The organism is Bacillus sp. GW823-FHT06A11, assembly GCF_058795355.1.
The window spans coordinates 1-55,295 of sequence record NZ_JBXAHS010000013.1 but is presented as its reverse complement, the minus strand read 5'-3'; the positions used below and the strand labels follow the sequence as shown (position 1 = coordinate 55,295).

Sequence of the window (55,295 nt, the reverse complement as noted above, 5' to 3'; positions counted from 1 at the left end):
GTTGTTGCGCGTGAAAATCGCTTAGACCCTGTTATTGGACGTGGTAAAGAAATTCAACGTGTAATTGAGGTATTAAGCCGTAGAACGAAAAACAACCCAGTATTAATTGGTGAGCCTGGTGTAGGTAAAACGGCGATCGCAGAAGGATTAGCACAGCAAATTGTAAATAATGAAGTTCCTGAAACTTTAAGAGATAAGCGTGTTATGACACTAGATATGGGTACAGTGGTAGCTGGAACGAAATATCGCGGTGAATTTGAAGATCGTTTAAAGAAAGTGATGGATGAAATTCGCCAAGCAGGCAATATTATTCTATTTATTGATGAGCTTCATACATTAATTGGTGCAGGTGGAGCAGAAGGTGCAATCGATGCATCGAATATTTTAAAACCATCTTTAGCACGAGGAGAGTTACAATGTATTGGGGCAACAACCTTAGATGAGTATCGTAAATATATTGAAAAAGACGCGGCTTTAGAAAGACGTTTTCAACCAATTCATGTTGATGAGCCAAGTTTAGAAGAATCGATTCAAATCTTGAAAGGTTTACGTGATCGTTATGAGGCGCATCACCGTGTATCTATTACAGATGACGCTATTGATGCAGCTGTAAAACTTTCAGATCGTTATATTACAGATCGCTTTTTACCAGATAAAGCAATTGATTTAATTGATGAAGCTGCTTCAAAAGTTCGCTTACGTTCTTATACAACACCACCAAACTTAAAAGAGCTTGAAGTGAAGCTTGAGGAGATTCGAAAAGAAAAAGATGCAGCTGTACAAAGTCAAGAATTTGAAAAGGCTGCATCCTTACGTGATATGGAGCAACGCTTACGTGAGAAGTTAGAAGATACAAAACGTCAATGGAAAGAGCAACAAGGAAAAGAAAATTCAGAGGTTACGGTAGAAGATATTGCAAATGTCGTTTCTACATGGACGCGTATCCCAGTTTCTAAACTTGCACAAACAGAGACTGATAAATTATTAAATTTAGAATCCATTCTCCATGATCGTTTGATTGGTCAAGATGAAGCAGTAGTAGCTGTAGCAAAAGCTGTTCGTCGTGCAAGAGCAGGATTAAAAGATCCGAAGCGCCCAATTGGTTCATTTATTTTCTTAGGGCCAACAGGTGTAGGTAAAACAGAACTTGCAAGAGCACTAGCAGAATCTATGTTCGGTGATGAAGATGCAATGATTCGCATCGATATGTCAGAATACATGGAGAAGCATTCTACTTCCCGTTTAGTTGGTTCTCCTCCAGGATATGTTGGATATGAAGAAGGTGGACAATTAACAGAGAAAGTTCGTCGCAAGCCATATTCAGTTGTCTTATTAGATGAGGTAGAGAAAGCTCATCCGGATGTGTTTAATATTTTACTACAAGTATTAGAAGATGGTCGTTTAACAGATTCTAAAGGACGTACAGTTGATTTCCGTAATACGATTGTTATTATGACGTCTAACGTTGGTGCCGAGGCGTTAAAACGTAACAAACATCTTGGATTTAATGTACAAGATGAAAGCCGTGATTATTCGGATATGAAAGGTAAAGTAATGGATGAGCTGAAAAAGGCATTTCGTCCAGAATTCTTAAACCGTATTGATGAAATTATCGTATTCCATATGCTTGAGAAAAAACATATTCAAGAGATTGTAACTCTTATGGTAAATCAGTTAGTTAATCGCTTAAAAGAACAAGAAATCGAATTGCACTTAACGGAAGGGGCAATTTCAGCTATTGCAGATAAAGGATTTGATCGTGAGTATGGCGCTCGTCCACTTCGCAGAGCAATTCAGAAACATGTAGAAGATAGACTATCAGAAGAACTTTTAAAAGGTGCTATTGAGAAAGGACAAAAAGTTATCTTTGATGTAGAAGGAGAATCATTTGTCATTCATAGTGCGGAAAAGGTAAAATAAGTATAGACAAACAAAGAGGGCTACGCGATAGCCCTCTTTCTTGTACGAGAAGGATAAACGTTTATAGACGAAAGTGAAGTGAACTATAAAAAGGTATGGCTAAAAAGAAAACGAAATTTATATGTCAAGAATGTGGTTATCAGTCACCAAAATATATGGGTAAATGTCCTGGATGTGGTCAATGGAATACACTTGTTGAAGAAATGGAGCCAGTTGTATCATCTAGGCGCCTTAATTACGCGAATGCAATTCAAACGGAAGTAACAAAACCAAGACGTCTTACCGAAGTAGAAACAAAGTCTGAGGCACGTATTGAAACGGAATTTCAAGAGTTTAATCGTGTGCTTGGTGGTGGAATTGTAGATGGGTCCTTAGTGCTTATTGGTGGAGACCCTGGGATTGGAAAATCAACATTACTATTACAGATTTCATCACAATTAGCAGATTCTTCATATGATGTATTATACATATCGGGTGAGGAGTCGGCAAAGCAGATTAAACTTCGTGCAGATCGTTTGCATGTAAAGGGTAGCAATCTATTTGTTGTAGCAGAGACAGACCTGCAGCGTATTGCAGCACATATTGAAGAGATGAATCCAGCTTTTGTTGTTATTGATTCTATTCAAACGATACATTTACCTGAAGTGACGTCAGCACCAGGAAGTGTGGCACAAGTACGTGAATGTACAGCGGAATTAATGAAACTTGCAAAAACAAAAGGAATCCCTATTTTCATTGTCGGGCATGTGACAAAAGAAGGAGCAATTGCAGGACCTCGTATGTTAGAACATATGGTCGATGCAGTTCTTTACTTTGAAGGAGATCGACACCATACGTATCGTATTTTACGGGCTGTGAAGAACCGTTTTGGTTCCACGAATGAAATGGGTATCTTTGAAATGAAAGAGCTTGGTCTTGCGGAAGTTTTAAATCCTTCTGAAATCTTCCTTGAGGAAAGGCCGGTTGGTGTTGCAGGATCAACAGTAGTTGCTTCAATGGAAGGAACAAGACCGGTTTTAGTAGAAATACAAGCATTAATCTCCCCTACTAGTTTTGGAAATCCTCGAAGAATGGCGACGGGAATTGATCATAACCGTGTTTCGCTTATTATGGCAGTATTAGAAAAAAGAACAGGTTTACTATTGCAAAATCAAGATGCATATTTAAAAGTAGCTGGTGGTTTGAAATTAGACGAACCGGCAATTGATTTAGCAGTGGCTTTAAGTATAGCCTCAAGTTTTAGGGATAAATCTACGGCACCAACTGATGCAGTAATAGGAGAAGTAGGATTAACTGGAGAAATAAGAAGAGTATCAAGAATCGAACAACGTGTACAAGAAGCGGCTAAATTAGGATTTCAACGTGTTATTATTCCTAGAAAAAACTTAGGAGGATGGACAATTCCGGATGGGATTGAGGTTGTAGGTGTTTCTAATTTAGGAGAAGCGCTTCGTTTGACATTAGGAGGCTAGGCTATGGAAGAAAATAAGCAACGTGTCAAAAGTATGATTAATATTTTACAGCTCGTGGCCCCAGGAACACCACTGCGTGAAGGGATAGATAATGTACTTCGCGCACAAACAGGGGGGCTAATTGTTCTTGGATATAATGAGCAGATTAAAAGTATTGTGGATGGTGGTTTTCACATTAATTGTGCATTCTCTCCTGCTAGTTTATATGAATTAGCAAAAATGGACGGGTCACTTATTTTAAATGAAACGGGAAGTAAAATTTTAATAGCGAATGCACAGTTAGTTCCAGAGGCATCTATTGATTCTATTGAAACCGGTATGCGTCACCGAACAGCAGAACGTGTAGCGAAGCAGACGGGCAGCCTTGTTGTGGCCATTTCACAAAGACGTAACGTAATTACGCTATATCAAGGGAACTTACGTTATACACTAAAAGATATAGGGGTTATTTTAACAAAGGCAAACCAAGCTATTCAAACGTTAGAAAAATATAAGGCTGTATGGAATGATGGTATTACGAATTTGGGCATTCTAGAATTTGAAGAGGTCGTTACAATGTCTGAGGTAGTTCACGTTTTACATAGTGTTGAAATGGTACTGCGTATTAAAAATGAAATATTGAGCTATATTCATGAGCTAGGAACAGAAGGTAGGTTAATTCGTTTACAGCTTACAGAATTACTAGCTGATTTAGAAGCAGAGGCAGCATTGTTAATTAAAGATTACCATCAGGAGAAAACACAAGACCATCATCAAATTTTGAAAAAGTTACAGGACCTTGCAAATACACAACTTTTAGAGGATAGTGATTTAGTTAAATTACTTGGTTACCCAGGGCAAACCAGTTTAGAAGAAAGTGTGACGCCAAGGGGATATCGAATTACAAGCAAAATCTCTCGTGTTCCGCCACTTATCATTGAAAATTTAATTAATCGATTCAAAACGTTGCAAGGAGTTTGTCGCGCGACTATTCATGAATTGGATGATGTGGAAGGAATTGGGGAAGTAAGGGCGAAGAAAATACGAGAAGGCCTAAAAAGAATTCAAGAGCATCTATATATGAGTAGACACAATTAAGAATATTACATTGATTCCATAATATAACGACACTAGAACATTTTTGGTATATGATATGATATATTGGTAAATAAAACTATTTATAAAAAAACACGTCCGCTTTTGCATTCGGCGTTTTGATTAGCGAAACAATGGTTAATAATGAGTAGGAGGTGGTTGGATGTTAAAACGGATCGTACAGCTCTTCTTTCTAGTGATCGGGGGAGCGTTAGGGATTTACTTAATCCCAAAAGTTATTAATGTATTAGACATCGGTGCTGTTCCTTTATTGGAAGGATCGTATGTTCGTGCGATTATTGGTGCAATTATTTTATTTTTAACAACATTTTGGCTTGTAGATTATATTGTTCAACTTATTAAGCATATTGAAGAGGCTCTTGTAAAGGCGCCTGTAGCAGATGTTTTATTTGGTACATTAGGATTGATCTCTGGTCTTATTGTTGCATATTTAATTTTAATACCGATTCGTGAATTTACAATTCCGGTTATTAGTACGGTATTGCAAGTGTTCTTCACTCTTTTACTTGGATATTTAGGATTCCAAGTAGGATTTAAAAAGAGGAATGAATTGCTAGGATTATTTACATTACCCCAACGCGGAGGTAAGAAGAAAAATAATAACGAGAACGAAGAGGCAGAAGCAGAAAAATCTACGACTCATTGGAAAATTCTCGATACGAGTGTAATTATCGATGGACGTATTGCTGACATTTGCCAAACGAAGTTTTTGGAAGGAACAATTGTGATTCCACAATTCGTATTAGAAGAGCTTCAGCATATTGCCGATTCTTCCGATGCTTTAAAGCGTAATCGTGGTCGCAGAGGACTAGACATTTTAAATCGTATTCAAAAAGAGATGCCGATTCCGGTAGAAATTTATGAAGGCGATTTCGAGGATATCCAAGAGGTGGATAGCAAACTTGTAAAGTTAGCAAAAATCACCGGTGGAACTGTAGTAACGAATGATTTTAACTTAAATAAAGTTTCTGAATTACAAGGAGTAACAGTGTTAAACATTAATGATTTAGCTAATGCAATTAAACCAGTTGTACTCCCTGGCGAAGAATTAAATGTTTATGTTGTGAAAGATGGTAAAGAGCAAAACCAAGGTGTTGCGTACTTAGATGATGGTACGATGATTGTAGTAGAAGATGGTAGAGAGTATGTAGGTTCGCAACTTAATGTACTGGTTACTAGCGTATTACAAACATCAGCTGGTCGTATGATTTTCGCAAAACGTAAATTATTAGAAAAAGCATTATAGGTAGAGGATTATTAATATGTATACATTAATTATTCCGGCAGCCGGCCAAGGAAAGCGGATGGGTGCTGGCAAAAATAAGTTGTTCTTACTTATAAATGAAGTACCGATTATCGTTCATACATTACGTGCTTTTGAAAGAGATAAAGCGTGCAAAAGTATTGTTATGGCAATTAACGAAGAGGAACGCCCGTATTTTGAAGAATTAATGCAGAAGTATCCGATTGAAAAACAGGTACAATTTATTCAGGGTGGAGCCGAAAGACAAGATAGTGTATATAACGCGATTCAGCATGCGAGTGATGTTGAATACGTTCTTGTACATGACGGAGCGCGCCCATTCGTAACGAATAAAGTGATTCAAGATGTATTAACAGCAGCAGAAAAATATGGAGCTTCCATTTGTGCAGTGCCAGTAAAGGATACAGTTAAGAAGGTAGAGCAAGGTGTTGTTGTCGAAACGGTAGAACGATCTCAGCTTAAGGCTGTACAAACACCGCAAGGGTTCTCTGTTTCTCTTTTGCTAGAAGCTCATAGAAGTGCAAAACAGAGCTGTTTTCTTGGTACAGATGATGCAAGTCTCGTGGAACGTATTGGAAAGCAAGTAGGTGTAGTAGAAGGGAGTTACTATAATATTAAAGTGACGACTCCAGAGGATTTACTAATTGCTGAAAGTTTCCTTCATGTTCTGAAAAAATAGCCGTGATGGTGTATAACAAAGAAAAGCTCGGCAATGGCCGGGCTTTTCTTTGTAAGGATATCGATATAATATAGAGTCATAAAGCTCAGTGGTTTAGCTCAAGGAGGATGTAAAGAATGTTTCGAATTGGACAAGGTTTTGACGTGCATGAATTTGCAGAAGGTAGACCGTTAATTATTGGCGGAATTACAATTCCACACGAGAAAGGATTAATCGGCCATTCAGATGCAGATGTATTGTTACATACGATTGCTGATGCATGTTTAGGTGCCATTGCAGCAGGAGATATCGGAAAGCATTTTCCTGATACAGACCCAGCTTTTAAAGATGCAGATTCAGCTGTATTGTTGCAAAAAGTTTGGGAATTTGTGCGTGAACAAGGTTACGAGTTAGGGAATTTAGATTGTACAATTATTGCTCAAAAGCCAAAAATGGCACCGCATATTGAAAGTATGCGTAAACGTATTAGTGAACTGTTAGAAACGTCTATAGATAACATTAATGTAAAGGCAACTACAACAGAAAAATTAGGATTTACAGGTAGGGAAGAAGGAATTGCCTCTCAAGCAGTGGTATTATTACAGAAAAAATAATGGTTTTTAATTCGTAAGATGGATAATCACATTTTTTTGTTGTACAATTATAGAATGTGTAGACATTAAGAATGGAAGGTGTACCAATTATGGAAAAGCAAGTGAGAGTGCGCTATGCGCCAAGTCCAACAGGACACTTACATATCGGAAATGCGCGTACGGCATTATTTAATTATTTATTTGCTCGTCATTTAGATGGCAAGTTTATTATTCGTATTGAAGATACTGATGTAAAACGTAACGTGGCTGGTGGAGAAGAAAGCCAATTAAAATACTTAAAATGGCTCGGTATGGACTGGGATGAAGGTGTTGATGTTGGCGGTGAATTTGGACCATATCGTCAAACAGAGCGTTTAGATATTTATAAAAAATTATATCTAGATTTATTAGAGCGTGGTTTAGCTTACAAATGTTATATGACAGAAGAAGAGCTAGAAGCAGAGCGTGAAGGACAAATTTCTCGTGGTGAAACACCTCGTTATGCAGGTAACCACCGTGATTTAACTGAAGAACAAATGAAAGAATTTGAAGCTGAGGGACGTATTCCGAGTATTCGTTTCCGTGTACCAGCTAATCGTGATTACACATTCAAAGACATCGTAAAAGACGAAGTTGCATTCCATTCAAATGATTTTGGTGATTTTGTTATCGTGAAAAAAGATGGAATCCCAACTTATAACTTTGCGGTAGCAGTAGATGATCACTTAATGGAGATTACACATGTACTTCGTGGTGATGATCATATTTCAAACACGCCAAAACAAATGATGATTTATGAAGCTTTCGGTTGGGATATCCCACAATTCGGTCATATGACTTTAATTGTAAATGAAAGTCGTAAAAAATTAAGCAAGCGTGATGAATCTATTATTCAATTTATTGAGCAATATAAAGAGCTTGGATATCTTCCAGAAGCAATCTTTAACTTTATTGCGCTATTAGGTTGGTCACCAGTAGGTGAAGAAGAAATCTTCTCTAAAGATGAGTTTATCAAAATGTTTGATGCAGCTCGTTTATCAAAATCACCTGCATTATTTGATTCTCAAAAACTAAAATGGATGAACAACCAGTATATGAAAAAGCAAGATTTAGATACGGTTGTAGAGTTAAGTTTACCGCATTTAGTGAAAGCTGGACGTGTGGGAGAAACTTTAAGTGAACAAGATCAAGATTGGATCCGTGGTGTAATTGCTTTATACCATGAACAAATGAGTTTTGGAGCTGAAATTGTAGAGCTTTCTGAAATGTTCTTCAAAGATCATGTTGATTATGAAGAAGAAGGACAAGAAGTATTAAAAGGTGAACAAGTACCAGAAGTACTTCGTGCATTTGCTGGTCAAGTAGAAGCACTAGAAGCGATGGAACCAGCAGCAATTAAGGCGGCTATTAAAGCAGTTCAAAAGGAAACAGGTCATAAAGGTAAAAACTTATTTATGCCAATCCGTGTTGCAACTACTGGTCAAACACATGGTCCAGAGCTTCCGAATGCTATTGCACTTCTTGGAAAAGAAAAAGTTTTAAATCGTCTTCAAAAAGTAATTGGTTAACATTTTCTAGGTTTAGAAATATAATAAGTATACTTAAAACCTAATAAGGAAAAGCGACGAGAAGGAGAAGTAGAAAATCAGGCTTTTTACAGAGAGAACCACCTTTAGGCTGGAAGTGGTTTATAAGCGGATTTTTGAAATGCCCCTTCGAGTCTTCTGCTGAACAGTAAATTGTTTTGCGAAACGTCTTAGGGCGTAAAGTAAGCAGAAGCGGTGTACACCGTTATCAGAGATGAGTTTGAGGCTTTTTTAGCCTAAACAGAGTGGAACCGCGCTTATAAGGCGTCTCTGTCAATATGACAGAGGCGTCTTTTTTTATACCGTAAAACTGGGTATGAGTATAAATTTTATCTACGTGTATAAAGATTTAGGGAGATAAGTAGGGAGTTAGTTCATTCAAAAAAGCAGCCCATAAAGGGGAGGGAACGTCGATGTTTAAGAGGCTTCGGGAAGATATTGAAGTCGTTTTTGAACAGGATCCAGCGGCAAGAAGTTATTTCGAAGTCATTTTGACTTACTCTGGATTACATGCAGTTTGGGCCCATCGAATTGCACATGCTTTTTATAAAAAAAATTTCTTCTTTATTGCACGTTGGATCTCACAAGTTAGTCGTTTCTTTACTGGCATTGAGATTCATCCAGGAGCAACAATTGGTCGTCGTTTTTTCATAGACCATGGAATGGGGGTTGTAATTGGAGAAACGTGCGAAATTGGTGATAATGTAACGATCTATCAAGGGGTTACATTAGGTGGTACGGGTAAAGAAAAGGGAAAGAGGCATCCTACAATTCAGGATAATGTATTAATTGCAACAGGTGCTAAAGTACTAGGTTCTATTACAGTTGGAGAGAATTCTAAAATTGGAGCAGGTTCTGTCGTATTAAAAGAAGTCCCTGCACATTCTACAGTTGTAGGTATACCTGGCCGAGTCGTTATTCAAAATGGAGTAAAAATCGGTCAAGAATTAAATCATTCTGACCTTCCAGACCCAATTTTTGATAAGTTAAAGGTCATGGAAGTAGAACTTGATAAATTGAAAAAACAACTTGAAGTAAAGGTAGAAAGGAAGGATAAAAATGACTATTCACATTTATAATACGTTAACACGTCAAAAGGAAGAGTTTACTCCATTAGAAGAAAATAAGGTAAAGATGTATGTGTGTGGACCTACAGTTTATAACTATATTCACATTGGGAATGCAAGACCACCTATGGTATTTGATACGGTACGCCGTTATTTAGAATATAAAGGGTATGATGTGCAGTATGTGTCCAACTTTACTGACGTAGATGATAAATTAATTAAAGCAGCAAATGAATTAGGTGAAGATGTGCCGACAATTGCTGACCGTTTCGTTGAAGCGTACTTTGAGGATGTAACGGCACTAGGTTGCAAACACGCAACAGTTCATCCGCGTGTAACGGAAAATATGGATATTATTATTGAATTTATTCAAGAACTTGTGAATAAAGGATATGCATATGAATCAGAAGGTGATGTGTACTTTAGAACGAAGGAATTCGAAGGATACGGTAAATTATCGCATCAACCAATCGCAGACTTACGTCACGGTGCGCGTATTGAAGTAGGAGAAAAGAAACAAGACCCTCTTGATTTTGCTTTATGGAAAGATGCTAAAGAAGGAGAAATCTTCTGGGAAAGCCCTTGGGGGAAAGGTCGTCCAGGCTGGCATATTGAATGCTCGGCAATGGCACGTAAATACTTAGGAGATACAATCGATATTCATGCTGGTGGTCAAGACTTAGCATTTCCTCATCATGAGAATGAAATTGCGCAGTCTGAGGCGTTAACTGGAAAAACATTTGCACGTTACTGGATGCACAATGGATATATTAATATTAATAATGAGAAGATGTCTAAGTCATTGGGGAACTTTATTTTAGTTCACGATATCATTAAGCAATATAATCCGCAGTTAATTAGATTCTTTATGCTATCGGTACATTACCGTCATCCAATTAATTTCAGTGAAGAGTTATTACAAAGCACAAATAACGGACTGGAAAGAATTAAGACGGCTTACGGTAACTTAAAACACCGTATGGAAAGTAGTACTGATTTAACAGACCATAATGAGAAATGGTTAGCGGAACTGGAAAAATTCCAGACTGCATTTGAAGAAGCGATGAATGATGACTTCAACACTGCTAATGCAATCACTGAGTTATATAATGTGGCAAATCATGCGAATCAATATTTACTGGAAGAACATACGTCTACAGTGGTAATTGAAGCATACGTAAAACAACTTGAAACATTATTTGATATTTTAGGGTTAGAATTAGCGCAAGAAGAGTTGCTTGATGAAGAAATTGATGCACTTATTCAAAAACGCATTGAAGCTCGTAAAAATCGTGATTTTGCATTATCAGATCAAATTCGCGATGACTTAAAAGACCGTAATATTATTTTAGAAGATACCGCTCAAGGTACAAGATGGAAAAGAGGATAAGAATGATTGATGCAAAGCAATTAAACAGCTTAGCGTTAGCATACATGGGTGATGCGGTATATGAACAATATATCCGCTATCACCTACTTCAAAAAGGGAAAGTTCGCCCTAATCAATTACATCGATTAGGGACAAGCTTTGTTTCAGCAAAAGCACAGGCGAAAGTTGTTTATCATTTATTAGAGACGGCGTTTTTGACAGAGGAAGAAGAGGCGGTATTAAGAAGAGGACGTAATGCAAATTCAGGTACAGTTCCAAAAAATACGGATGTACAAACATATCGACATAGTACAGCCTTTGAAGCGCTAATTGGTTATCATCATTTATTAAATAACCGTGAAAGATTAGACGAAATTGTATATAAGGCTATTGCAGTTTTAGAAGAAAAGGAAGGGGGCACATCATCATGAGTAGTGAATATATTATCGGACGTAACCCTGTAATTGAGGCGTTACGATCAGGGAGAGATATAAATAAAATTTGGATCGCAGAAGGTGCTGCCAAAGGACAAGTACAGATTGTACTAGCGTTAGCGAAAGAAAATAAGGTTATTTTACAACATGCACCAAAGAAAAAGTTAGATCAATTAGTTGAGGGTAATCATCAAGGTGTAATTGCTCAAGTAGCTGCATATCAGTATGCGGAGTTAGAAGAGTTATTCAAAGTGGCAGAAAAACGTAATGAAGATCCATTCTTCTTAATTTTAGATGAGATTGAAGATCCGCATAACCTAGGTTCTATTATGCGTACTGCTGATGCGACAGGAGCTCATGGAATTATTATTCCAAAGAGAAGGGCTGTGGGGCTTACAGCGTCAGTTGCGAAAGCATCAACAGGAGCGATTGAATACATTCCTGTTGCGCGCGTAACGAACTTATCCCGTACAATTGATGAATTAAAAGAACGTGGACTTTGGATTGCTGGTACAGATGCCAAAGGGAAAACGGATTACCGTAATTTAGATGGTAAAATGCCAATTGGGTTAGTAATTGGTAGTGAAGGAAAAGGTATGAGTCGTATTATTGGTGAAAAGTGTGATTTCCTAATCACTCTACCGATGGTTGGTAAAGTTACATCCTTAAATGCTTCCGTAGCCGCAAGTTTGTTAATGTATGAGGTATATCGTAAACGTCACGAAATTGGTAAATAAAAGATGAACGATATTTTAATCGTTGACGGTTACAACATTATCGGAGCTTGGGGAGATTTGAAGAAACTGCGGGATGTAGATTTACAATCATCAAGAGATGCACTTATTGATAAGATGGCGGATTATCAAGGTTATACAGGTACAAAAGTGATGATAGTCTTTGATGCCTATACAGTACATGGTATTGAAAAAAAGATGAAACAATCTCGTGTGGAAGTAATATTCACACGAAAGAATCAAACTGCAGACGAAAAGATAGAGCAGCTTGCGATAGAGCTTAGAAATATAAATACACGAATATATGTTGCGACTTCTGATTACACGGAACAATGGGTTATATTTGCGCAAGGTGCCCTTCGGAAATCTGCGCGTGAATTAGAGTTGGAAGTACAGGCAATGGAGCAACAAGTAAGAAGGCGTACAAAAGACACGAAAGAACAGCAACCCGCCATGCGAAAGATATTTAGTAAAGATATTACAGAAAAATTAGAAAAATTAAGAAGAGGAGAGCGTTGAAGCATTGACGCTCTTTGTCTTTTTACTGTATAATATTGCTAAATAAATAGCGGTCGGAGGGATCAAGGTGGAAGCAGGCTTCGTAAGTGTAGGCGACGTTACATTTCGTGATTTAGAGGATGAGGCAATCGTTGAGTTAGTTCGAAAAGGTAATACTGACGCTCTAGAATATTTAATTCACAAATATAAGAACTTTGTTCGCGCGAAATCAAGATCTTACTTTTTAGTGGGTGCCGATCGAGAAGATATTGTTCAAGAAGGTATGATAGGATTGTTTAAAGCAATTCGTGATTATAAAGAGGACAAGCTGTCTTCATTCAAAGCATTTGCTGAACTGTGTATCACTCGACAAATTATTACCGCTATTAAAACGGCAACAAGGCAAAAACATATTCCCTTAAATTCGTATGTGTCTTTAGATAAGCCGATTTACGATGAGGAATCTGATCGAACATTATTGGATGTTATTTCTGAAGCGAAGGTAACTGATCCTGAAGAGATGATTATTAGCCAAGAAGAATATACAGACATAGAATCAAAAATATCAGAATTATTAAGCGATTTAGAAAGAAAAGTACTTTCTTTATATCTAGATGGGCGTTCTTATCAAGAGATTTCAGAACAGTTAAACAGACATGTGAAATCTATTGATAACGCTTTACAGCGGGTGAAGAGGAAATTGGAACGATATATGGAAATGCGAGAAAGTACAACTTTAAATTCATAACAAATAACAAGTGCAACAGGTGTAAAATAAATCACCTGTTTTCTTTTGTAGACAGTACAAAATGCATGTCATTGACATTGTCTTTTATTGTATGATACATTTTTAGGGACATAATGTTACAAGGTTGGTGTAACTAATGAGGAAAAAAGTTGTACTCTCATGTGAAGAGTGTAAAAATCGAAACTACTCTACTATGAAAGATACGAGCTCAATAGAGCGACTTGAAATAAAAAAGTTTTGTAAAACATGCAATCAGCATACAGTTCACAAGGAAACAAAATAAATAATTGAAATAATACACTGGAGGTCCCGCAGATGCGTTTAACGAACTTTTTCGGCGATGTAGGTCGCGAAATGAAAAAAGTAAGTTGGCCTAAAAAAGATGAATTACTCCGCTCAACAGCGACTGTTGTTGCTACAGTTGTGTTCTTTGCGATTTTCTTCGCAGTAGTTGATATGGGCATTTCTTCTTTAATTCGGTTAATTCTTGGTTAATTCTTGAATAAGAAGCACTTATCCATGATATAATGTTATTTATAAGAACTGTGTAAAAGCCCGGTGAACGGGTTTTTTCATTTGCGCAAAAAAATGTACGTCAGGGAGGGAAGGACGCTCGTCCTAAATGAATGGAAAAAAGTTGGTATGTTGTCCATACTTATTCTGGATATGAAAATAAAGTAAAAGCAAACCTAGAGAAGCGTGTAGAATCAATGGGTATGCAAGATAAAATTTTCCGTGTTGTTGTCCCGGAAGAAGTAGAAGTAGAAATGAAAAACGGAAAAGAAAAATTAATGAAAAGAAAAGTGTTCCCAGGTTATGTATTAGTAGAATTAATCATGACTGATGATTCTTGGTATGTTGTACGTAACACGCCGGGTGTAACTGGGTTCGTTGGTTCTTCTGGTTCTGGATCTAAACCATCACCTCTATTAGAAGAGGAAGTTGTTACCATTATGAAACATATGGGAATGGACAACGAAGTGGTTGATTTCGACTTTGAACTTCATGAGACAGTACGTGTAAATGAGGGGCCATTCGCAGATTATACAGGTGCTATTGAAGAAATTGATGTGGAGAAGAAAAAGGTTAGCGTACTTGTGGACATGTTTGGTCGCGAGACTCCAGTTGAACTTGACTTCCATCAAATTGAAAAATTATAAAATGAAACTTGAAATGAATTGTAAAAAGTGATAATATCTTTTAAGTCAGTACGTCTTCGTTATCGGAGACGTTTTTTGAAAGATTTTATCCTTACAGATAAAATATGACGTGGGAGGGCAAATCACTGTCCAATTGACCACATCACGGACTTAAGGAGGTGTGTCTCGTGGCTAAAAAGGTAATTAAAATGGTAAAGCTTCAAATTCCTGCAGGTAAAGCTAACCCAGCTCCACCAGTTGGTCCAGCATTAGGACAAGCAGGTGTTAACATCATGGGCTTCTGTAAAGAGTTTAACGCTCGTACAGCAGATCAAGCTGGTCTTATCATCCCTGTTGAAATTACGGTATTTGAGGACCGTTCATTCACTTTCATTACTAAAACTCCTCCTGCTGCTGTTCTTCTTAAGAAAGTAGCTGGTATTGAGTCTGGTTCTGGTGAACCAAACCGTAATAAAGTGGCAACTGTTAAGCGTGATAAAGTACGCGAAATCGCTGAAACTAAAATGCCTGACCTAAACGCTGCTAGCGTAGAAGCTGCAATGCGTATGGTTGAAGGTACTGCACGCAGTATGGGCATCGTTATCGAAGACTAATTCGATTTGTTTTTAAAAAAGGTTGCGGGTCTGGAATTCCAATTCGCAACCTTTATTATCGTAAATGATTATTGTTTTTAAATAAATGGATGGCGCTCATCCTCAGGTTATACCTGAAAACAGGCGTAAACGTGGGAGGTTATTCCGCTAAAACCACATTCGAGGAGGAAATAAAAATGGCTAAAAGAGGTAAAAAGTACGTAGAAGCTGCAAAGCTTGTTGATCGTGCATCTGCTTACTCTGCAACAGAAGCAGTAGAATTAGTAAAGAAAACAAACACAGCTAAATTTGATGCAACTGTAGAAGCTGCATTCCGTTTAGGTGTTGACCCTAAGAAAGCTGACCAACAAATCCGTGGTGCAGTTGTTCTTCCACACGGTACTGGTAAAGTACAACGTGTATTAGTGTTCGCTAAAGGTGAAAAAGCTAAAGAAGCTGAAGCTGCTGGCGCTGACTTCGTAGGCGATACTGATTACATCGGTAAAATCCAACAAGGTTGGTTCGATTTCGATGTAGTAGTAGCAACTCCTGACATGATGGGTGAAGTTGGTAAACTTGGTCGCGTATTAGGACCTAAAGGTTTAATGCCAAACCCTAAAACTGGAACAGTTACTTTCGATGTAACTAAAGCTGTTAACGAAATCAAAGCTGGTAAAGTTGAATACCGCGTTGATAAAGCTGGTAACATCCATGTTCCAATCGGTAAAGTATCTTTCGAAGATGCTAAATTAGTAGAAAACTTCAAAACAATCGCTGACACTTTATTAAAAGTTAAGCCATCTGCTGCAAAAGGTACTTACATGAAGAACGTAACAGTTGCTTCTACAATGGGACCTGGCGTACGCGTAGACGTTTCTACATTAGCGTAAAAATTGGAAGTTGACTTCATAAAGAAGATTTAATATAATCATTTATGTTGTGAATTTAAATAGTGTACCGTAGACAGTAGGTGTCAATAGACTTAATTTCCTACCTAGGTGTTAATATACGAAACGGAATTTTTTTTCTGTGACTATATGCCTCCATGTCTACAAGTTGGGCATGGAGGTTTTTAGTGCACTTTCGGTACATCTTCTATATAATCTACAGGAGGTGTAATAACATGAGCAAAGTAATCGAAACTAAACAACAAGTTGTAACTGAAATCGCGGACAAACTTCGTGCTAGTAAATCTACAATTGTTGTTGACTACCGTGGTTTAACAGTTTCTGAAGCAACAGAATTACGTAAGCAATTACGTGAAGCTGGCGTTGAGTTCAAAGTTTACAAAAACTCCCTAACTCGTCGTGCTGCAGAATCTGCTGAAATGGCTGAGTTAAACGAATTCTTAACAGGACCAAACGCAATCGCGTTCAGTAACGAGGATGTAGTTGCTCCTGCGAAAGTATTAAACGACTTCGCTACAAAACATGAAGCTTTAGAAATTAAAGCGGGCGTAATCGAAGGTAAACTTGTAACACTTGATGAGGTTAAAGCAATCGCTACTCTTCCATCACGTGAAGGCTTACTTTCTATGCTTCTTAGCGTTCTTCAAGCTCCAATCCGTAACCTTGCACTTGCTACTAAAGCAGTTGCAGAACAAAAGGAAGAGCAAGGCGCTTAATTTTTTAAAAGATAATTACTTGTTATCTATAAAACAATACAAACCTATTTAAGGGAGGATATTTACAATGACTAAAGAACAAATCATTGAAGCAGTTAAATCTATGACTGTATTAGAACTTAACGACTTAGTAAAAGCTATCGAGGAAGAATTCGGCGTAACTGCTGCTGCTCCTGTAGCTGTAGCTGGTGGCGCTGGTGAAGCTGCTGCTGAAAAAACTGAGTTTGACGTAGTACTTGCAAGTGCTGGCGCTCAAAAAATCAAAGTTATCAAAGCTGTACGTGAAATCACTGGTCTTGGCTTAAAAGAAGCTAAAGAATTAGTTGACAACACTCCAAAAGCAATCAAAGAAGGCGTTTCTAAAGAGGAAGCTGAAGAAATGAAAGCTAAACTTGAAGAAGTTGGCGCTGCTGTAGAAGTTAAGTAATTAACTTTTGATGCTTTAAAAAAAGCTCGCTCTCATGCGAGCTTTTTTTTTAACTGTAAAGAAAAGAGGTGGCCATATGGCAGACCATTATTTTTCTAACGACCCTTCTAGTAAAAGTGATCGTAAACGATGGGAATTTCCACTTCGTGGATCTCAATTTACTTTTTTATCTGACCATGGGGTGTTTTCGAAAAACGAGGTGGACTTTGGTTCTCGTCTTTTAATTGAAGCGTTTCAAATGCCGGATATTAAAGGTGATATATTAGACGTAGGTTGTGGATACGGTCCTATTGGTTTGTCGTTAGCGAAAGAGTTTCAAGGTTGTGAAGTTCACATGGTGGATGTGAATGAAAGGGCGCTTGGGCTTGCGAAAGAAAATGCCGCTAATAACAGAATCGAGAATATACGTATTTTTCAAAGTAGCGTCTATGAAAATGTAGATGGCGAGTATGCTGCTATTCTATCTAACCCTCCAATTCGTGCGGGTAAGGATATCGTACATGAGATTTTAGAAAAAGCTGTGGAGTATTTAGTTCCAGGTGGAGAACTTTGGATTGTTATTCAAAAGAAGCAAGGTGCACCATCTGCGCTGAAAAAACTAGAAGAAGTATTTTCTGAAGTTGAGATTGTAGAAAAGAAAAAAGGATATTATATCATAAAATCAAAAAAACGTTGACGGTTATTTTTGGCTATGTTAACATTATACAATGCCAATATATGATTTTCTGCGTTGAGAAAGATGTATATTTTTGTTTCTCTTGGAAAAGATAGTAAAATCAGCAGATTATGAAACAGAATGATGGTTTTCTTATAGAAGCCATTTTTCTTTTTTGAGCAGGTAGAAAGACTCAACGTATTTATCTTTAAGAGAAAAAGACTACGCTAATAGCAGTAGTTGTATTTATTTGTGATTTTGCACAAATTTTTTTGTGCATTTATAATACTCATGATTTGAGGGGTGAAGCAGTTGACAGGTCAACTAGTTCAATACGGACGCCACCGCCAACGAAGAAGTTATGCCCGTATTAGTGAAGTATTAGAGTTACCAAATCTTATCGAAATTCAAACCTCTTCTTATCAGTGGTTTCTTGATGAGGGTTTGCGAGAAATGTTCCAAGACATTTCTCCGATTGAAGACTTTACGGGAAATCTATCGCTTGAATTTATCGACTACAGCTTAGGTGAACCTAAATACTCTGTAGACGAATGCAAAGAGCGTGATGTGACGTATGCAGCACCACTTCGTGTAAAAGTGCGTCTAATCAACAAGGAAACTGGTGAAGTAAAAGAACAAGATGTGTTCATGGGAGATTTCCCACTCATGACAGAGACTGGAACATTCGTAATTAACGGTGCAGAACGTGTTATCGTTTCCCAGTTAGTTCGCTCTCCAAGCGTATACTATAGTGGCAAAGTGGATAAAAACGGAAAACGTGGTTTTACTGCTACTGTAATTCCAAACCGCGGAGCTTGGTTAGAGTATGAGACAGATGCTAAGGATGTTGTATATGTGCGTATTGACCGTACGCGTAAACTTCCTGTAACTGTTTTGTTACGCGCATTAGGGTTTGGCTCTGATCAAGAAATCACCGAGCTTTTAGGTGATAACGAATACTTAAGCAACACATTAGAAAAAGACAACACAGATAGTACAGAAAAAGCATTGCTTGAAATTTATGAGCGTCTACGTCCTGGTGAACCACCAACAGTAGAAAATGCTAAGAGCTTACTTGTGTCTCGTTTCTTCGATCCAAAGCGCTACGATTTAGCAAATGTAGGTCGCTATAAGATCAACAAGAAGTTACACATTAAAAACAGATTGTTTAATCAACGTTTAGCTGAAACATTAGTGGATCCAGAAACTGGTGAAATTTTAGCGGCAGAAGGAACAATCTTAGATCGTCGTACACTTGATCGCATTTTACCTTACTTAGAGAAAAACATTGGATTCAAAACAGCGAAACCAATGGGTGGAGTGGTAGAAGGCGATGTTGAGCTGCAATCTATTAAGATTTATGCTCCTGAGTCGGAAGGCGAACGTGTAATTAATGTAATTGGTAATGCAAATATTACTCGTGATGTGAAACACATCACACCAGGTGATATCCTTGCTTCTATCAGTTACTTCTTCAACCTACTATACAAAGTAGGGGATACAGATGATATTGACCATTTAGGAAACCGTCGTCTGCGTTCTGTTGGAGAACTATTACAAAATCAATTCCGTATCGGTCTTTCTCGTATGGAACGTGTTGTTCGTGAGAGAATGTCGATCCAAGATACAAATGCAATTACACCACAGGCGCTAATTAATATTCGTCCTGTTATTGCATCTATTAAAGAGTTCTTCGGAAGTTCTCAGTTATCTCAGTTCATGGACCAAACAAATCCATTAGCAGAGTTAACTCACAAACGAAGACTATCTGCATTAGGACCTGGTGGTTTAACGCGTGAGCGCGCAGGCTTTGAAGTACGTGACGTTCATTACTCCCACTACGGTCGTATGTGTCCGATTGAAACACCAGAGGGACCAAACATCGGTTTGATTAACTCATTATCTTCGTTCGCGAAAGTAAATGAGTTTGGTTTCATTGAAACACCATATCGTCGTGTTGACCCAGAAACTGGTCTTGTAACAGGGCATGTTGATTATTTAACAGCAGATGAAGAAGATAACTATGTTGTAGCCCAAGCGAATATGAAATTATCTGATGAAGGTGAATTCCTAAGTGAAGATATCGTAGCTCGTTTCCGTGGTGAAAACATTGTCACAAATAGAGAACGCATCGACTACATGGATGTATCTCCAAAACAAGTAGTGTCGGCAGCGACAGCTTGTATTCCGTTCTTAGAAAACGATGACTCTAACCGCGCACTTATGGGAGCGAACATGCAACGTCAGGCGGTTCCGTTAATGAATCCGGAATCTCCGATTGTAGGTACAGGTATGGAGTACGTATCAGCAAAAGACTCAGGTGCTGCAGTAATCTGTAAACATCCTGGTGTTGTTGAGCGCGTAGAAGCACGTGAAGTTTGGGTACGTCGCTATGTAGAAGTTGACGGTCAAACAGTAAAAGGCGACTTAGATCGCTACAAAATGCAAAAATTCATTCGTTCTAACCAAGGAACTTGTTACAACCAACGTCCAATCGTAAGTGTTGGAAATGAAGTTGTAAAAGGTGAAATCCTTGCGGATGGTCCTTCTATGGAATTAGGTGAACTAGCACTTGGACGTAACGTGCTTGTTGGCTTCATGACTTGGGACGGTTATAACTACGAGGATGCGATCATCATGAGTGAGCGCCTTGTAAAAGATGATGTGTACACTTCTATTCATATTGAAGAATATGAATCAGAAGCTCGTGATACGAAGCTTGGACCAGAAGAAATTACACGTGACATTCCAAATGTTGGGGAAGACGCATTACGTAACCTTGACGAGCGCGGTATCATTCGCGTTGGTGCTGAAGTAAAAGATGGAGATTTACTTGTTGGTAAAGTAACACCTAAAGGTGTAACAGAATTAACAGCTGAAGAACGTCTATTACATGCTATCTTTGGAGAAAAAGCGCGTGAAGTACGTGATACATCACTACGTGTACCACACGGTGGTGGCGGTATTATCTTAGACGTAAAAGTATTCAACCGTGAAGATGGCGATGAATTGCCACCAGGCGTGAATCAACTTGTACGTGCATATATCGTTCAAAAACGTAAAATTTCTGAAGGTGACAAGATGGCCGGACGTCACGGTAACAAAGGTGTTATTTCTCGTATTTTACCAGAAGAAGATATGCCTTACTTACCAGACGGTACGCCAATCGATATCATGTTAAACCCATTAGGGGTACCATCTCGTATGAATATCGGTCAGGTATTAGAGCTTCATCTTGGTATGGCAGCAAGATACCTGGGCATTCACATTGCAACACCAGTATTCGATGGTGCTCGTGAGGAAGATGTTTGGGGCACAATTGAAGAAGCTGGTATGGCAAATGACGCGAAAACAATCCTGTATGACGGACGTACTGGTGAACCATTCGATAACCGCGTATCTGTTGGTGTCATGTATATGATCAAACTTGCGCACATGGTTGACGATAAACTTCATGCTCGTTCTACTGGACCATACTCACTTGTAACGCAGCAACCTCTTGGAGGTAAAGCTCAGTTCGGTGGACAGCGTTTCGGTGAGATGGAGGTTTGGGCACTTGAAGCTTACGGTGCTGCTTATACTCTTCAAGAAATCTTAACAGTGAAGTCTGATGATGTTGTTGGACGTGTTAAGACTTATGAAGCAATTGTTAAAGGCGAAAATGTTCCAGAACCAGGCGTTCCTGAATCATTCAAAGTATTGATTAAAGAGCTGCAAAGTTTAGGTATGGACGTTAAAATGATGTCTAGCGACGATACAGAAATTGAAATGCGTGATACAGAAGATGACGATGATCATCAATCAGCAGATAAATTGAATGTCGAAGTTGAGACAACTAAGGAATAATTGGGATAACCTGTAGACTAAAAGGGAGGTAGGCCCCTTGATAGATGTAAATAACTTTGAATATATGAAGATTGGACTTGCTTCACCTGACAAGATTCGTTCTTGGTCATACGGTGAAGTTAAGAAACCAGAAACTATTAACTATCGTACGTTAAAGCCTGAAAAAGATGGCTTGTTCTGTGAGCGTATTTTCGGACCACAAAAGGACTGGGAATGTCATTGCGGAAAATACAAACGTGTACGTTATAAAGGTGTAGTTTGTGATCGATGTGGCGTTGAAGTAACGCGTGCAAAAGTACGTCGTGAACGTATGGGTCATATTGAATTAGCTGCTCCTGTATCTCATATTTGGTATTTCAAAGGTATCCCGAGCCGCATGGGACTTGTCTTAGACATGTCCCCTCGCGCGCTTGAAGAAGTAATTTATTTCGCTTCTTATGTTGTAACAGAAAGTGGAGATACACCACTTGATAAGAAGCAATTACTTTCTGAAAAAGAATACCGTGCATATCGTGATCGATATGGTAGCACATTCCAAGCTGCTATGGGTGCAGAAGCGATTAAAAAGCTACTACAAGACATTGATTTAGATAAAGAAGTAGACTTCTTAAAAGAAGAATTAAAAACAGCACAAGGACAACGCCGTACTCGTGCTATTAAACGTCTAGAAGTATTAGAAGCATTCCGTAACTCTGGAAATGAACCATCTTGGATGATCTTAGATGTTCTACCAGTTATCCCACCAGAACTACGCCCAATGGTACAGTTAGATGGTGGACGTTTTGCTACTTCTGACTTAAACGACTTATATCGTCGTGTAATTAACCGTAACAACCGTTTAAAACGTCTATTGGACCTAGGTGCTCCAAGCATCATCGTTCAAAACGAAAAACGTATGTTACAAGAAGCTGTAGATGCATTAATTGATAATGGTCGTCGTGGCCGTCCAGTAACTGGACCAGGTAACCGTCCATTAAAATCACTATCTCACATGCTTAAAGGTAAACAAGGACGTTTCCGTCAAAACTTATTAGGTAAACGTGTTGACTACTCTGGTCGTTCTGTAATCGTTGTAGGACCGAACTTAAAGATGTACCAATGTGGATTACCGAAAGAAATGGCGCTTGAACTGTTCAAACCTTTTGTTATGAAAGAATTAGTTGGAAAAGGGTTAGCACACAACATTAAGAGTGCGAAACGTAAAATTGAGCGTGTACACCCTGAAGTTTGGGACGTTTTAGAATCTGTGATTAAAGAACATCCAGTACTTCTAAACCGCGCACCAACACTTCACCGTCTTGGTATCCAGGCGTTTGAACCTACATTAGTAGAAGGTCGCGCAATTCGTCTTCACCCACTTGTATGTACTGCATACAACGCGGACTTTGACGGTGACCAAATGGCGGTTCACGTTCCGTTATCATCAGAGGCACAAGCAGAAGCTCGTATTCTTATGTTAGCGGCACAAAACATCTTGAATCCAAAAGACGGAAAACCAGTTGTTACTCCATCTCAGGATATGGTATTAGGTAACTACTACTTAACACTTGAGCGTGAAGGCGCAATCGGTGAAGGTATGGTCTTCAAAGATGCAAACGAAGCAATACTTGCATATCAAAATGGATATGTACATCTGCACACACGTGTTGCAGTTGCTGCAAGTTCAGTAAATAACGTAACGTTTACTGAAGAGCAAAAAGGTAAGCTTCTATTAACAACAGTTGGTAAATTAATATTTAACGAAATCTTACCAGAGTCGTTCCCTTATATTAATGAACCGACAAACTCAAACCTTGAAAAAGAAACACCAGCGGAATATTTCGTTGAAAAAGGTGCGAACATTAAAGAAATTATTGCTAGTCGCGAAGAAGTGGCGCCATTTAGCAAGAAGATCCTTGGTAACATCATTGCGGAAGTGTTCAAACGTTTCCAAATTACAGAAACGTCTCGCATGCTTGACCGTATGAAAAACTTAGGGTTCAAGTACTCTACAAAAGCTGGTATTACAGTTGGGGTATCTGACATTCTTGTATTAGGCGAAAAAGATGAAATTCTCCACGAAGCACAAGCAAAAGTAGATAATGTAATTAAACAATTCCGTCGCGGTTTAATCACGGAAGAAGAACGTTACGATCGCGTTATCTCTATTTGGAGTAATGCAAAAGATGTTATCCAAGGAAAACTGATGAAATCCTTGAATAAACGCAATCCAATCTTCATGATGAGTGACTCAGGTGCCCGTGGTAACGCATCTAACTTTACTCAGCTTGCTGGTATGCGTGGTCTGATGGCCAATCCATCTGGTCGTATCATCGAACTTCCAATCAAATCGAGTTTCCGTGAAGGTTTAACAGTACTTGAGTACTTCATCTCTACGCATGGTGCGCGTAAAGGTCTTGCCGATACAGCACTTAAAACTGCCGATTCTGGTTACTTAACACGTCGTCTTGTAGACGTTGCACAAGATGTAATTGTCCGTGAAGATGATTGTGGAACAGATCGTGGTCTATTAATTGGTGCGATTAAAGAGGGTAATGAAGTAATTGAGTCATTATATGATCGTCTTGTTGGACGTTTTGCAAGAAAAACTGTAAAACATCCTGAAACAGGTGAAGTATTAGTTAGTGAAAACCAATTAATTACTGAAGATATCGCTCATATCGTTGAAAATTCGGGTGTTGAAACTGTAAATATTCGTTCAGCGTTTACGTGTAACACTCGCCATGGTGTATGTAAGAAGTGTTACGGTCGTAACTTAGCAACTGGTACAGACGTAGAAGTAGGAGAAGCGGTAGGTATTATCGCAGCTCAATCTATCGGTGAGCCAGGTACACAGTTAACGATGCGTACATTCCATACAGGTGGGGTTGCCGGAGATGATATCACTCAAGGTTTACCTCGTATCCAAGAGATCTTCGAAGCTCGTAATCCGAAAGGTCAGGCAGTTATCAGTGAAATCGACGGTGTTATCGCAGCGATCAACGATGTTAAAGATCGCCAAGAAGTAGTTGTACAGGGTGAAGTTGAAGCTCGTACGTATGCTATTCCTTACGGTGCTCGTCTGAAAGTAACTCCAGGACAGCCAATTAGCCACGGTAAAGAGTTAACAGAAGGTTCTATTGATCCGAAAGAATTACTAAAAGTAACGGACATTACAGCAGTTCAAGAATACTTATTACGTGAAGTTCAAAAAGTATACCGTATGCAAGGGGTAGAAATTGGTGACAAACACGTAGAGGTAATGGTACGTCAAATGCTACGTAAAGTTCGTGTAAGTGATGCAGGTGAAACAGACGTATTACCAGGAACATTACTAGATATCCATCAGTTTACTGATGCGAATGCGAAGGTGTTACTGAAAGGTAAACAACCAGCGACAGCTAGACCTGTTCTACTTGGTATTACAAAAGCTTCACTTGAAACTGATTCATTCTTATCTGCAGCATCATTCCAAGAAACAACTCGTGTCTTAACTGATGCAGCAATTAAAGGTAAACGTGATGAGCTTCTAGGATTGAAAGAGAACGTTATTATCGGTAAACTTGTTCCTGCTGGAACAGGTATGAATCGTTATCGCAAAGTGGATCTTGTAAAAACAACACAAGATAACATGAATGTAGAAAACGATGAGATTTATGTGGAACAGTAAAATTTTCCGTCGTAAATTTTGTATAAAAACATCTAATCCTAGTTGACATTGTATGAGTCAAAATGTTACTATAATCAAGGTTGCTCCTGAACGATGCTTTGGAGGATATTTATATGTCTTATCAAAAAGTGTCAAATGCTGAAAATGTAGTCGTTGGTCATAAACGCACATTGGAAGCAATCAAAAATGGTATAGTTAAAGAAGTTGTTATTGCAGAAGATGCTGATGTGCGGTTAACCCATGTTATCATTCGCACTGCTTTGCAACATAACATACCCATAACAAAGGTTGAATCAGTTCGTAAGCTTGGAAAAGTTTCGGGGATTCAAGTGGGAGCTTCAGCAATAGGAATAATAAGTTAAAACTGTTTTTGTGAGGAGAGAGCATTTGCTCTTCCTTGCAAAAACTTTGTTTTCAACTAATAATGAACCACCTGGATATGTGGTCATACAAACATGCGAAGGGAGGATAATCAAATGCCTACTATTAACCAATTAGTGAGAAATGGTCGTACTGATAAAGTATGGAAATCTAAATCACCTGCGTTAAACAAAGGATTTAACTCTTTAAAGAAAAAATCAACTGATATCTCTGCACCTCAAAAACGTGGTGTATGTACTCGTGTTGGTACAATGACTCCAAAGAAACCTAACTCAGCGTTACGTAAATACGCTCGTGTACGTTTAACAAACGGTATTGAAGTTACAGCTTACATCCCAGGTATCGGTCATAACTTACAAGAGCATAGCGTAGTATTAATTCGCGGTGGTCGAGTAAAGGATTTACCAGGGGTACGTTACCACATCGTTCGTGGAGCGCTTGATACAGCTGGTGTTGACAAACGTATGCAAGGACGTTCTAAATATGGTACTAAGCGACCAAAACCTGCTAAAAAATAATAAACTTATAATGAAAGGAGGAACTCAATATGCCTCGTAAAGGACCTGTTGCGAAACGTGACGTGTTACCAGATCCAATGTACAATTCTAAGCTAGTAACACGCCTTATCAACAAAATGATGGTTGACGGTAAAAAAGGTAAATCTCAAACAATTCTTTATAACGCTTTCGATATCGTTCGTGAACGTTCAGATAAAGAACCAATGGAAGTATTCGAGCAAGCTCTTAAGAACATCATGCCTGTTCTTGAAGTACGCGCTCGTCGTGTTGGTGGTGCTAACTACCAAGTTCCAGTTGAGGTTCGTCCAGAACGCCGTACAACTTTAGGTCTTCGCTGGTTAGTAAACTATGCTCGTCTTCGTGGTGAAAAAACTATGGAAGAGCGTCTAGCTTACGAAATCTTAGATGCAGCTAACAACGCTGGTGCATCTGTTAAGAAACGTGAAGACACTCATAAAATGGCAGAAGCTAACAAAGCATTTGCTCATTACCGTTGGTAGGATTCAACGTAAAATAAATGTATGCATAAACCGCTTTATTTGTCGCTTATGGAAGTGTGGAGAGGGAGAATGCCTCTCCCTTTCGTTGGGCGCTCGTTTTACATAATGAGGGTACTGGACACTGGCATATGTAACAATATAAAGTGGCTTTTTTGCTACTTAAAATAAAAAATCCAATCCATATATGGAAGGAGCAAGACACCAAATGACAAGAGAGTTCTCTTTAGAAAACACTCGTAATATTGGTATCATGGCTCACATCGATGCTGGTAAAACAACAGCAACTGAGCGTATTCTGTATTACACAGGACGTATTCATAAAATCGGTGAAACTCATGAAGGTGCATCTCAGATGGACTGGATGGAGCAAGAGCAAGAGCGTGGTATCACAATTACTTCTGCTGCAACTACAGCTCAATGGAAAGGTCACCGTGTAAACATCATTGATACTCCAGGACACGTAGACTTCACAGTAGAAGTAGAACGTTCTTTACGCGTACTTGATGGTGCGGTAGCAGTACTTGATGCACAATCTGGTGTAGAACCACAAACAGAAACTGTTTGGCGTCAGGCTACTACTTACGGTGTACCTCGTATCGTATTCGTTAACAAAATGGATAAGATCGGTGCAGATTTCTTATACTCTGTAGGAACAATCCACGATCGTTTACAAGCAAACGCACATCCAATTCAGTTACCAATCGGTGCTGAAGATGAGTTCAATGGTATCATTGACCTTGTTGAAGAGTGTGCTTACATGTACGGTAACGATTTAGGAACAGACATCGAGCGTGTCGAAATTCCTGAAGAGCACAAAGAACTAGCTGAAGAATACCGTGGAAAGCTTATTGAAGCGGTAGCTGAGCTTGATGAAGAAATGATGATGAAGTACCTAGAAGGTGAAGAAATCACTGTAGAAGAGCTTAAAGCTGGTATCCGTAAGGCTACAACTTCTGTAGAATTCTTCCCAGTAATCTGTGGTTCTGCATTCAAAAACAAAGGTGTTCAAATTCTGTTAGACGCAGTTATCGACTACCTACCATCTCCATTAGATGTACCTGCTATTAAAGGTACTCTTCCGGATACAGATGAAGAAGTAGAACGTAAGTCTAGCGATGAAGAACCATTCGCAGCTTTAGCATTCAAAATCATGACTGACCCTTATGTTGGTAAGTTAACGTTCTTCCGTGTGTACTCTGGTGTGTTAAACTCTGGATCATACGTGAAAAACTCAACTAAAGGTAAGCGTGAGCGTGTAGGACGTATCCTACAAATGCACGCTAACAGCCGTGAAGAGATTTCAACAGTTTACGCTGGTGATATCGCTGCTGCTGTAGGTTTAAAAGATACTACTACTGGTGATACTCTTTGTGACGAGAAGAGCCTTGTTATCCTTGAGTCTATGGAATTCCCAGAGCCAGTTATCTCTGTAGCTATCGAACCAAAATCTAAAGCTGACCAAGATAAAATGGGTACAGCATTATCTAAGCTTTCTGAAGAAGATCCAACATTCCGTGCTCACACTGACCAAGAAACTGGCCAAACTATCATCGCTGGTATGGGTGAACTTCACCTTGATATCATCGTTGACCGTATGCGCCGTGAATTCAAAGTCGAAGCAAACGTTGGTGCTCCTCAGGTAGCATACCGTGAAACTTTCCGCGCTGCTGCGAAAGTTGAAGGTAAGTTTGCTCGTCAATCTGGTGGACGTGGACAATTCGGTCACGTTTGGATTGAGTTTGCACCTAACGAAGAAGGTAAAGGATTTGAATTCGAAAACAAAATCGTCGGCGGTGTAGTTCCACGTGAATACATCCCAGCTGTTGGAGCGGGTCTTGAAGACTCACTTAAAAATGGTGTACTAGCTGGTTACCCACTAGTTGACATTAAAGCAGCATTAGTTGACGGTTCTTACCATGATGTCGATTCATCTGAGATGGCGTTCAAAATCGCTGCATCTATGGCACTTAAAGCTGCGGTTTCTAAATGTAACCCAGTAATTCTTGAGCCAATGATGAAAGTTGAAGTTGTAATTCCTGAAGAGTACATGGGAGACATCATGGGTGACGTAACATCTCGTCGTGGACGTGTAGAAGGTATGGAAGCTCGCGGTAACGCACAAGTTGTTCGCGCTATGGTTCCACTTTCTGAAATGTTCGGTTATGCGACAGCATTACGTTCTAACACTCAAGGACGCGGAACATTCTCAATGACATTTGATCATTATGAAGAAGTACCGAAGTCTGTTTCAGAAGAAATTATTAAAAAAAATAAAGGCGAATAATTGATTTTTATCAATTGTTCGAGTATAACTACTTATGTAAGCTTAGAAAGTGGGACGTAAGTTTCGCTTTCTAGTCTAAATATAAAATAACCTATATAAACTAAGGAGGAATTTAGAATGGCTAAAGCTAAATTCGAACGTTCTAAACCCCATGTTAACATCGGTACAATCGGCCACGTTGACCATGGTAAAACTACATTAACTGCTGCGATCACTACAGTTCTTGCAAAAGCTGGTGGTGCTGAAGCACGCGGATACGATCAAATCGACGCTGCTCCAGAAGAAAGAGAGCGCGGAATCACAATCTCAACTGCACACGTTGAGTACGAAACTGAAACTCGTCACTATGCACACGTTGACTGCCCAGGTCACGCTGACTATGTTAAAAACATGATCACTGGTGCTGCTCAAATGGACGGCGGTATCTTAGTAGTATCTGCTGCTGATGGCCCAATGCCTCAAACACGTGAGCACATCCTTCTTTCTCGTCAAGTAGGTGTTCCTTACATCGTTGTATTCTTAAACAAATGCGACATGGTAGACGACGAAGAATTATTAGAATTAGTAGAAATGGAAGTTCGTGACCTATTATCTGAATACGGATTCCCAGGCGACGACATTCCTGTAATCAAAGGTTCTGCTCTTAAAGCTCTTCAAGGAGAAGCTGATTGGGAAGCAAAAATCATTGAATTAATGACTGAAGTTGATGCTTACATCCCAACTCCAGAACGTGAAACTGACAAACCATTCTTAATGCCTATCGAGGATGTATTCTCTATCACAGGTCGTGGTACAGTTGCAACTGGTCGTGTAGAGCGCGGAATCGTTAAAGTTGGTGACGTAGTAGAAATCATCGGTCTTGCTGAAGAGAATGCTTCTACAACTGTAACTGGTGTAGAAATGTTCCGTAAACTTCTTGACCAAGCTCAAGCTGGAGACAACATCGGTGCTCTTCTTCGTGGGGTTGCTCGTGAAGACATCCAACGTGGACAAGTTCTTGCTAAAACTGGCTCTGTAAAAGCACACGCTAAATTCAAAGCTGAAGTTTTCGTATTATCTAAAGAAGAAGGTGGACGTCACACTCCATTCTTCGCTAACTACCGTCCTCAGTTCTACTTCCGTACAACTGACGTAACTGGTATCATCCAATTACCAGAAGGTACTGAAATGGTAATGCCTGGTGACAACATCGAAATGACTATCGAACTTATCGCTCCAATCGCTATCGAAGAGGGAACTAAATTCTCTATTCGTGAAGGTGGACGTACAGTAGGTTACGGTGTAGTTGCTACTATCGTTGAGTAATCTTAGCTGATATAAAAAAACCTAAGGGATTTTCCCTTAGGTTTTTTGTTTGCGTTTATATAAAGAAGAAGAGTGTGTTTTTTTGTTTTGACGAGTTTCTTCTATAGTAATATAAAAACAACAAAAGATAATCCAGAAACTGTAAAACGAATTCTGTTAGATGAAAACTTGAAATTCTTTAAAGTGCCATGTATAATAGCAAAAGTAGAGAAAAGCAGATGCAAACAAAAAGATGCTTGCATCTAGACGAATAACATTGTATAATAGACAATGTTGGTCTTTGACTGCGATGAAGTGGAAGGTTGCTGACACACCCGGCCGCTTTGCCATGGCATGGTGTGGGGAAATTTCCATGGAGAAGGTCTATTTTAGAAATAGGCGAACGAAGGAGGGAAAATAATGGCAAAAGAAAAAATTCGTATCCGTTTAAAAGCTTATGATCACCGTATTCTTGATCAATCAGCTGAGAAAATTGTAGAAACAGCTAAGCGTTCTGGGGCAACAGTTTCTGGTCCGATCCCATTACCAACTGAGAAGACTATTTACACAATTCTTCGTGCTGTTCATAAGTACAAAGATTCTCGTGAGCAATTCGAAATGCGCACACACAAACGTTTAATCGATATCGTGAGTCCTACTCCACAAACAGTAGATTCATTAATGCGTTTAGACTTACCGTCTGGTGTAGATATCGAAATCAAACTATAAATTATATAACTTAAAAATGTAGGAGGTGTAACTCATGACCAAAGGAATCTTAGGAAGAAAGATCGGTATGACTCAAGTATTTGCTGAGAACGGTGAGTTAATCCCAGTAACAGTTATCGCTGCTAATCCAAACGTTGTTCTTCAAAAGAAAACAACTGAAACTGATGGCTACAATGCAATCCAGTTAGGATTTGAAGATAAACGTGAAAAGTTAACTAACAAACCTGAACAAGGCCACACTGCTAAAGCATCTACAACTCCTAAGCGCTTCATTCGCGAAATCCGCGATGCAGACGTGGACGGATTAGAGGTTGGTCAAGAGGTAAAAGTTGAAGTTTTCGCTGCAGGTGAAATCGTTGACGTAACAGGAATTTCTAAAGGTAAAGGTTTCCAAGGTGTTATCAAACGCCACGGACAATCTCGCGGACCTATGTCTCATGGTTCTCGCTATCACCGTCGTCCAGGTTCAATGGGCCCAGTTGCTCCGAACCGTGTATTCAAAGGCAAAAAACTTGCTGGACGTATGGGTGGAGACCAAGTTACTATCCAAAACTTAGAAATCGTTCAAGTTGACACTGAGCGCAACTTATTACTAGTAAAAGGTAACGTTCCAGGTGCTAAGAAATCTCTTGTAGTTGTTCAAGGCGCTGTGAAGGTTAGCAAATAATTCACAATAGGAAGGAGGAATTCCAATGCCAAAAGTTACTGTATATAACCAAACTGGTTCACAGGTTGGTGAAATCGAATTAGCTGAAGCTATTTTCGGTATCGAACCAAATGAAGCTGTACTTTTCGAAGCTGTAATGATGCAACGTGCATCTTTACGTCAAGGTACACACAAAGTAAAAACTCGCTCTGAAGTTCGCGGTGGTGGTCGTAAACCATGGCGTCAAAAAGGAACTGGACGTGCTCGTCAAGGGTCTATCCGCTCTCCTCAATGGCGTGGTGGTGGTACGGTATTCGGACCTACACCAAGAAGCTATGCGTACAAACTTCCTAAGAAAGTTCGTCGTTTAGCAATCAAATCTGCATTAGCTACTAAAGTAGTTGAGAACAACATTGTAGTTCTTGAAGACCTAGTGTTAAATGCACCAAAAACAAAAGACATGCTAGCAGTACTTAAAGGATTAACTGTTGAGAAGAAAGCTCTTATCGTAACTGCTGATGCAAACGAATCTGTAGAGTTATCTGCTCGCAATATCCCTGGAGTAACAGTAATCACTGCTGATGGCGTAAACGTTTTAGACGTGCTTCATCATGATAAGCTAATCATGACAAAAGCGGCAGTGGAAAAAGTAGAGGAGGTGCTTGCATAATGAGAGATCCTCGTGATATCATTAAGCGCCCAGTTATCACTGAACGTTCTATGGAAATGATGGCTGAAAAAAAATACACGTTCGATGTGGACGTTAAATCTAATAAAACAGAAGTTAAAGATGCTCTTGAAGCGATCTTTGGTGTTAAAGTAGAAAAAGTGAACATCATGAACTACAAGCCGAAAGCAAAACGCGTTGGTCGTCACGCTGGTTTTACTAGCCGTCGTCGTAAAGCAATCGTTAAGCTAACTGCTGACAGCAAAGAAATCGAAATCTTCCAAGGCGTTTAATTCTTACTAAAGAAGGAGGGAAATTGAGATGGGAATTAAAAAGTATAATCCAACTACTAACGGTCGTCGTAATATGACTACGAATGATTTCGCTGAAATCACGACTGACAGACCCGAAAAGTCATTACTTGCTCCTTTAAGCAAGAAGGCTGGTCGTAATAACCAAGGTAAAATTACTGTACGTCATCAAGGTGGCGGACATAAGCGTCAATACCGTATCATCGACTTTAAGCGTAACAAAGATGGAATTCCAGGACGCGTTGCTACGATCGAATACGATCCAAACCGCTCTGCGAATATCGCATTAATTAACTACGTTGACGGTGAAAAACGTTACATTCTTGCTCCTAAATCTTTAGAAGTAGGTATGGAAGTTATGTCTGGCCCAGAAGCTGACATCAAAATCGGTAACGCATTACCATTAATCAACATTCCAGTAGGTACTGTTGTTCATAACATCGAGCTTAAGCCTGGTCGTGGCGGACAATTAGTTCGTTCTGCTGGTACATCTGCTCAAGTACTTGGTAAAGAAGGTAAATACGTACTTGTACGTTTAACTTCTGGTGAAGTACGTCTTGTATTATCTGCTTGTCGCGCTTCAATCGGTCAAGTAGGTAACGAACAACACGAACTTATCAAAATCGGTAAAGCAGGTCGCTCTCGCTGGTTAGGTAAACGCCCAACAGTTCGTGGTTCTGTAATGAACCCGGTTGATCACCCACACGGTGGTGGTGAAGGACGTTCTCCAATCGGACGTAAGTCTCCAATGTCTCCATGGGGTAAACCAACTCTTGGATTCAAGACTCGTAAGAAAAACAAAGCGTCTGACAAATTCATCGTTCGTCGTCGTAAAAAATAATGGGATTGTAGTACGGTTCATTTCTAGAACCGTACGCCAATCACGAAGGGAGGCACCAAAATGGCTCGTAGCTTAAAAAAAGGACCATTTGTCGATGATCACTTAATGAGCAAAATGGAAAAATTAGTTGCATCTGAGCAAAAACAAGTTGTTAAAACTTGGTCTCGCCGTTCAACAATCTTCCCTCAGTTCATCGGACACACAATCGCTGTATATGATGGTCGTAAACACGTACCTGTGTACATCACTGAGGATATGGTTGGCCATAAGTTAGGTGAATTCGCACCAACTCGTACGTATAAAGGTCACCTTGCTGACGATAAGAAAACTAGAAGATAATGAGAGGAGGCACTTCAATGCAAGCTAAAGCAGTAGCGAGAACAGTTCGTATTGCTCCTCGTAAAGTTCGTTTAGTAGTAGACTTAATCCGAGGTAAGCAAGTGGGTGAAGCGATTGCTATCCTTAACCACACACCAAAAACTGCTTCTCCAGTTGTAGAAAAAGTTTTAAAATCTGCAATCGCAAATGCAGAGCACAATTATGAGATGGACATTAACAACCTAGTTGTTGAAAAAGTCTTCGTTGACGAAGGTCCAACGTTGAAACGTTTCCGTCCACGTGCAATGGGTCGTGCAAGCCAAATTAACAAACGCACAAGCCACATTACAGTTGTGGTATCAGAAAAGAAGGAGGGATAATCGATGGGTCAAAAGGTTAATCCAATTGGTCTTCGTGTCGGTGTTATCCGTGACTGGGAATCTCGTTGGTTCGCTGAGAAAGATTACGCTACATTATTACATGAAGACATCAAAATCCGTGAGTACATTAATGTACGCTTAAAAGATTCTGCTGTTGCTAAAGTAGAAATCGAACGTGCAGCAAATCGTGTAAATGTTACAATTCACACTGCAAAACCTGGTATGGTAATTGGTAAAGGTGGTACTGAAGTTGAAGCACTTCGTAAAGCTCTTAACCAATTAACAGGCAAGCGTGTACACATCAACATTTTAGAAGTTAAGAGAGCTGATCTTAACGCTAAATTAGTAGGCGAAAACATCGCTCGTCAATTAGAAAACCGTGTATCATTCCGTCGTGCACAAAAGCAAGTTATTCAACGTGCTATGCGTGCAGGTGCTAAAGGTATTAAAACACAGGTTTCTGGTCGTCTTGGCGGAGCTGATATCGCTCGTGCAGAATCTTACAGTGAAGGAACTGTTCCACTTCATACACTTCGCGCTGATATTGACTATGCAGCAGTTGAAGCTGATACAACATACGGTAAATTAGGCGTAAAAGTATGGATCTACCGTGGAGAAGTCCTTCCTACAAAAAAGAAAGCTTCTGAGGAAGGAGGAAAATAATATGTTAATGCCAAAACGCGTAAAATATCGTAGAGAGCATCGTGGTAAAATGCGTGGTCGTGCTAAAGGTGGAACTGAAGTTGCTTTCGGTGAATTCGGTTTACAAGCACAAGCTGCTTCATGGATTACAAACCGTCAAATCGAAGCTGCTCGTCGTGCAATGACTCGTTACATGAAACGTGGCGGTAAAGTATGGATTAAAATTTTCCCTTCTAAACCTTACACTGCAAAACCTCTAGAAGTACGTATGGGTTCCGGTAAAGGGGCACCAGAAGGCTGGGTAGCAGTAGTAAAACCTGGGAAAATTATGTTCGAAATCGCGGGTGTATCTGAAGAGGTAGCACGCGAAGCATTACGTCTTGCAGCTCACAAGTTACCTGTGAAATGTAAATTCGTAAAACGTGAAGAAAATGGTGGTGAATCTAATGAAAACTAATGATATTCGTGAATTAACCACTGCCGAAATCGAAACAAAAGTTAAAGCTTTAAAGGAAGAGTTGTTTAATCTTCGCTTCCAACTTGCTACAGGACAATTAGAGAATCCAACTCGCATTCGTGAAGTGCGTAAAGCAATTGCTCGTATGAAAACTGTAGTTCGTGAAAGAGAGATCGGAATTAATCGATAAATTGAGGGGAGGTTTGCATAGTGAGCGAACGTAACCAACGCAAAGTTTATACTGGTCGTGTAGTGTCTGACAAAATGGACAAAACGATTACAGTTTTAGTTGAAACTTACAAAACTCATTCCTTGTACGGAAAACGTGTTAAGTATTCTAAGAAGTACAAAGCCCATGATGAGCAAAACCAAGCGAAACTTGGCGATATCGTTAAAATCATGGAAACTCGCCCGCTTTCTGCTACTAAGCGTTTCCGTTTAGTTGAAATCGTTGAAGAAGCGGTTATTATCTAAATAGACGAATCGGAATTTTTAGTCCGAAGGGAGGTTTCATAACATGATCCAACAAGAATCTCGTTTGAAAGTTGCTGACAACTCTGGTGCACGTGAACTTTTAACAATTAAAGTATTAGGCGGCTCTGGTCGTAAATATGCTAACATTGGTGACATTATCGTTGCTACGGTAAAACAAGCAACACCAGGTGGCGTTGTTAAAAAAGGTGACGTTGTTAAAGCAGTAGTAGTACGTACGAAGAGCGGAGCTCGTCGTCCGGACGGTTCTTACATCAAATTTGATGAAAACGCAGCGGTTATCATTAAAGACGATAAGAGCCCACGTGGTACTCGTATCTTCGGACCAGTAGCTCGTGAATTACGTGATAGCAACTTCATGAAGATCGTTTCTTTAGCTCCAGAAGTTCTATAATTTAAGGTATTGCCTTGCTAAGGAGGTGCAGAATTAAGATGCATGTAAAAAAAGGTGATAAAGTACAGGTAATCACTGGTAAAGACAAAGGAAAACAAGGCGTTATCCTTGTGGCTTTCCCAAAGCAAAACCGTGTTATCGTTGAGGGTGTTAACATCGTTAAAAAACACTCTAAGCCATCTCAATTAAATCCACAAGGTGGAATTATTACTAAAGAAGCACCTATTCACGTTTCTAACGTTATGATTTTAGATCCGAAAACAGGTGAACCTACTCGCGTAGGCTTCAAAGTAGAAGATGGTAAAAAAGTTCGTATTGCAAAAAAATCTGGTGAATTATTAGATAAATAATTTTCTTAAGAAAGGAGGTCACTTCATTGAATCGCCTTAAAGAGAAGTTCCAAAAGGAAATTACTCCTGCTCTAGTGAGCAAGTTTAACTATAAATCTGTGATGGAAGTACCGAAAATCGAAAAGATCGTAATCAACACTGGTGTTGGTGACGCGGTATCTAACTCAAAAGCTTTAGACAATGCAGTAGAAGAATTAACACAAATCGCAGGTCAAAAACCTGTTGTAACTCGTGCTAAAAAATCAATCGCTGGTTTCCGTCTTCGTGAAGGTATGCCAATCGGTGCGAAAGTAACTTTACGCGGCGAGCAAATGTATGAGTTCTTCGACAAATTAGTATCGGTTTCTTTACCACGTGTACGTGATTTCCGTGGTGTTTCTAAGAAATCATTCGATGGTCGTGGGAACTACACATTAGGTGTTAAAGAGCAACTTATCTTCCCTGAGATTGATTATGATAAAGTAAGCAAAGTACGCGGTATGGACATCGTAATCGTTACTACAGCGAAAACTGATGAAGAAGCTCGTGAACTTTTAACACAATTCGGTATGCCATTCCAAAAATAATGGAAGCCAACGCTAAGTAGAGGAGGCGAAAACGTGGCTAAAAAATCTATGATAGCGAAACAAAAGCGTACTCCTAAGTTTAAAGTACAAGAGTATACACGTTGCGAACGCTGCGGTCGTCCGCATTCTGTATACCGCAAATTTAAACTTTGCCGTATTTGTTTCCGTGAACTTGCATATAAAGGTCAAATTCCTGGTGTTAAAAAAGCTAGTTGGTAAAACCCACAAATGGGAAGGAGGTAAAACACATGGTGATGACAGATCCAATTGCAGACATGCTTACTCGCATCCGTAATGCGAACATGGTACGTCATGAGAAATTAGAGGTTCCTGCTTCTAAAATCAAAAAAGAGATCGCTGAACTTTTAAAACGTGAAGGTTTCATTCGTGATGTAGAATACATCGAGGATAACAAACAAGGTATCCTTCGTATTTTCCTGAAATATGGTGCAAACAATGAACGTGTAATCACTGGATTAAAACGTATCAGTAAACCTGGCTTACGCGTTTACGCTAAAGCTGACGAAGTACCACGTGTACTTAACGGATTAGGTATCGCTCTTGTTTCTACATCTAAGGGAGTAATGACAGACAAAGACGCTCGTCAATTACAAACTGGTGGAGAAGTAGTAGCATACGTTTGGTAATATATATTTAAAACGAACGGAGGTGTGACCACATGTCTCGTATTGGTAAAAAGATTCTTGAAATCCCTGCAGGTGTTACTATTACAATTGCAGAAGACAATACTGTAACAGTAAAAGGCCCTAAAGGTGAATTAACTCGTAAATTCAATGCTGATATGTCTATCAAAATTGAAGAAAATACACTAACAGTTGAGCGTCCATCTGAACAGAAGGAACACCGTGCATTACACGGTACAACTCGTGCTTTAATCGGAAACATGGTTGAAGGTGTAACTGCAGGTTTCGCACGCGGACTTGAATTAGTCGGTGTTGGTTACCGTGCTCAAAAACAAGGAGATAAACTTGTTTTAAGCGTAGGTTATTCTCATCCAGTAGAAATGACTCCGGAAGCAGGTCTTGAAGTTGAAGTACCTGCACCAACTAAAATCGTAATTAAAGGTATCGACAAGCAACGTGTTGGCGAATTTGCTGCTAACATCCGTGCTGTACGTGCTCCTGAGCCTTACAAAGGTAAAGGTATTCGTTACGAAGGCGAAGTTGTTCGTCGTAAAGAAGGTAAAACTGCTAAGTAAACCCGTTAGGTGAGAGAAAGGAGTGACAAGAAAATGATCACTAAAGCTGATAAAAATGCGACTCGTAAGAAAAGACATGCACGTGTACGTGCTAAACTTACTGGTACTGCAGAGCGTCCACGTTTAAACGTGTTCCGTTCTAACCAACATATTTACGCTCAAGTTATTGATGATGTGAATGGTGTAACGTTAGTAAGTGCATCTACTCTTGATAAAGACCTTGCTCTTAACGGTACTAGCAATACTGAAGCTGCTACGAAAGTTGGAGAATCAGTTGCTAAGCGTGCTGTAGAGAAAGGCGTTAAAGAAGTAGTATTTGATCGCGGTGGTTACTTATACCATGGCCGTGTTAAAGCTCTAGCTGAAGCTGCTCGTGAGGCTGGATTACAATTTTAATGGTCAAAGGAGGGAAAATTGATGCATCGCATTGACCCAAGTAAATTAGAACTTGAAGAACGTGTAGTTACGATAAATCGTGTCGCGAAAGTTGTTAAGGGTGGTCGTCGTTTCCGCTTTGCTGCACTAGTTGTAGTTGGCGATAAAAACGGTCATGTTGGATTCGGTACTGGTAAAGCACAAGAGGTACCAGACGCAATCCGCAAAGCTATCGAAGACGCTAAGAAAAACTTAATCGCTGTACCATTAGTTGGTACAACAATTCCACACACAATCAACGGTCACTTTGGAGCTGGTGAAGTATTCTTAAAACCTGCTGCTGAAGGTACTGGTGTTATTGCTGGTGGACCTGTTCGTGCGGTACTTGAATTAGCTGGTGTACAAGATATTCTTTCGAAATCTCTTGGTTCTAACACACCAATCAACATGATTCGCGCTACTGTGAACGGATTAAGCGAACTTAAGCGCGCTGAAGATGTTGCAAAATTACGCGGTAAATCTGTAGAAGAGCTACTAGGTTAAGGAGGGAAAACAAATGGCGAAAAAGTTAGAAATTACCCTCACTCGTAGTGTAATTGGTCGTCCACAAGATCAACGTGCGACGGTAGAAGCTTTAGGTCTTAAAAAGTTGAATTCAACTGTAGTTAAGGAAGAAACTCCTGCTATTCTTGGTATGATCAACAAAGTTTCTCACCTTTTAACTGTAAAAGAAGCTTAAGGATAACTCATTAATATAAGGAGGTGCCTGGGAATGAAACTTCATGAATTAAAACCTGCAGAAGGTTCTCGTAAAGTACGTAACCGTGTCGGTCGTGGTATCGGTTCTGGTAACGGTAAAACTGCTGGTAAAGGTCATAAAGGACAAAACGCACGTTCTGGTGGCGGTGTTCGTCTTGGCTTCGAAGGTGGTCAAACTCCATTATTCCGTCGTTTACCAAAACGCGGCTTCACAAACATTAACCGTAAAGAGTTTACTATTGTAAACTTATCAACGTTAAATCGTTTTGAAGATGGTACAGAAGTAACACCTGAATTATTGCTGGAAACTGGCGTTATCAGCAAGTTAAACGACGGTGTTAAAATTCTTGCAAGCGGAGCAGTAGAGAAAAAACTAACTGTTAAAGCGCACAAGTTCTCTTCAAGTGCTAAAGAAGCAATTGAAGCAGCTGGCGGATCAGTTGAGGTGATCTAATGTTTCGTACAATCTCCAACTTTATGCGCGTTGCTGAGATAAGACGTAAAATATTATTCACTTTAGCGATGTTAATCGTATTCAGGATTGGCACGTTTATCCCAGTGCCATTTACAAATGGAGACGTACTGAAAGCACAAGACCAATTAAATGCTTTAGGTATTCTAAATACATTTGGCGGTGGCGCCTTGAAAAACTTCTCCATCTTTGCGATGGGAATCATGCCGTATATTACAGCATCCATCATCGTGCAATTATTGCAGATGGATGTTGTTCCTAAATTTTCGGAATGGTCGAAGCAAGGTGAAATGGGCCGTCGTAAACTAACGCAATTCACGCGTTACTTTACAATTGTTCTTGCGTTTATTCAGGGGTTTGGTATGTCAATCGGTTTTAACGGTATGGTAGGTGGGCAATTAATTTTGAATCCTGGTTGGAGCACTTATTTATACATTGCTACGGTACTGACTGCTGGTACTGCATTTTTAATGTGGTTAGGCGAACAGATTACAGCTAAAGGTGTGGGTAATGGTATTTCCATCCTTATCTTTGGCGGTATTGCTGCAGCGATCCCAAGTGTTATATCTCAAGTGTATCAACAACAGTTTCAAAATATCGGAGATCAATTGTTCATGAGTATCGTTAAAGTTGCATTGATTTTACTAGCTGTGCTAGCAGTTATTGTTGGTGTTATTTTCATTCAACAAGCTGTTAGAAAGATCCCAATTCAATACGCGAAGCGTGTAACAGGAGGGAATGGGAATCATGCTGGAGCACAAAACACACATTTACCGCTTAAGGTAAATAGTGCGGGTGTTATTCCAGTCATTTTTGCTGTTTCATTCTTAATTACGCCTCCAACTATTGCACAGTTCTTCCCGAAACATGATGTATCGCAGTGGATTATTGCAAACTTTAACTATTCTCACCCAGTGGGAATGATCATATATGTTGCGCTCATTGTAGCCTTCACATATTTCTATGCGTTTGTTCAGGTTAATCCAGAGCAAATGTCAGAGAATCTAAACAAGCAAGGTGGATATGTTCCAGGTATTCGTCCGGGTAAGAATACAGAACAATATCTAACAAAAATCTTGTATCGTTTGACCTTTGTAGGATCAATTTTCCTAGCAGCGATTGCAATCTTACCAGTTATCTTTACGAAATTGGGAAATCTTCCTCCATCTGCACAGATTGGTGGAACGAGTATGTTAATCGTTGTCGGCGTTGCTTTAGAAACAATGAAGCAGCTAGAAAGCCAACTGGTAAAACGCCATTACAAAGGGTTTATCAAGCAGTGAGTAAGTGGGAAGAACCATCTTCCCTACATGCTCATGTACTGAGGGGGAACAAGGATGAACTTAATTTTAATGGGGCTTCCTGGTGCTGGTAAAGGTACACAAGCCGAACAGATTGTAGCCAAGTATAACATCCCTCACATTTCAACAGGAGATATGTTCCGTGCAGCTATGAAGGCTGAAACTGAAATGGGTCTACAAGCAAAATCTTTTATTGATAAAGGTGCACTTGTTCCAGATGAAGTTACAATCGGAATTGTTCGTGAACGTTTAAGTCAAGAAGACTGCGTAAGAGGTTTCTTACTAGACGGTTTCCCACGAACTGTTGCACAAGCATCAGCTCTTGAAGAGATTATGAAAGATCTTGGCAAAAAAATCGACTATGTTTTAAACATTAATGTGGATTCAGGGTTGTTATTAAAACGCCTTACAGGCCGTCGCATTTGTAAAGAGTGCGGTGCGACTTACCACTTAGAATTCAATCCACCAGCAACAGCTGATGTGTGCGATAAATGTGGTGGCGAATTATACCAACGCTCTGATGACAATGAAGAAACTGTAGCAAATCGTTTAGATGTGAATATTAAGCAAACAAAACCTTTGCTTGATTTCTACGACGAGCTTGGTTACTTAAAAAGCATTAATGGTGAGCAAGATATCAATAAAGTATTTGCTGATATCGATGTTCTCATCGGAGGCTTAGCGTAATGATCATCTGCAAAACTCCTCGCGAGATAGAAATCATGCGAGAAGCTGGCAGAATCGTTGCTTTAACTCATCAAGAGTTGAAACAGCACATTACTCCAGGAATTACAACGAAAGAGCTCGATCAAATAGCGGAAAAGACGATTCAAAAATATGGTGCTACGCCATCTTTTAAAGGATACAACGGATTTCCGGGGAGCATATGTGCTTCTGTAAATGAAGAGCTTGTACACGGAATTCCAGGAAAGCGCAAGCTCAAAGAGGGCGATATCATCAGTATCGATATTGGTGCGAAATACAATGGGTACCATGGAGATTCTGCATGGACGTATCCAGTTGGAAACATTTCTGAATCTGTTCAAAAGCTACTTGATGTCACAGAAAAATCGTTGTATCTTGGTCTAGAACAAGTAAAACCAGGCGAGAGATTATCAAATATCTCACATGCGGTTCAAACCCATGCTGAAGAGAATGGATTCTCGATCGTTAGGGAGTATGTTGGTCACGGAATCGGGCAAGACTTACATGAGGACCCTCAAATCCCGCACTATGGTCCACCAAATAGAGGCCCTAGATTAAAGTCGGGAATGGTCATCTGTGTTGAGCCGATGGTGAATCAAGGAAGACGATATGTAAAAACACTATCTGATGACTGGACAGTGGTAACGGTAGATGGTAAATGGTGTGCCCATTTTGAGCACACGATTGCTCTTACAGAAGCAGGATACGAAATCCTTACCACTTTATAAGTAGCTGGCTCTCCGGGATTTCAGAGCAGTGTAAAATGTTACTGATTTGAAGAAGGGAGAACTATTGAATGGCTAAAGATGATGTAATTGAAGTCGAAGGTACCGTTCTTGAAACGTTGCCAAATGCTATGTTCAAAGTAGAATTAGAGAATGGGCATGTCGTATTGGCTCACGTTTCTGGTAAAATCCGTATGAACTTCATTCGTATTTTACCAGGAGACAAAGTTACGGTAGAATTATCTCCGTACGATTTAAATCGTGGTCGTATTACGTACCGTTTTAAATAATATAGCACTCCGTAATCTTTAAGGAGGTTCGAGACATGAAAGTAAGACCGTCAGTTAAACCAATCTGCGAAAAATGTAAAGTTATTCGTAGACGTGGAAAAGTAATGGTTATTTGTGAAAACCCTAAACATAAACAAAAACAAGGTTAATCAGAAGGAGGTGCATTCAGAATGGCACGTATCGCAGGTGTAGATATTCCTCGAGACAAACGCGTTGTTATTTCTTTAACTTACGTATTCGGCATTGGTCGCACAACTGCTGAAAAAATTCTTACTGAAGCTGGTATTTCTTCAGAAACACGAGTTCGTGATTTAACGGAAGACGAATTAGGACGTATCCGTGATGTTATCGATCGTATTAAAGTTGAGGGAGACCTTCGTCGTGAAGTATCTCTTAACATTAAACGTCTAATGGAGATCGGTTCTTACCGTGGTCTTCGTCACCGTCGTGGTTTACCAGTTCGTGGTCAAAATTCTAAAAACAATGCTCGTACACGTAAAGGTCCACGTCGTACAGTAGCAAATAAAAAGAAATAATAAGTAAAGGAGGTTGAACTAACAATGGCACGTAAAACAAACACTCGTAAAAAACGTGTGAAAAAGAATATCGAAGCTGGTATAGCTCATATTCGTTCTACTTTCAACAACACAATCGTAACACTTACAGATACTCACGGTAACGCGCTTTCTTGGTCTAGTGCTGGTGCACTTGGTTTCCGTGGATCTCGTAAATCTACTCCATTCGCTGCGCAAATGGCTGCTGAAGCTGCTGCTAAAGTTGCAATGGAGCACGGTTTAAAAACTTTAGAGGTTACTGTTAAAGGTCCTGGTGCTGGTCGTGAAGCTGCAATTCGTGCTCTTCAAGCTGCAGGTCTAGAAGTAACAGCAATTAGAGATGTTACTCCAGTTCCTCATAATGGATGTCGTCCGCCAAAACGTCGTCGTGTGTAATTTTTCTGTATAGAATTTTCCCTTTTGTCTATAATGGATATGATGCATTATCGAGAAATTTCGTACAGAAACATCGCTTGTTGTGCACAATCGGGAACTGCCTAAGGGGGACTTTCGGTTAGACAGGGGTTATACCTTTGTTTAACCGGGGTTTCGACGTTTTGAAGGAGGGTTTAGTTAATGATTGAAATCGAAAAGCCGAAAATCGAAACGGTTGAACTTAACGAAGATGCTAAATATGGTAAATTCGTAATTGAACCGCTTGAGCGTGGATATGGTACTACTTTGGGTAACTCCTTACGTCGTATTCTTTTATCCTCACTCCCTGGTGCCGCTGTTACTGCTATCCAAATCGATGGCGTATTACATGAATTTTCAACAGTTGAGGGCGTAGTAGAAGACGTTACGACGATCATCTTAAACTTGAAAAAGTTAGCTCTTAAAATCTACTCTGAAGAAGAGAAGACGTTGGAAATTGATGTGCAGGGCGAAGGTATTGTCACAGCTGCTGATATTACTCACGATAGTGATGTAGAAATCTTAAATCCAGATTTACACATTGCAACGTTAGCAAAAGATGCGCATTTCCGCGTGCGTTTAACTGCAAAGCGTGGCCGTGGGTATACGCCAGCTGATGCAAATAAAAGCGAAGATCAACCAATAGGAGTAATTCCTATTGATTCTATTTATACTCCAGTATCACGTGTGACTTACCAAGTGGAAAAGACACGTGTCGGACAAGTGGCTAATTATGATAAGCTTACGCTTGATGTATGGACGGATGGAAGCATCGGGCCAAAAGAAGCTATCTCTTTAGGTGCCAAAATCTTAACTGAGCATTTAAATATCTTTGTTGGTTTAACTGATGAAGCACAAAATGCTGAGATTATGGTCGAGAAGGAAGAAGATCAAAAAGAGAAAGTTCTTGAGATGACTATCGAAGAACTAGACCTTTCTGTTCGTTCTTATAATTGCCTAAAACGTGCAGGAATTAATACTGTACAAGAGCTTGCGAACAAAACAGAAGAAGATATGATGAAAGTTCGTAACTTAGGACGTAAATCCTTAGAAGAAGTTAAACATAAACTTGAGGAATTAGGTTTAGGTTTACGTAAAGACGACTGAGGATTTAAACCCATGAACAAAGGAGGGAACTACGAATGGCATACAGAAAATTAGGCCGTACAAGTGCGCAACGTAAAGCTATGTTACGTGACTTAGCTACTGATTTAATTATCAACGAGCGCATCCAAACGACAGAAACTCGTGCAAAAGAACTTCGTTCTGTAGTGGAAAAAATGATCACTTTAGGTAAACGCGGAGATCTTCATGCTCGTCGTCAAGCAGCAGCTTTCATTCGCAATGAAGTAGCTAACGCTGAGACTGGTCAAGATGCACTTCAAAAATTATTCGCTGATGTAGCTCCACGCTATGCTGAGCGCCAAGGCGGATACACTCGTATTGCAAAAATTGGTCCACGTCGCGGAGACGCAGCACCAATGGTAATTATCGAGTTAGTATAATGATAATTAAAAGGGCAGGACAGTTCTTTTCAAGAAACTGGTCATGGCCCTTTTTTTTAAATATAAAAATAGGCGAGCTTGGCGAAGGAAAGGGTGCCTTCTATTGAAAAAAGAGAAACTTCGGATAGGAAATATATCATTTCAATATCCTGGGGCAGCCACGTATGCATTAAAAGATGTTTCATTTTCCTTATATGAGGGAGAATGGGTATCTATTATTGGACAAAACGGTTCAGGAAAGTCTACACTTGCAAAATTATTGAATGGTTTGTTTTTGCCGGAAGCAGGGACTATTACAGTAAATGATTCAATGGTTTTATCAGAGGAAACGGTATGGGATGTTCGAAAACAAATTGGAATGGTATTTCAAAATCCAGATAATCAATTTGTTGGAACAACAGTGCAAGATGATGTTGTATTTGGCTTAGAGAATATCGGAATGCCCAGAGAACAAATGATTGAAAGATTAGAACAGGCCTTACGACTTGTCCGTATGGAAGATTTTCTTAATGATGAGCCTCATTCCTTATCTGGTGGGCAAAAGCAGCGAGTGGCAATAGCAGGCGTTTTAGCACTTCAGCCATCTATTTTAATATTAGATGAAGCAACGTCAATGTTAGATCCTCAAGGAAGACGTGAAGTAGTAGAAACGGTTAGACAACTTGTTAATCAAAAAGGTATTACTGTGCTATCAATTACACACGATTTAGAAGAAGCGGCACAGTCAGATCGTGTCATTATTTTAAATAAGGGAGAAATATTAGAGGAAGGGACTCCAGAAAAAATTTTCAAATCCTCTCATATGCTCCAAGAAATTGGCTTAGATGTACCGTTTTCGGTGAAAATAGCAGAATTATTAAAAAGAAATGAAATTCTTTTGCAAAATACGCATCTTACAATGGAAAGCTTGGTGAACGAACTTTGGAGATTAAATTCCAAAAAGTAGAACATCGTTATCAATATAAAACTCCATTTGAAAGACGCGCACTTTATGATGTAGACGTGTCGTTTCCAAGTGGGGGCTATTATGCCATTATCGGTCATACTGGTTCAGGTAAGTCGACGATGATTCAACATTTAAATGGTTTATTGCAGCCGACAAATGGTACAGTTCAAATTGGTGAACATTTGATTTCGGCAGGAAAGAAAGAAAAAAAGCTAAAGCCACTACGTAAAAAAGTAGGGGTTGTCTTTCAATTCCCAGAACATCAGTTGTTTGAAGAGACTGTGGAGAAAGATATTTGTTTCGGCCCTACTAATTTTGGGGTATCTGTAGAAGAAGCGAAGCAAAAGGCAAGAGAGGCAATTGAACTTGTAGGGTTAGAGCCAGAACTGTTAACACGTTCACCGTTTGAGTTAAGTGGCGGGCAAATGAGGCGTGTTGCGATAGCGGGTGTATTGGCGATGGAACCTGAAGTGCTTGTATTAGATGAACCTACAGCAGGTCTAGATCCAAAAGGGCAGAACGAACTTATGCAGATGTTTTATAAGTTGCATAAGGAGAAGGGGCTTACAGTTATCCTTGTAACGCATAATATGGAGGATGCCGCTCAGTATGCGGAGCAGATTGTAGTTATGCATAAAGGAACGGTCTTTTTGCAAGGAAGTGCAGAGGAAGTATTTTCACATGCTGATGAACTAGAGAAAATTGGTGTGGATCTTCCTATGTCATTAAAGTATAAACGTGCAATTGAAGAGAAGTTTGGTATTTCAATTCCAAAGGCTACCTTATCTTTAGAGGATCTTACTCATGAAGTTGTGCAGGTGTTACGAAAAGGTGGTCATGAATCATGCAGCAGTTGATTATTGGGAGATATATCCCAGGGAATTCACTTATTCATCAACTTGATCCACGTACGAAGCTGCTGATTGTCTTTTTATATGTATTTGTTGTTTTCTTAGCAAATAATGCGATTTCATATGGATTTTTATTTTTATATGCACTCATTGCTTTATTTTTTGCAAAAGTGCCGATTCGTTATGTACTTTCGGGCTTAAAACCAATTTTATGGATTTTTCTTTTTACATTTTTCCTGCATATTTTTACAAATAAAGAGGGGGATGTACTACTCCAGCTTGGTTGGTTTTCGATACATGAAAAAGGATTAGAGCAAGGGATATACATTTCTGTACGATTCTTCGTTATTATTTTAATGACGACATTATTAACGTTAACGACGACACCTATTGAAATTACAGATGGTTTGGAGACGTTATTAAAGCCGTTGAAGCGTATAAAGGTTCCTGTTCATGAAATCGCATTAATGATGTCAATTTCTCTTCGTTTTATTCCGACATTAATGGATGAAACGAGTAAAATAATGAAAGCACAAGCATCACGTGGTATTGATTTCGCTGGGGGACCGATAAAAGATAGAATGAAAGCTATTATCTCACTGCTTGTTCCTCTGTTTATCAGTGCTTTTAAGCGTGCAGAGGACTTAGCTATTGCGATGGAAGCTCGTGGATATCAAAGTGGTGAAGGACGTACTAAATTTAGGCAACTACGCTGGAAAACAAGCGATACAGTAACGATTGTAAGCTTATTTTGTTTAGCTTGTATTTTGGCATGGGTGCGATCGTAATGGAGAATAGAGAAATGGATAGAATAAAATGTACGGTTGCATATGATGGCATGCATTTTTGTGGTTATCAAATTCAGCCGAAGCATCGTACTGTTCAACAGGAGATAGAAAAAGCATTACAGAAATTGCATAAGGGAGAACTTGTTCGTGTTCAGGCATCTGGTAGAACAGATTCTACGGTTCATGCAAAAGGACAAGTCATACACTTTGATACTCCTTTGTCTCTTGAAGAGTGGCAATGGAGTAACGCTTTAAATACAATGTTGCCAGATGATATTGTTATTAGGCAAGTAGAGAAAAAAACAGAAGAGTTTCATGCACGTTACGGTGTTGAGAAAAAAGAATATCGTTATCGTGTATTATTATCAAAGACTGCGGATGTATTCCGTAGAAATTACGTATATCAATATCCATATCCGCTCGAAATCAAAAAAATAAGAAAAGCAATTCCGTATTTTATTGGAACGCATGATTTCACTTCTTTTTGTTCGGCAAAAACTGACAAAAAAGATAAAGTGCGAACAATTTATGAAATCGAGTTAATTGAGCAAGACGATGAATTAATTTTTCGTTTTGTAGGTAATGGATTTTTATATAATATGGTCAGAATTATTGTTGGTACGTTACTTAACGTAGGGCAAGGAAAGCTTGATCCTGATAGCATTCCAGAGATTTTAGCGAAACAAAATCGTCAGTTTGCTGGAAAGATGGCTCCAGGTCATGGGCTTTACCTATGGGAGGTAAACTATAACAACTAATCCTGGTGTAACATTTGCTTGACATTAGAAACTCAAAAGTATATCATAACATATGGTATTGTTTCTAAAACCACGATTAGCCCCGGAAGGAAATCGTGTTTAAGATAAACAATAGATTTTTTCTATGGAAAAGATAACGAGGAGGGAAACACATGCGTACGACTTTTATGGCAAAAGCTAACGAAGTTGAGCGTAAATGGTATGTGGTTGATGCTGAAGGTCAAACTTTAGGTCGCCTATCTACTGAAGTAGCATCCATTTTACGTGGTAAAAACAAACCTACATTTACACCACACGTTGACACGGGTGATCATGTAATTATTATTAACGCTGAGAAAATTCATTTAACAGGTAATAAATTAAACGATAAAATTTACTACCGTCACACTAACCACCCAGGTGGACTTAAGCAAAGAACAGCTCTTGAAATGCGTACAAACTACCCTGTACAAATGTTAGAGCTTGCAATTAAAGGCATGCTTCCAAAAGGACGCTTAGGCCGTCAAGTTTCTAAGAAACTTAACGTGTATGCTGGAGCAGAGCATCCACACCAAGCACAAAAACCAGAAGTTTACGAACTTCGCGGATAATTAATTAAAGGAGGGCTTACTTTGGCACAGGTTCAATACTATGGCACTGGACGTCGTAAGAGTTCAGTAGCGCGCGTACGCCTAGTTCCAGGCGAAGGACGCGTTATCATTAACGGTCGTGATTTTGAAAACTATATCCCATTTGCTGCATTACGTGAAGTAGTGAAACAACCTCTAGTTGCAACAGAAACTTTAGGTAACTACGATGTACTTGTAAACGTAAATGGTGGTGGATACACTGGTCAAGCTGGTGCTATTCGTCACGGTATTTCTCGCGCTTTATTAAAAGCTGATCCAGAATACCGTCTAACACTAAAACGTGCAGGTCTATTAACTCGTGACGCACGTATGAAAGAGCGTAAAAAATACGGTCTTAAAGGCGCACGTCGTGCACCTCAGTTCTCAAAACGTTAATTTTTGCGAACTACAAACCCCAACCATTTTGGTTGGGGTTTTTTTATGTTTCATTCCTCTTTTGTAATTTTTATAGCTTGGAATATTTTAGTGCTACCACCGCGCGTATGCTTCTTCTTTAGAAGTTTAGACTAATACGTATTAGGGAGGTTTATAAGTACTATGAATGTCATTGTCAGCTTACAAGAAAAACAAAAAGAAAAGCAGTTAAAATACGAGCGGAAGATGTTGCGGGAATTATCATTAAAAACATTACGTTCAAATATTCGTGATGCCTTTCAAATGCAAGAGCTTCATCGTCAGTATGAAGATTACTGTATTGAATTAGGGATAGAATCTTATTTATTAGGAGCGAGATATAGTAAATTTGGTTATTATGGTGAATCGTTTTTTGATGTGAAATATAGAGCTTTAGAAGAAGAACAACAATTAACTGAAACGCTATTTCAATTTTTAACGAGTATGACTATGCGAGAAATAAAGTTGAAAGATGAGGAATTACTTTTTGAATCTTGTCAGCAGTTTATAGGATTGTGGTGGCAAGAAGGGTATGAAAAAGGTGAAAGAAGATATCGATTAAAGCTTCATTAAGACAAGCATAAACTTTCCTCTTGTCCCATATAAGTAATTAGAGGGACTAGCTGGAGGAGGAAAGGTATGAAGAGAATTCGAATTATCTCTTTTGCACTCGCTGCGGTTGTATTGTTTTTTTTAGTCAAACAAGAATTTCAAATTACAAAATCGTGGCGAGCTTGGAATTTACCCTTATCAGGGAAAGTAATTGTATTAGATGCTGGTCATGGTGGACCAGATGGAGGGGCTGTTGGAGGAAAGGATATTATAGAAAAGGATATTACGCTTGAAATTACAAAAAAGGTACAAGACTATTTACAAGAACAAGGTGCACTAGTTATTTTAACGCGTGAGGGAGATTATGATTTAGCTAACAAAGATACAAAGTCATATAGTAGACGTAAAGCAGAGGATTTAAAAAAACGTGTAGAAATCATCAATAAACCTGATGTAGACTTTTTTGCAAGTATTCATTTAAATGCTTTAACTAGTAGTGGATCGAAAGGCGCACAAACGTTCTATTACCGCTCTTCAATTGAAAATGAACGTGCTGCAAAATTTATACAGGCTGAATTGAGAACAAGTTTAGAGAACACGAATCGTTCTGCTAAGACAATTTCGCATGTGTATTTATTAAAGTATTCTAAAACACCAGGTGCTTTAATTGAAGCCGGCTTTTTATCGAATGTGAACGAAAGGTATATGTTAAATTCGGAGAAATATCAGCAAAAGGTAGCGGCTGCAATATACCGGGGTATATTACGCTATTTCACGGAAAAAGGAAATCCTCCAGAATAAGGAGGATTTTTTTGAGTTTCTCTCGTTAACGAAGTTTTCGGAAAATATGTTATACTGGAAATGTAAACGCATTTATTTCAAGAATAAGCAGAGATAAATTCAATTAACATTACGTTATTTTTCATACAGGGGGCTGGGCTAATTATGGTAACGAAAGAACAAGTGGTTGAAGCGTTAGAAGGGATTGTAGATCCGTTTTTACATAAAACATTAAAAGAAACAAGTGCAATTAAAGAGGTAACAGTCAAGCCTGAGAAGGAACATGTGAGTGTCAAAATTGCAATCGTAAAAACTGGTACAGCGGAACAAATGCAGTTGCAGTCTGGAATTGTAAAGTTATTAAAAGAACTTGGAGCAGCAACAGTTGGACTTCGTTTTGCAGAATTTACAGAAGAGGAATTAGCTCAGTTTGCACCAGAACAAGAAGCAGAGCAAAGTGAATCTTTATTGTCACCAAATTCAAAAACGACATTCTTAGCAGTAGCGAGTGGAAAAGGTGGCGTGGGAAAATCAACCGTTTCCGTTAACCTTGCAGTTGCTTTAGCTCGTTTAGGAAAAAAAGTTGGTATTATTGATGCGGACATTTACGGTTTTAGTGTGCCAGACATGATGGGGATAGAAAAACGTCCCATCGTAAGAGGTGATAAGATAATTCCGGTGGAACGTTTAGGTGTAAAGGTAATCTCAATGGGCTTCTTTGTAGAGGATAATGCACCAGTTATTTGGAGAGGACCTATGCTTGGGAAAATGTTAAACCACTTCTTCACAGAAGTAGAATGGGGCGATTTAGATTATTTAGTATTAGATTTGCCACCAGGCACAGGTGATATTGCGTTAGATGTGCACTCAATGTTGCCATCTTGCAAAGAGATTATTGTAACGACGCCGCATCCAACAGCTGCGTTTGTAGCAGCGCGTGCTGGAGCGATGGCATTACGCACTGAACATAGTATTCTCGGTGTTGTTGAGAACATGGCATATTTTGAAAGTAAGGTAACTGGTGAGAAAGAATATGTATTTGGAAGAGGTGGGGGAGATAAGTTAGCTACCGAACTACAAACAAATGTTCTTGGGCGTATTCCACTGCAACAACCCGATTGGAATAAAGAAGACTTTGCTCCTTCGGTATATGAAGATACACATACAACCGGCATTATTTATAGTAAAATAGCTGAAACAGTAATTGATAAAACAGCTGTTACACAAAAATAAAGCGAAACTTTAATCAGTGGGGCTCATCTGTTACTGGCAACAACTAGTAAACCTTTCGCTTAACTAGAGGGCCATTTTGTCTGTTAATAGCAAGATAAAGTAATAACGAGTGGACAATTTATACATTGTCCACTCGTTATTATAGTTATTATTTTTACTGTTCTTCCTTCTTCTCGCCTTGAGAACCGCCGTCACCGCCTGCTTCTTTCTTATCAGATCCACCTTTTTCAGCCTTTTGTACACCTTTACTAATGATATCAATCATCTTGGCTTGGAAGAGTGGACTTTCAGTAGTTTCTGTTAGTACTTGTTGTAGATATTGACGGTATTCTTTACTCTTCATTGTTTGTAACATCATTTTTTCTACTTCAGGATTTTTCATAATTTCTATAACGCCTGCTTGGTATTCAGGGTCTTTTAATAAGGTTTTCATTAATTGGGTTTGTTCTTTCCCCATACTTTTAGCAAACTTTGATGAGAACTCAGGATCTTTAAAGAGCTTTTCCCAGAATTGTTGCCCTTTATCGGATACCATGGCATCTTCAATCGTTTTCTTTACTACTGTTTCATCTAGTATGAGTGCTTGTTTCATTTTTTCATCAGTTAATACATCTTGAATAGCTTTCTTACCTTGATCTGTTTTTAAAATATCAACAATCATTTTCTTTGTTTGATCGTAATCTAGTTCGGATTTCGTTTCTTTTCCTTGTGCGCATGCTACAAGTGCGATAAGTAGAAAAGAAGAAACGAAAATGAATAGTATCCGTTTCATAAGTTGGAACTCCTTTCAGCACAGTTCTCTCTTTTTAATATAAATATCTTTAAGGAATTTATACATGAACATGGCTAGCTTTTTGAAATTGTCATTGATACAATTTAATTAGAAATATAAGGATAATGGGGGATGTGTTGTGAATAGCCGCAAGTGGGTACGACTATTTTTAACGACGTTGTTTCTTGGTGGGATTAGCACAGTTATTATTGGTTTTGTTTTGGAGTGGGACAGGTACAATGAATTTTTTCAAAATTTCGACGTTGAGGAGATTTTAGCGGTATCTTTCTGGTTGATGGGTGTAGGATTTATTTTTAGCGTTATAAGTCAAATGGGATTCTTTGCATATTTAACAATCCATCGTTTTGGACTAGGGATGTTTCGCTCATCGTCTTTATGGAATGCAGTCCAGCTCTTTTTTATTGCATTCGTATTATTTGATTTTGTGTATTTAAGATCTGTACTTATTGCAAATGGGGAAATCTCATTGGGGAATAACATACTTGTTGCTGGAATTTTATTTGTGTTTGGAGCAATTGTTGCTTATGTAAAAAGTAAAGAAACAAATAAAAAAGCATTTGTGCCAGCTCTGTTCTTTATGGTTGTTGTAACGATTCTTGAATGGGTACCGGCGCTTCGGATTAATGATACAGATTGGTTATATTTAATGGTTATACCGCTATTGTTATGTAATGCATATCAATTACTTGTATTACATCGTTTAATCGGAAAAACGAGTAAATCTGCTTAATAGAGAGAGGTTTTATATATCAGCAGTTATATTACTGGAAATGGTGTGATTAAAAAAGCTCTACCACCTTTTTGAAAGGTAGTAGAGCTTTTTATACGTGAAGAGTAGTAGGGACGAAGCTATTTCACATCTTCACTTTTCGTACTTGTGTTGGAAATAAGTTGTGATACGGATATTTGCTCATATCCATCACTTTTTAATTTTTGCAGGAGCAGCGGTAAAGCTCTATTTGTTTGAAGGGCAGAATCGGATGCGTGTAATAAGACAATATCTCCACCTTTCAAATTATTAGAGACGGTGGAAACGATGTGATTTACACCTGGGTTTTTCCAATCGTTGGAATTATTACTCCAATGCACGACGGTGTATCCAAGTGATTCTGCAATTTTAAGGGTTACCTTGTTAAATTCGCCACTAGGTGGACGTAACAGCTTGACTTGTTTTACCCCAAGTTTTGTAAAAACATCTTGTGCTCGTAAAAGGTCTCGTCTTATTTCGTTCGTCTCTAGAGAAGTATAGGATGTGTAATTGTAACCCATACTACCAATTTCGTGTCCATCTTTCATGATGCGCTCTACAATATCGGGGTGTCTTTCGGCCCATGCAGCAGAAAGGAAGAAGGTTGCATTCTTAATTTGTCTTTCTTTAAGAGTATCAAGGATTGGAATTGCTTTTTTGTCTCCCCAACTAATATCAAACGTAAATGCAACTTGCTTTTTAGCGGTATCTCCTTTGTAAATTACTTTAGGACCTGTAGCAGTTGAAAAAGCAGATTCATGTGAATATGTTTTTAAAAAGAGTAGCCATGCTGTAAATAAGGAAAGTATCACTATTAAGCTAATGTGTTTAAAAGTTCTTTTACTCGTAATAAAAAAGAAAAACATAATATTACGCCCCTTTGTCCAATCCTTTTCAGTTACATATATGCTGTAAATATAAAAAAGAGAACAAAGGATTAATATCGTAAGTAGTGGATATAATGAATGATAGGATTGTAATAAGTGAAAATGAGCGAAACGTTTATTGTTACGTAAGGAATTATTGAGGTGATCATTTGCTTGGGCTGATGTTGACAAAAGAAGAGAGAAAAGAGATGGAATACATATTAAAGAGAGAGTTAGAGGAACTTTTATTTGATTTTGAAGATGAGCGTATTCATGAAGTTGTAAAAAAGGCGATGGAAGAAAGATATAAAATCATTTTTTGTTTATTTCGGAGAGTTGCTAACGCAGAGGAATGTATTCGTTATGTAAGAAAAAGAACTTTTTATTAAAAAGTGTTGACGTTAATAGTTTGTATATGGTAAATTAATAAACGTCGCTGATGCGGAAACGCAGAAAACGACAAAAAAGAAATTGAAAAACTTAGTTGACATCGAAAAACGAAGATGTT

Annotated in this window: 71 protein-coding genes and 2 other annotated features (1 of these 73 running past the window's edge); of the genes, 69 read left to right on the top strand and 2 right to left on the bottom strand. The window is 39.0% G+C overall.

Annotated elements, in window-relative coordinates:
* The 67 genes from clpC to AC1Q8L_RS28940 all read left to right on the top strand — a co-directional run.
* Positions 1-1,920 carry the 3' portion of an ATP-dependent protease ATP-binding subunit ClpC gene (clpC, locus tag AC1Q8L_RS29270; protein ID WP_000971170.1) on the top strand. 516 nt of this gene lie to the left of the window's left edge, so 1,920 of the gene's 2,436 nt are visible here — the last part of the coding sequence; its start codon lies off the left edge, out of view; its stop codon occupies positions 1,918-1,920.
* Positions 1,921-2,015: 95 nt separating this feature from the next.
* Positions 2,016-3,392, top strand: a complete 1,377-nt coding sequence (radA, locus tag AC1Q8L_RS29265; RefSeq protein ID WP_001085199.1) for a DNA repair protein RadA — start codon at positions 2,016-2,018, stop codon at positions 3,390-3,392.
* A 3-nt stretch (positions 3,393-3,395) separates the two neighbouring features.
* Entirely contained in the window at positions 3,396-4,469 is a 1,074-nt protein-coding gene (gene disA / locus AC1Q8L_RS29260) for a DNA integrity scanning diadenylate cyclase DisA (protein WP_098312153.1), read from the top strand.
* A gap of 160 nt (positions 4,470-4,629) precedes the next feature.
* Positions 4,630-5,733: a PIN/TRAM domain-containing protein gene (locus AC1Q8L_RS29255; protein ID WP_000919679.1), complete on the top strand. Its 1,104-nt coding sequence runs from the start codon at positions 4,630-4,632 to the stop codon at positions 5,731-5,733.
* 16 nt (positions 5,734-5,749) lie between these two features.
* Positions 5,750-6,430 carry a 2-C-methyl-D-erythritol 4-phosphate cytidylyltransferase gene (ispD, locus tag AC1Q8L_RS29250; protein ID WP_000288307.1) on the top strand — a complete coding sequence of 227 codons (681 nt, stop codon included), beginning with the start codon at positions 5,750-5,752 and terminating at the stop codon, positions 6,428-6,430.
* 116 nt (positions 6,431-6,546) lie between these two features.
* Complete coding sequence (gene ispF, locus AC1Q8L_RS29245) at positions 6,547-7,023, top strand: 2-C-methyl-D-erythritol 2,4-cyclodiphosphate synthase (protein ID WP_000488386.1); 477 nt, start codon at positions 6,547-6,549, stop codon at positions 7,021-7,023.
* An 89-nt stretch (positions 7,024-7,112) separates the two neighbouring features.
* Positions 7,113-8,570: a glutamate--tRNA ligase gene (gltX, locus tag AC1Q8L_RS29240; RefSeq protein WP_000415150.1), complete on the top strand. Its 1,458-nt coding sequence runs from the start codon at positions 7,113-7,115 to the stop codon at positions 8,568-8,570.
* 47 nt (positions 8,571-8,617) lie between these two features.
* Positions 8,618-8,863 (top strand) — a binding site (T-box leader).
* Positions 8,864-9,001: 138 nt separating this feature from the next.
* A complete protein-coding gene (gene cysE / locus AC1Q8L_RS29235) occupies positions 9,002-9,667 on the top strand; it encodes a serine O-acetyltransferase (protein WP_000476500.1) in 666 nt (221 codons plus the stop codon).
* The gene (gene cysS / locus AC1Q8L_RS29230) at positions 9,648-11,045 is read left to right on the top strand and encodes a cysteine--tRNA ligase (RefSeq protein ID WP_000152272.1); all 1,398 of its coding nucleotides are present in this window, start codon (positions 9,648-9,650) and stop codon (positions 11,043-11,045) included. The genes cysE and cysS overlap by 20 nt, the downstream gene beginning before the upstream one ends.
* 2 nt (positions 11,046-11,047) lie before the next feature.
* The gene (locus AC1Q8L_RS29225; RefSeq protein ID WP_000564261.1) at positions 11,048-11,455 is read left to right on the top strand and encodes a Mini-ribonuclease 3; all 408 of its coding nucleotides are present in this window, start codon (positions 11,048-11,050) and stop codon (positions 11,453-11,455) included.
* A complete protein-coding gene (rlmB, locus tag AC1Q8L_RS29220; protein ID WP_000093765.1) occupies positions 11,452-12,195 on the top strand; it encodes a 23S rRNA (guanosine(2251)-2'-O)-methyltransferase RlmB in 744 nt (247 codons plus the stop codon). The genes AC1Q8L_RS29225 and rlmB overlap by 4 nt, the downstream gene beginning before the upstream one ends.
* 3 nt (positions 12,196-12,198) lie before the next feature.
* Positions 12,199-12,711, top strand: coding sequence for an NYN domain-containing protein (locus tag AC1Q8L_RS29215; protein WP_000997887.1), 513 nt, complete (start codon positions 12,199-12,201; stop codon positions 12,709-12,711).
* Between the two features lie 67 nt (positions 12,712-12,778).
* The gene (locus tag AC1Q8L_RS29210) at positions 12,779-13,438 is read left to right on the top strand and encodes an RNA polymerase factor sigma-70 (protein ID WP_000387198.1); all 660 of its coding nucleotides are present in this window, start codon (positions 12,779-12,781) and stop codon (positions 13,436-13,438) included.
* A gap of 136 nt (positions 13,439-13,574) precedes the next feature.
* Entirely contained in the window at positions 13,575-13,721 is a 147-nt protein-coding gene (gene rpmG / locus AC1Q8L_RS29205) for a 50S ribosomal protein L33 (protein WP_014481927.1), read from the top strand.
* A gap of 32 nt (positions 13,722-13,753) precedes the next feature.
* A complete protein-coding gene (gene secE, locus AC1Q8L_RS29200; RefSeq protein ID WP_001241323.1) occupies positions 13,754-13,933 on the top strand; it encodes a preprotein translocase subunit SecE in 180 nt (59 codons plus the stop codon).
* A gap of 131 nt (positions 13,934-14,064) precedes the next feature.
* A complete protein-coding gene (gene nusG, locus AC1Q8L_RS29195) occupies positions 14,065-14,598 on the top strand; it encodes a transcription termination/antitermination protein NusG (protein ID WP_000415794.1) in 534 nt (177 codons plus the stop codon).
* A 167-nt stretch (positions 14,599-14,765) separates the two neighbouring features.
* A complete protein-coding gene (rplK, locus tag AC1Q8L_RS29190) occupies positions 14,766-15,191 on the top strand; it encodes a 50S ribosomal protein L11 (RefSeq protein ID WP_001085872.1) in 426 nt (141 codons plus the stop codon).
* 176 nt (positions 15,192-15,367) lie between these two features.
* Positions 15,368-16,060: a 50S ribosomal protein L1 gene (gene rplA, locus AC1Q8L_RS29185; RefSeq protein ID WP_002094239.1), complete on the top strand. Its 693-nt coding sequence runs from the start codon at positions 15,368-15,370 to the stop codon at positions 16,058-16,060.
* A 49-nt stretch (positions 16,061-16,109) separates the two neighbouring features.
* Positions 16,110-16,254: a sequence feature (ribosomal protein L10 leader region), on the top strand.
* 39 nt (positions 16,255-16,293) lie between these two features.
* On the top strand, positions 16,294-16,794 hold the full coding sequence (gene rplJ / locus AC1Q8L_RS29180) for a 50S ribosomal protein L10 (protein ID WP_000048718.1): 501 nt from the start codon (positions 16,294-16,296) through the stop codon (positions 16,792-16,794).
* Positions 16,795-16,861: 67 nt separating this feature from the next.
* Positions 16,862-17,221, top strand: coding sequence for a 50S ribosomal protein L7/L12 (gene rplL, locus AC1Q8L_RS29175; RefSeq protein ID WP_000159737.1), 360 nt, complete (start codon positions 16,862-16,864; stop codon positions 17,219-17,221).
* Between the two features lie 76 nt (positions 17,222-17,297).
* On the top strand, positions 17,298-17,897 hold the full coding sequence (locus AC1Q8L_RS29170) for a class I SAM-dependent methyltransferase (protein ID WP_000763269.1): 600 nt from the start codon (positions 17,298-17,300) through the stop codon (positions 17,895-17,897).
* A 291-nt stretch (positions 17,898-18,188) separates the two neighbouring features.
* Positions 18,189-21,722, top strand: coding sequence for a DNA-directed RNA polymerase subunit beta (rpoB, locus tag AC1Q8L_RS29165; RefSeq protein WP_000147553.1), 3,534 nt, complete (start codon positions 18,189-18,191; stop codon positions 21,720-21,722).
* A 37-nt stretch (positions 21,723-21,759) separates the two neighbouring features.
* Positions 21,760-25,371 carry a DNA-directed RNA polymerase subunit beta' gene (gene rpoC, locus AC1Q8L_RS29160; RefSeq protein ID WP_000567943.1) on the top strand — a complete coding sequence of 1,204 codons (3,612 nt, stop codon included), beginning with the start codon at positions 21,760-21,762 and terminating at the stop codon, positions 25,369-25,371.
* A gap of 113 nt (positions 25,372-25,484) precedes the next feature.
* Entirely contained in the window at positions 25,485-25,733 is a 249-nt protein-coding gene (locus tag AC1Q8L_RS29155) for a 50S ribosomal protein L7ae-like protein (RefSeq protein ID WP_000121833.1), read from the top strand.
* A gap of 114 nt (positions 25,734-25,847) precedes the next feature.
* On the top strand, positions 25,848-26,270 hold the full coding sequence (gene rpsL / locus AC1Q8L_RS29150; protein WP_001142341.1) for a 30S ribosomal protein S12: 423 nt from the start codon (positions 25,848-25,850) through the stop codon (positions 26,268-26,270).
* Between the two features lie 29 nt (positions 26,271-26,299).
* The gene (gene rpsG, locus AC1Q8L_RS29145) at positions 26,300-26,770 is read left to right on the top strand and encodes a 30S ribosomal protein S7 (protein WP_001137492.1); all 471 of its coding nucleotides are present in this window, start codon (positions 26,300-26,302) and stop codon (positions 26,768-26,770) included.
* Between the two features lie 205 nt (positions 26,771-26,975).
* A complete protein-coding gene (fusA, locus tag AC1Q8L_RS29140) occupies positions 26,976-29,054 on the top strand; it encodes an elongation factor G (protein ID WP_000196384.1) in 2,079 nt (692 codons plus the stop codon).
* A gap of 117 nt (positions 29,055-29,171) precedes the next feature.
* The gene (gene tuf, locus AC1Q8L_RS29135) at positions 29,172-30,359 is read left to right on the top strand and encodes an elongation factor Tu (RefSeq protein ID WP_001029617.1); all 1,188 of its coding nucleotides are present in this window, start codon (positions 29,172-29,174) and stop codon (positions 30,357-30,359) included.
* Between the two features lie 399 nt (positions 30,360-30,758).
* Positions 30,759-31,067, top strand: a complete 309-nt coding sequence (gene rpsJ, locus AC1Q8L_RS29130) for a 30S ribosomal protein S10 (RefSeq protein ID WP_001040595.1) — start codon at positions 30,759-30,761, stop codon at positions 31,065-31,067.
* A 34-nt stretch (positions 31,068-31,101) separates the two neighbouring features.
* On the top strand, positions 31,102-31,734 hold the full coding sequence (gene rplC / locus AC1Q8L_RS29125) for a 50S ribosomal protein L3 (protein ID WP_000160209.1): 633 nt from the start codon (positions 31,102-31,104) through the stop codon (positions 31,732-31,734).
* A gap of 25 nt (positions 31,735-31,759) precedes the next feature.
* The gene (gene rplD / locus AC1Q8L_RS29120) at positions 31,760-32,383 is read left to right on the top strand and encodes a 50S ribosomal protein L4 (protein ID WP_001127258.1); all 624 of its coding nucleotides are present in this window, start codon (positions 31,760-31,762) and stop codon (positions 32,381-32,383) included.
* Positions 32,383-32,673 carry a 50S ribosomal protein L23 gene (gene rplW / locus AC1Q8L_RS29115; RefSeq protein WP_001205558.1) on the top strand — a complete coding sequence of 97 codons (291 nt, stop codon included), beginning with the start codon at positions 32,383-32,385 and terminating at the stop codon, positions 32,671-32,673. The genes rplD and rplW overlap by 1 nt, the downstream gene beginning before the upstream one ends.
* Before the next feature lie 28 nt (positions 32,674-32,701).
* Positions 32,702-33,532 (top strand): 50S ribosomal protein L2, encoded by an 831-nt coding sequence (gene rplB / locus AC1Q8L_RS29110; protein WP_000511583.1) that lies wholly within the window; start codon positions 32,702-32,704, stop codon positions 33,530-33,532.
* A 60-nt stretch (positions 33,533-33,592) separates the two neighbouring features.
* The gene (rpsS, locus tag AC1Q8L_RS29105) at positions 33,593-33,871 is read left to right on the top strand and encodes a 30S ribosomal protein S19 (RefSeq protein ID WP_000124454.1); all 279 of its coding nucleotides are present in this window, start codon (positions 33,593-33,595) and stop codon (positions 33,869-33,871) included.
* A gap of 17 nt (positions 33,872-33,888) precedes the next feature.
* A complete protein-coding gene (gene rplV, locus AC1Q8L_RS29100; protein ID WP_001148024.1) occupies positions 33,889-34,230 on the top strand; it encodes a 50S ribosomal protein L22 in 342 nt (113 codons plus the stop codon).
* A 3-nt stretch (positions 34,231-34,233) separates the two neighbouring features.
* Complete coding sequence (gene rpsC, locus AC1Q8L_RS29095; RefSeq protein ID WP_000529956.1) at positions 34,234-34,893, top strand: 30S ribosomal protein S3; 660 nt, start codon at positions 34,234-34,236, stop codon at positions 34,891-34,893.
* Between the two features lies 1 nt (position 34,894).
* On the top strand, positions 34,895-35,329 hold the full coding sequence (rplP, locus tag AC1Q8L_RS29090) for a 50S ribosomal protein L16 (RefSeq protein ID WP_000928971.1): 435 nt from the start codon (positions 34,895-34,897) through the stop codon (positions 35,327-35,329).
* Positions 35,319-35,519: a 50S ribosomal protein L29 gene (rpmC, locus tag AC1Q8L_RS29085; RefSeq protein WP_000855718.1), complete on the top strand. Its 201-nt coding sequence runs from the start codon at positions 35,319-35,321 to the stop codon at positions 35,517-35,519. The genes rplP and rpmC overlap by 11 nt, the downstream gene beginning before the upstream one ends.
* Positions 35,520-35,539: 20 nt before the next feature.
* Positions 35,540-35,803, top strand: a complete 264-nt coding sequence (rpsQ, locus tag AC1Q8L_RS29080) for a 30S ribosomal protein S17 (protein WP_000004106.1) — start codon at positions 35,540-35,542, stop codon at positions 35,801-35,803.
* Between the two features lie 43 nt (positions 35,804-35,846).
* Positions 35,847-36,215 carry a 50S ribosomal protein L14 gene (rplN, locus tag AC1Q8L_RS29075; RefSeq protein ID WP_000615912.1) on the top strand — a complete coding sequence of 123 codons (369 nt, stop codon included), beginning with the start codon at positions 35,847-35,849 and terminating at the stop codon, positions 36,213-36,215.
* Between the two features lie 38 nt (positions 36,216-36,253).
* Positions 36,254-36,565: a 50S ribosomal protein L24 gene (gene rplX, locus AC1Q8L_RS29070; protein ID WP_000558200.1), complete on the top strand. Its 312-nt coding sequence runs from the start codon at positions 36,254-36,256 to the stop codon at positions 36,563-36,565.
* Positions 36,566-36,591: 26 nt separating this feature from the next.
* Entirely contained in the window at positions 36,592-37,131 is a 540-nt protein-coding gene (gene rplE, locus AC1Q8L_RS29065; RefSeq protein WP_001080829.1) for a 50S ribosomal protein L5, read from the top strand.
* Positions 37,132-37,164: 33 nt separating this feature from the next.
* Positions 37,165-37,350 (top strand): 30S ribosomal protein S14, encoded by a 186-nt coding sequence (rpsN, locus tag AC1Q8L_RS29060; protein ID WP_001085700.1) that lies wholly within the window; start codon positions 37,165-37,167, stop codon positions 37,348-37,350.
* A gap of 29 nt (positions 37,351-37,379) precedes the next feature.
* Positions 37,380-37,778: a 30S ribosomal protein S8 gene (gene rpsH / locus AC1Q8L_RS29055; protein ID WP_000245511.1), complete on the top strand. Its 399-nt coding sequence runs from the start codon at positions 37,380-37,382 to the stop codon at positions 37,776-37,778.
* Positions 37,779-37,810: 32 nt separating this feature from the next.
* Entirely contained in the window at positions 37,811-38,350 is a 540-nt protein-coding gene (gene rplF / locus AC1Q8L_RS29050) for a 50S ribosomal protein L6 (RefSeq protein ID WP_000086551.1), read from the top strand.
* Between the two features lie 33 nt (positions 38,351-38,383).
* Entirely contained in the window at positions 38,384-38,746 is a 363-nt protein-coding gene (gene rplR / locus AC1Q8L_RS29045) for a 50S ribosomal protein L18 (RefSeq protein ID WP_000628818.1), read from the top strand.
* Positions 38,747-38,767: 21 nt separating this feature from the next.
* The gene (gene rpsE / locus AC1Q8L_RS29040) at positions 38,768-39,268 is read left to right on the top strand and encodes a 30S ribosomal protein S5 (protein ID WP_000554646.1); all 501 of its coding nucleotides are present in this window, start codon (positions 38,768-38,770) and stop codon (positions 39,266-39,268) included.
* A 13-nt stretch (positions 39,269-39,281) separates the two neighbouring features.
* A complete protein-coding gene (rpmD, locus tag AC1Q8L_RS29035; RefSeq protein ID WP_001085233.1) occupies positions 39,282-39,464 on the top strand; it encodes a 50S ribosomal protein L30 in 183 nt (60 codons plus the stop codon).
* A 33-nt stretch (positions 39,465-39,497) separates the two neighbouring features.
* A complete protein-coding gene (rplO, locus tag AC1Q8L_RS29030; protein ID WP_000766083.1) occupies positions 39,498-39,938 on the top strand; it encodes a 50S ribosomal protein L15 in 441 nt (146 codons plus the stop codon).
* The gene (gene secY / locus AC1Q8L_RS29025; protein WP_000490118.1) at positions 39,938-41,239 is read left to right on the top strand and encodes a preprotein translocase subunit SecY; all 1,302 of its coding nucleotides are present in this window, start codon (positions 39,938-39,940) and stop codon (positions 41,237-41,239) included. The genes rplO and secY overlap by 1 nt, the downstream gene beginning before the upstream one ends.
* 54 nt (positions 41,240-41,293) lie before the next feature.
* Positions 41,294-41,944 carry an adenylate kinase gene (locus AC1Q8L_RS29020; protein ID WP_001048997.1) on the top strand — a complete coding sequence of 217 codons (651 nt, stop codon included), beginning with the start codon at positions 41,294-41,296 and terminating at the stop codon, positions 41,942-41,944.
* Positions 41,944-42,690, top strand: a complete 747-nt coding sequence (map, locus tag AC1Q8L_RS29015; protein WP_000582540.1) for a type I methionyl aminopeptidase — start codon at positions 41,944-41,946, stop codon at positions 42,688-42,690. Before AC1Q8L_RS29020 ends, map begins: the two co-directional genes overlap by 1 nt.
* Before the next feature lie 68 nt (positions 42,691-42,758).
* Positions 42,759-42,977, top strand: coding sequence for a translation initiation factor IF-1 (infA, locus tag AC1Q8L_RS29010; RefSeq protein ID WP_001029884.1), 219 nt, complete (start codon positions 42,759-42,761; stop codon positions 42,975-42,977).
* Positions 42,978-43,012: 35 nt separating this feature from the next.
* A complete protein-coding gene (rpmJ, locus tag AC1Q8L_RS29005; RefSeq protein ID WP_000868344.1) occupies positions 43,013-43,126 on the top strand; it encodes a 50S ribosomal protein L36 in 114 nt (37 codons plus the stop codon).
* A 21-nt stretch (positions 43,127-43,147) separates the two neighbouring features.
* Entirely contained in the window at positions 43,148-43,513 is a 366-nt protein-coding gene (gene rpsM, locus AC1Q8L_RS29000; protein ID WP_000090792.1) for a 30S ribosomal protein S13, read from the top strand.
* Between the two features lie 24 nt (positions 43,514-43,537).
* Positions 43,538-43,927, top strand: coding sequence for a 30S ribosomal protein S11 (rpsK, locus tag AC1Q8L_RS28995; RefSeq protein ID WP_000101797.1), 390 nt, complete (start codon positions 43,538-43,540; stop codon positions 43,925-43,927).
* A gap of 180 nt (positions 43,928-44,107) precedes the next feature.
* On the top strand, positions 44,108-45,052 hold the full coding sequence (locus AC1Q8L_RS28990; RefSeq protein ID WP_000569643.1) for a DNA-directed RNA polymerase subunit alpha: 945 nt from the start codon (positions 44,108-44,110) through the stop codon (positions 45,050-45,052).
* Positions 45,053-45,087: 35 nt separating this feature from the next.
* Positions 45,088-45,450: a 50S ribosomal protein L17 gene (rplQ, locus tag AC1Q8L_RS28985; protein WP_000331490.1), complete on the top strand. Its 363-nt coding sequence runs from the start codon at positions 45,088-45,090 to the stop codon at positions 45,448-45,450.
* 103 nt (positions 45,451-45,553) lie between these two features.
* Positions 45,554-46,396 (top strand): energy-coupling factor ABC transporter ATP-binding protein, encoded by an 843-nt coding sequence (locus AC1Q8L_RS28980; protein WP_142318003.1) that lies wholly within the window; start codon positions 45,554-45,556, stop codon positions 46,394-46,396.
* Positions 46,372-47,253 (top strand): energy-coupling factor ABC transporter ATP-binding protein, encoded by an 882-nt coding sequence (locus AC1Q8L_RS28975; protein WP_098312155.1) that lies wholly within the window; start codon positions 46,372-46,374, stop codon positions 47,251-47,253. Before AC1Q8L_RS28980 ends, AC1Q8L_RS28975 begins: the two co-directional genes overlap by 25 nt.
* The gene (locus tag AC1Q8L_RS28970; protein ID WP_001186530.1) at positions 47,241-48,035 is read left to right on the top strand and encodes an energy-coupling factor transporter transmembrane component T family protein; all 795 of its coding nucleotides are present in this window, start codon (positions 47,241-47,243) and stop codon (positions 48,033-48,035) included. The genes AC1Q8L_RS28975 and AC1Q8L_RS28970 overlap by 13 nt, the downstream gene beginning before the upstream one ends.
* Before the next feature lie 14 nt (positions 48,036-48,049).
* Complete coding sequence (gene truA, locus AC1Q8L_RS28965) at positions 48,050-48,793, top strand: tRNA pseudouridine(38-40) synthase TruA (RefSeq protein ID WP_002094238.1); 744 nt, start codon at positions 48,050-48,052, stop codon at positions 48,791-48,793.
* 152 nt (positions 48,794-48,945) lie between these two features.
* Positions 48,946-49,383: a 50S ribosomal protein L13 gene (rplM, locus tag AC1Q8L_RS28960; RefSeq protein ID WP_001260795.1), complete on the top strand. Its 438-nt coding sequence runs from the start codon at positions 48,946-48,948 to the stop codon at positions 49,381-49,383.
* 21 nt (positions 49,384-49,404) lie between these two features.
* On the top strand, positions 49,405-49,797 hold the full coding sequence (gene rpsI, locus AC1Q8L_RS28955; protein ID WP_000079986.1) for a 30S ribosomal protein S9: 393 nt from the start codon (positions 49,405-49,407) through the stop codon (positions 49,795-49,797).
* A 162-nt stretch (positions 49,798-49,959) separates the two neighbouring features.
* Positions 49,960-50,388 (top strand): DUF2521 family protein, encoded by a 429-nt coding sequence (locus AC1Q8L_RS28950; RefSeq protein ID WP_001101005.1) that lies wholly within the window; start codon positions 49,960-49,962, stop codon positions 50,386-50,388.
* Between the two features lie 66 nt (positions 50,389-50,454).
* On the top strand, positions 50,455-51,168 hold the full coding sequence (gene cwlD, locus AC1Q8L_RS28945; protein WP_000822439.1) for an N-acetylmuramoyl-L-alanine amidase CwlD: 714 nt from the start codon (positions 50,455-50,457) through the stop codon (positions 51,166-51,168).
* A 144-nt stretch (positions 51,169-51,312) separates the two neighbouring features.
* Entirely contained in the window at positions 51,313-52,380 is a 1,068-nt protein-coding gene (locus tag AC1Q8L_RS28940; RefSeq protein ID WP_000256623.1) for an Mrp/NBP35 family ATP-binding protein, read from the top strand.
* Positions 52,381-52,534: 154 nt separating this feature from the next.
* Here AC1Q8L_RS28940 and gerD read toward each other — a convergent pair whose 3' ends face one another.
* Positions 52,535-53,152, bottom strand: coding sequence for a spore germination lipoprotein GerD (gene gerD / locus AC1Q8L_RS28935; RefSeq protein WP_000821602.1), 618 nt, complete (start codon positions 53,150-53,152; stop codon positions 52,535-52,537).
* 139 nt (positions 53,153-53,291) lie between these two features.
* Between gerD and kbaA the strand changes: the two genes are divergently transcribed.
* The gene (gene kbaA / locus AC1Q8L_RS28930; protein WP_001088530.1) at positions 53,292-53,903 is read left to right on the top strand and encodes a KinB signaling pathway activation protein KbaA; all 612 of its coding nucleotides are present in this window, start codon (positions 53,292-53,294) and stop codon (positions 53,901-53,903) included.
* Positions 53,904-54,022: 119 nt separating this feature from the next.
* Here the strand turns inward: kbaA and pdaB are convergent, their stop codons facing one another.
* Positions 54,023-54,787, bottom strand: a complete 765-nt coding sequence (gene pdaB / locus AC1Q8L_RS28925) for a polysaccharide deacetylase family sporulation protein PdaB (protein WP_000464718.1) — start codon at positions 54,785-54,787, stop codon at positions 54,023-54,025.
* Positions 54,788-54,957: 170 nt separating this feature from the next.
* Between pdaB and AC1Q8L_RS28920 the strand changes: the two genes are divergently transcribed.
* Complete coding sequence (locus AC1Q8L_RS28920; RefSeq protein ID WP_000901145.1) at positions 54,958-55,176, top strand: hypothetical protein; 219 nt, start codon at positions 54,958-54,960, stop codon at positions 55,174-55,176.
* Positions 55,177-55,295 lie beyond the last annotated feature (119 nt).

What these genes read in the sequence shown, in the direction of transcription:
- rplW (WP_001205558.1), top strand. Translation starts at nt 32,383, where the DNA reads ATGAGAGATCCTCGTGATATCATTAAGCGCCCAGTTATCACTGAACGT.
- map (WP_000582540.1), top strand. Translation starts at nt 41,944, where the DNA reads ATGATCATCTGCAAAACTCCTCGCGAGATAGAAATCATGCGAGAAGCT.
- rplB (WP_000511583.1), top strand. Translation starts at nt 32,702, where the DNA reads ATGGGAATTAAAAAGTATAATCCAACTACTAACGGTCGTCGTAATATG.
- truA (WP_002094238.1), top strand. Translation starts at nt 48,050, where the DNA reads ATGGATAGAATAAAATGTACGGTTGCATATGATGGCATGCATTTTTGT.
- rpmG (WP_014481927.1), top strand. Translation starts at nt 13,575, where the DNA reads ATGAGGAAAAAAGTTGTACTCTCATGTGAAGAGTGTAAAAATCGAAAC.
- rplD (WP_001127258.1), top strand. Translation starts at nt 31,760, where the DNA reads ATGCCAAAAGTTACTGTATATAACCAAACTGGTTCACAGGTTGGTGAA.
- fusA (WP_000196384.1), top strand. Translation starts at nt 26,976, where the DNA reads ATGACAAGAGAGTTCTCTTTAGAAAACACTCGTAATATTGGTATCATG.
- cysE (WP_000476500.1), top strand. Translation starts at nt 9,002, where the DNA reads ATGTTTAAGAGGCTTCGGGAAGATATTGAAGTCGTTTTTGAACAGGAT.
- AC1Q8L_RS29155 (WP_000121833.1), top strand. Translation starts at nt 25,485, where the DNA reads ATGTCTTATCAAAAAGTGTCAAATGCTGAAAATGTAGTCGTTGGTCAT.
- AC1Q8L_RS29020 (WP_001048997.1), top strand. Translation starts at nt 41,294, where the DNA reads ATGAACTTAATTTTAATGGGGCTTCCTGGTGCTGGTAAAGGTACACAA.
- rpsK (WP_000101797.1), top strand. Translation starts at nt 43,538, where the DNA reads ATGGCACGTAAAACAAACACTCGTAAAAAACGTGTGAAAAAGAATATC.
- AC1Q8L_RS29215 (WP_000997887.1), top strand. Translation starts at nt 12,199, where the DNA reads ATGAACGATATTTTAATCGTTGACGGTTACAACATTATCGGAGCTTGG.
- nusG (WP_000415794.1), top strand. Translation starts at nt 14,065, where the DNA reads ATGGAAAAAAGTTGGTATGTTGTCCATACTTATTCTGGATATGAAAAT.
- ispD (WP_000288307.1), top strand. Translation starts at nt 5,750, where the DNA reads ATGTATACATTAATTATTCCGGCAGCCGGCCAAGGAAAGCGGATGGGT.
- rplQ (WP_000331490.1), top strand. Translation starts at nt 45,088, where the DNA reads ATGGCATACAGAAAATTAGGCCGTACAAGTGCGCAACGTAAAGCTATG.
- rpsJ (WP_001040595.1), top strand. Translation starts at nt 30,759, where the DNA reads ATGGCAAAAGAAAAAATTCGTATCCGTTTAAAAGCTTATGATCACCGT.
- pdaB (WP_000464718.1), bottom strand. Translation starts at nt 54,787, where the DNA reads ATGTTTTTCTTTTTTATTACGAGTAAAAGAACTTTTAAACACATTAGC.
- tuf (WP_001029617.1), top strand. Translation starts at nt 29,172, where the DNA reads ATGGCTAAAGCTAAATTCGAACGTTCTAAACCCCATGTTAACATCGGT.
- rplR (WP_000628818.1), top strand. Translation starts at nt 38,384, where the DNA reads ATGATCACTAAAGCTGATAAAAATGCGACTCGTAAGAAAAGACATGCA.
- rplA (WP_002094239.1), top strand. Translation starts at nt 15,368, where the DNA reads ATGGCTAAAAGAGGTAAAAAGTACGTAGAAGCTGCAAAGCTTGTTGAT.
- rpmJ (WP_000868344.1), top strand. Translation starts at nt 43,013, where the DNA reads ATGAAAGTAAGACCGTCAGTTAAACCAATCTGCGAAAAATGTAAAGTT.
- rpsM (WP_000090792.1), top strand. Translation starts at nt 43,148, where the DNA reads ATGGCACGTATCGCAGGTGTAGATATTCCTCGAGACAAACGCGTTGTT.
- disA (WP_098312153.1), top strand. Translation starts at nt 3,396, where the DNA reads ATGGAAGAAAATAAGCAACGTGTCAAAAGTATGATTAATATTTTACAG.
- AC1Q8L_RS29170 (WP_000763269.1), top strand. Translation starts at nt 17,298, where the DNA reads ATGGCAGACCATTATTTTTCTAACGACCCTTCTAGTAAAAGTGATCGT.
- infA (WP_001029884.1), top strand. Translation starts at nt 42,759, where the DNA reads ATGGCTAAAGATGATGTAATTGAAGTCGAAGGTACCGTTCTTGAAACG.
- secY (WP_000490118.1), top strand. Translation starts at nt 39,938, where the DNA reads ATGTTTCGTACAATCTCCAACTTTATGCGCGTTGCTGAGATAAGACGT.
- ispF (WP_000488386.1), top strand. Translation starts at nt 6,547, where the DNA reads ATGTTTCGAATTGGACAAGGTTTTGACGTGCATGAATTTGCAGAAGGT.
- rpmC (WP_000855718.1), top strand. Translation starts at nt 35,319, where the DNA reads ATGAAAACTAATGATATTCGTGAATTAACCACTGCCGAAATCGAAACA.
- secE (WP_001241323.1), top strand. Translation starts at nt 13,754, where the DNA reads ATGCGTTTAACGAACTTTTTCGGCGATGTAGGTCGCGAAATGAAAAAA.
- rplP (WP_000928971.1), top strand. Translation starts at nt 34,895, where the DNA reads ATGTTAATGCCAAAACGCGTAAAATATCGTAGAGAGCATCGTGGTAAA.
- AC1Q8L_RS28950 (WP_001101005.1), top strand. Translation starts at nt 49,960, where the DNA reads ATGAATGTCATTGTCAGCTTACAAGAAAAACAAAAAGAAAAGCAGTTA.
- rpsE (WP_000554646.1), top strand. Translation starts at nt 38,768, where the DNA reads ATGCATCGCATTGACCCAAGTAAATTAGAACTTGAAGAACGTGTAGTT.
- radA (WP_001085199.1), top strand. Translation starts at nt 2,016, where the DNA reads ATGGCTAAAAAGAAAACGAAATTTATATGTCAAGAATGTGGTTATCAG.
- AC1Q8L_RS28970 (WP_001186530.1), top strand. Translation starts at nt 47,241, where the DNA reads ATGCAGCAGTTGATTATTGGGAGATATATCCCAGGGAATTCACTTATT.
- rpsG (WP_001137492.1), top strand. Translation starts at nt 26,300, where the DNA reads ATGCCTCGTAAAGGACCTGTTGCGAAACGTGACGTGTTACCAGATCCA.
- gerD (WP_000821602.1), bottom strand. Translation starts at nt 53,152, where the DNA reads ATGAAACGGATACTATTCATTTTCGTTTCTTCTTTTCTACTTATCGCA.
- cysS (WP_000152272.1), top strand. Translation starts at nt 9,648, where the DNA reads ATGACTATTCACATTTATAATACGTTAACACGTCAAAAGGAAGAGTTT.
- rplV (WP_001148024.1), top strand. Translation starts at nt 33,889, where the DNA reads ATGCAAGCTAAAGCAGTAGCGAGAACAGTTCGTATTGCTCCTCGTAAA.
- cwlD (WP_000822439.1), top strand. Translation starts at nt 50,455, where the DNA reads ATGAAGAGAATTCGAATTATCTCTTTTGCACTCGCTGCGGTTGTATTG.
- AC1Q8L_RS29255 (WP_000919679.1), top strand. Translation starts at nt 4,630, where the DNA reads ATGTTAAAACGGATCGTACAGCTCTTCTTTCTAGTGATCGGGGGAGCG.
- rplJ (WP_000048718.1), top strand. Translation starts at nt 16,294, where the DNA reads ATGAGCAAAGTAATCGAAACTAAACAACAAGTTGTAACTGAAATCGCG.
- rplO (WP_000766083.1), top strand. Translation starts at nt 39,498, where the DNA reads ATGAAACTTCATGAATTAAAACCTGCAGAAGGTTCTCGTAAAGTACGT.
- rpsL (WP_001142341.1), top strand. Translation starts at nt 25,848, where the DNA reads ATGCCTACTATTAACCAATTAGTGAGAAATGGTCGTACTGATAAAGTA.
- rpsS (WP_000124454.1), top strand. Translation starts at nt 33,593, where the DNA reads ATGGCTCGTAGCTTAAAAAAAGGACCATTTGTCGATGATCACTTAATG.
- gltX (WP_000415150.1), top strand. Translation starts at nt 7,113, where the DNA reads ATGGAAAAGCAAGTGAGAGTGCGCTATGCGCCAAGTCCAACAGGACAC.
- AC1Q8L_RS28990 (WP_000569643.1), top strand. Translation starts at nt 44,108, where the DNA reads ATGATTGAAATCGAAAAGCCGAAAATCGAAACGGTTGAACTTAACGAA.
- rplN (WP_000615912.1), top strand. Translation starts at nt 35,847, where the DNA reads ATGATCCAACAAGAATCTCGTTTGAAAGTTGCTGACAACTCTGGTGCA.
- AC1Q8L_RS28940 (WP_000256623.1), top strand. Translation starts at nt 51,313, where the DNA reads ATGGTAACGAAAGAACAAGTGGTTGAAGCGTTAGAAGGGATTGTAGAT.
- rplC (WP_000160209.1), top strand. Translation starts at nt 31,102, where the DNA reads ATGACCAAAGGAATCTTAGGAAGAAAGATCGGTATGACTCAAGTATTT.
- rpmD (WP_001085233.1), top strand. Translation starts at nt 39,282, where the DNA reads ATGGCGAAAAAGTTAGAAATTACCCTCACTCGTAGTGTAATTGGTCGT.
- rplX (WP_000558200.1), top strand. Translation starts at nt 36,254, where the DNA reads ATGCATGTAAAAAAAGGTGATAAAGTACAGGTAATCACTGGTAAAGAC.
- rpsC (WP_000529956.1), top strand. Translation starts at nt 34,234, where the DNA reads ATGGGTCAAAAGGTTAATCCAATTGGTCTTCGTGTCGGTGTTATCCGT.
- rpsH (WP_000245511.1), top strand. Translation starts at nt 37,380, where the DNA reads ATGGTGATGACAGATCCAATTGCAGACATGCTTACTCGCATCCGTAAT.
- rplF (WP_000086551.1), top strand. Translation starts at nt 37,811, where the DNA reads ATGTCTCGTATTGGTAAAAAGATTCTTGAAATCCCTGCAGGTGTTACT.
- rlmB (WP_000093765.1), top strand. Translation starts at nt 11,452, where the DNA reads ATGAGTAGTGAATATATTATCGGACGTAACCCTGTAATTGAGGCGTTA.
- AC1Q8L_RS29225 (WP_000564261.1), top strand. Translation starts at nt 11,048, where the DNA reads ATGATTGATGCAAAGCAATTAAACAGCTTAGCGTTAGCATACATGGGT.
- rplL (WP_000159737.1), top strand. Translation starts at nt 16,862, where the DNA reads ATGACTAAAGAACAAATCATTGAAGCAGTTAAATCTATGACTGTATTA.
- rplM (WP_001260795.1), top strand. Translation starts at nt 48,946, where the DNA reads ATGCGTACGACTTTTATGGCAAAAGCTAACGAAGTTGAGCGTAAATGG.